This is a genomic window from uncultured Streptococcus sp., from assembly GCF_963525625.1.
Lineage (GTDB): Bacteria > Bacillota > Bacilli > Lactobacillales > Streptococcaceae > Streptococcus.
The window spans coordinates 1-57,671 of record NZ_CAURLD010000007.1 but is presented as its reverse complement, the minus strand read 5'-3'; the positions used below and the strand labels follow the sequence as shown (position 1 = coordinate 57,671).

53 protein-coding genes and 1 pseudogene (1 of these 54 running past the window's edge) are annotated in these 57,671 nt (G+C 43.2%); 46 read left to right on the top strand and 8 right to left on the bottom strand.

Annotated features, from left to right (window positions below; all coding sequences use genetic code 11):
* The 6 genes from RYK49_RS05475 to RYK49_RS05450 all read left to right on the top strand — a co-directional run.
* A protein-coding gene (locus RYK49_RS05475; RefSeq protein WP_314830246.1) for a DEAD/DEAH box helicase crosses the window boundary here: on the top strand, nt 1-1,405 show its 3' portion. Its footprint begins 158 nt before the window's first position; 1,405 of the gene's 1,563 nt are visible here — the last part of the coding sequence; its start codon lies off the left edge, out of view; the stop codon is at nt 1,403-1,405.
* 344 nt (nt 1,406-1,749) lie between these two features.
* Nucleotides 1,750-2,226 (top strand): PTS sugar transporter subunit IIA, encoded by a 477-nt coding sequence (locus RYK49_RS05470; protein ID WP_314830247.1) that lies wholly within the window; start codon nt 1,750-1,752, stop codon nt 2,224-2,226.
* A 20-nt stretch (nt 2,227-2,246) separates the two neighbouring features.
* On the top strand, nt 2,247-2,552 hold the full coding sequence (locus RYK49_RS05465; RefSeq protein ID WP_314830248.1) for a PTS sugar transporter subunit IIB: 306 nt from the start codon (nt 2,247-2,249) through the stop codon (nt 2,550-2,552).
* Between the two features lie 31 nt (nt 2,553-2,583).
* On the top strand, nt 2,584-4,059 hold the full coding sequence (locus RYK49_RS05460) for a PTS galactitol transporter subunit IIC (protein ID WP_002910271.1): 1,476 nt from the start codon (nt 2,584-2,586) through the stop codon (nt 4,057-4,059).
* Nucleotides 4,060-4,323: 264 nt separating this feature from the next.
* Nucleotides 4,324-5,070: a DeoR/GlpR family DNA-binding transcription regulator gene (locus RYK49_RS05455; RefSeq protein ID WP_002900848.1), complete on the top strand. Its 747-nt coding sequence runs from the start codon at nt 4,324-4,326 to the stop codon at nt 5,068-5,070.
* Nucleotides 5,071-5,253: 183 nt separating this feature from the next.
* Nucleotides 5,254-5,787: an isoprenylcysteine carboxyl methyltransferase family protein gene (locus RYK49_RS05450; RefSeq protein ID WP_002910270.1), complete on the top strand. Its 534-nt coding sequence runs from the start codon at nt 5,254-5,256 to the stop codon at nt 5,785-5,787.
* A 44-nt stretch (nt 5,788-5,831) separates the two neighbouring features.
* Here RYK49_RS05450 and RYK49_RS05445 read toward each other — a convergent pair whose 3' ends face one another.
* The 4 genes from RYK49_RS05445 to RYK49_RS05430 all read right to left on the bottom strand — a co-directional run bounded on the left by RYK49_RS05445 (nt 5,832) and on the right by RYK49_RS05430 (nt 10,160).
* A complete protein-coding gene (locus RYK49_RS05445) occupies nt 5,832-6,698 on the bottom strand; it encodes a DapH/DapD/GlmU-related protein (protein WP_002910269.1) in 867 nt (288 codons plus the stop codon).
* Nucleotides 6,691-6,954: a GIY-YIG nuclease family protein gene (locus RYK49_RS05440; protein WP_002910268.1), complete on the bottom strand. Its 264-nt coding sequence runs from the start codon at nt 6,952-6,954 to the stop codon at nt 6,691-6,693. The genes RYK49_RS05445 and RYK49_RS05440 overlap by 8 nt, the downstream gene beginning before the upstream one ends.
* A complete protein-coding gene (locus RYK49_RS05435; RefSeq protein WP_223314637.1) occupies nt 6,944-7,690 on the bottom strand; it encodes a tRNA1(Val) (adenine(37)-N6)-methyltransferase in 747 nt (248 codons plus the stop codon). Before RYK49_RS05435 ends, RYK49_RS05440 begins: the two co-directional genes overlap by 11 nt.
* 130 nt (nt 7,691-7,820) lie before the next feature.
* Nucleotides 7,821-10,160 carry a cation-translocating P-type ATPase gene (locus RYK49_RS05430; RefSeq protein ID WP_111676104.1) on the bottom strand — a complete coding sequence of 780 codons (2,340 nt, stop codon included), beginning with the start codon at nt 10,158-10,160 and terminating at the stop codon, nt 7,821-7,823.
* Nucleotides 10,161-10,317: 157 nt separating this feature from the next.
* Between RYK49_RS05430 and RYK49_RS05425 the strand changes: the two genes are divergently transcribed.
* From RYK49_RS05425 to RYK49_RS05340, 18 genes are all read left to right on the top strand, one after another.
* Nucleotides 10,318-11,058: a 1-acyl-sn-glycerol-3-phosphate acyltransferase gene (locus RYK49_RS05425; RefSeq protein WP_002900842.1), complete on the top strand. Its 741-nt coding sequence runs from the start codon at nt 10,318-10,320 to the stop codon at nt 11,056-11,058.
* Nucleotides 11,059-11,130: 72 nt separating this feature from the next.
* Nucleotides 11,131-11,679, top strand: coding sequence for an HXXEE domain-containing protein (locus tag RYK49_RS05420; RefSeq protein ID WP_172454787.1), 549 nt, complete (start codon nt 11,131-11,133; stop codon nt 11,677-11,679).
* 145 nt (nt 11,680-11,824) lie between these two features.
* A complete protein-coding gene (locus RYK49_RS05415) occupies nt 11,825-12,505 on the top strand; it encodes a helix-hairpin-helix domain-containing protein (RefSeq protein WP_314830252.1) in 681 nt (226 codons plus the stop codon).
* Nucleotides 12,489-14,729, top strand: a complete 2,241-nt coding sequence (locus RYK49_RS05410) for a DNA internalization-related competence protein ComEC/Rec2 (RefSeq protein ID WP_314830253.1) — start codon at nt 12,489-12,491, stop codon at nt 14,727-14,729. The genes RYK49_RS05415 and RYK49_RS05410 overlap by 17 nt, the downstream gene beginning before the upstream one ends.
* 124 nt (nt 14,730-14,853) lie before the next feature.
* On the top strand, nt 14,854-15,981 hold the full coding sequence (locus RYK49_RS05405; RefSeq protein WP_314865132.1) for a DUF805 domain-containing protein: 1,128 nt from the start codon (nt 14,854-14,856) through the stop codon (nt 15,979-15,981).
* A gap of 248 nt (nt 15,982-16,229) precedes the next feature.
* Nucleotides 16,230-17,276 (top strand): DNA polymerase III subunit delta, encoded by a 1,047-nt coding sequence (holA, locus tag RYK49_RS05400; RefSeq protein ID WP_314865130.1) that lies wholly within the window; start codon nt 16,230-16,232, stop codon nt 17,274-17,276.
* A 62-nt stretch (nt 17,277-17,338) separates the two neighbouring features.
* Nucleotides 17,339-17,944, top strand: a complete 606-nt coding sequence (gene sodA, locus RYK49_RS05395; protein ID WP_314865128.1) for a superoxide dismutase SodA — start codon at nt 17,339-17,341, stop codon at nt 17,942-17,944.
* 135 nt (nt 17,945-18,079) lie between these two features.
* On the top strand, nt 18,080-19,159 hold the full coding sequence (locus RYK49_RS05390; protein WP_314865127.1) for a serine hydrolase: 1,080 nt from the start codon (nt 18,080-18,082) through the stop codon (nt 19,157-19,159).
* Nucleotides 19,160-19,369: 210 nt separating this feature from the next.
* Nucleotides 19,370-19,510 carry a hypothetical protein gene (locus RYK49_RS05385; protein ID WP_002897970.1) on the top strand — a complete coding sequence of 47 codons (141 nt, stop codon included), beginning with the start codon at nt 19,370-19,372 and terminating at the stop codon, nt 19,508-19,510.
* A 265-nt stretch (nt 19,511-19,775) separates the two neighbouring features.
* Nucleotides 19,776-21,356 carry an ABC transporter ATP-binding protein gene (locus RYK49_RS05380; RefSeq protein ID WP_314865126.1) on the top strand — a complete coding sequence of 527 codons (1,581 nt, stop codon included), beginning with the start codon at nt 19,776-19,778 and terminating at the stop codon, nt 21,354-21,356.
* 14 nt (nt 21,357-21,370) lie between these two features.
* Complete coding sequence (locus RYK49_RS05375) at nt 21,371-21,856, top strand: hypothetical protein (RefSeq protein ID WP_314865124.1); 486 nt, start codon at nt 21,371-21,373, stop codon at nt 21,854-21,856.
* 311 nt (nt 21,857-22,167) lie between these two features.
* Nucleotides 22,168-23,967 carry a serine hydrolase domain-containing protein gene (locus tag RYK49_RS05370; RefSeq protein WP_314865122.1) on the top strand — a complete coding sequence of 600 codons (1,800 nt, stop codon included), beginning with the start codon at nt 22,168-22,170 and terminating at the stop codon, nt 23,965-23,967.
* Between the two features lie 16 nt (nt 23,968-23,983).
* Nucleotides 23,984-25,780, top strand: a complete 1,797-nt coding sequence (locus tag RYK49_RS05365; protein ID WP_314865120.1) for a serine hydrolase domain-containing protein — start codon at nt 23,984-23,986, stop codon at nt 25,778-25,780.
* 22 nt (nt 25,781-25,802) lie between these two features.
* Complete coding sequence (locus tag RYK49_RS05360) at nt 25,803-26,654, top strand: CPBP family intramembrane glutamic endopeptidase (protein ID WP_314865118.1); 852 nt, start codon at nt 25,803-25,805, stop codon at nt 26,652-26,654.
* A 27-nt stretch (nt 26,655-26,681) separates the two neighbouring features.
* Nucleotides 26,682-27,506, top strand: a complete 825-nt coding sequence (locus tag RYK49_RS05355) for a CPBP family intramembrane glutamic endopeptidase (RefSeq protein ID WP_314865116.1) — start codon at nt 26,682-26,684, stop codon at nt 27,504-27,506.
* Nucleotides 27,507-27,634: 128 nt separating this feature from the next.
* Nucleotides 27,635-28,543, top strand: a complete 909-nt coding sequence (locus RYK49_RS05350; RefSeq protein ID WP_002897963.1) for a CPBP family intramembrane glutamic endopeptidase — start codon at nt 27,635-27,637, stop codon at nt 28,541-28,543.
* A gap of 202 nt (nt 28,544-28,745) precedes the next feature.
* The gene (locus RYK49_RS05345; protein ID WP_002897962.1) at nt 28,746-29,033 is read left to right on the top strand and encodes an autorepressor SdpR family transcription factor; all 288 of its coding nucleotides are present in this window, start codon (nt 28,746-28,748) and stop codon (nt 29,031-29,033) included.
* Nucleotides 29,011-29,520, top strand: a complete 510-nt coding sequence (locus tag RYK49_RS05340) for a hypothetical protein (RefSeq protein WP_002906985.1) — start codon at nt 29,011-29,013, stop codon at nt 29,518-29,520. Before RYK49_RS05345 ends, RYK49_RS05340 begins: the two co-directional genes overlap by 23 nt.
* An 86-nt stretch (nt 29,521-29,606) precedes the next feature.
* Here the strand turns inward: RYK49_RS05340 and RYK49_RS05335 are convergent.
* Nucleotides 29,607-30,416 (bottom strand): annotated as a pseudogene (locus RYK49_RS05335) (transposase).
* 258 nt (nt 30,417-30,674) lie between these two features.
* Here RYK49_RS05335 and RYK49_RS05330 point away from each other — a divergent pair.
* The 9 genes from RYK49_RS05330 to RYK49_RS05290 all read left to right on the top strand — a co-directional run bounded on the left by RYK49_RS05330 (nt 30,675) and on the right by RYK49_RS05290 (nt 39,712).
* The gene (locus RYK49_RS05330) at nt 30,675-31,463 is read left to right on the top strand and encodes a YhfC family intramembrane metalloprotease (protein ID WP_002929789.1); all 789 of its coding nucleotides are present in this window, start codon (nt 30,675-30,677) and stop codon (nt 31,461-31,463) included.
* Nucleotides 31,441-31,722 (top strand): autorepressor SdpR family transcription factor, encoded by a 282-nt coding sequence (locus RYK49_RS05325; RefSeq protein ID WP_268686413.1) that lies wholly within the window; start codon nt 31,441-31,443, stop codon nt 31,720-31,722. The genes RYK49_RS05330 and RYK49_RS05325 overlap by 23 nt, the downstream gene beginning before the upstream one ends.
* Complete coding sequence (locus RYK49_RS05320) at nt 31,709-32,206, top strand: DUF1648 domain-containing protein (protein ID WP_314865111.1); 498 nt, start codon at nt 31,709-31,711, stop codon at nt 32,204-32,206. Before RYK49_RS05325 ends, RYK49_RS05320 begins: the two co-directional genes overlap by 14 nt.
* Before the next feature lie 47 nt (nt 32,207-32,253).
* Complete coding sequence (locus tag RYK49_RS05315) at nt 32,254-32,940, top strand: Crp/Fnr family transcriptional regulator (RefSeq protein WP_314865109.1); 687 nt, start codon at nt 32,254-32,256, stop codon at nt 32,938-32,940.
* Nucleotides 32,941-33,229: 289 nt separating this feature from the next.
* Nucleotides 33,230-34,459 (top strand): arginine deiminase, encoded by a 1,230-nt coding sequence (arcA, locus tag RYK49_RS05310; protein ID WP_002897955.1) that lies wholly within the window; start codon nt 33,230-33,232, stop codon nt 34,457-34,459.
* Between the two features lie 50 nt (nt 34,460-34,509).
* Nucleotides 34,510-35,526 carry an ornithine carbamoyltransferase gene (argF, locus tag RYK49_RS05305; RefSeq protein WP_002896073.1) on the top strand — a complete coding sequence of 339 codons (1,017 nt, stop codon included), beginning with the start codon at nt 34,510-34,512 and terminating at the stop codon, nt 35,524-35,526.
* Nucleotides 35,527-35,692: 166 nt separating this feature from the next.
* A complete protein-coding gene (gene arcC / locus RYK49_RS05300; protein WP_125338225.1) occupies nt 35,693-36,640 on the top strand; it encodes a carbamate kinase in 948 nt (315 codons plus the stop codon).
* Nucleotides 36,641-36,841: 201 nt separating this feature from the next.
* Nucleotides 36,842-38,353 carry a YfcC family protein gene (locus tag RYK49_RS05295; protein ID WP_314865106.1) on the top strand — a complete coding sequence of 504 codons (1,512 nt, stop codon included), beginning with the start codon at nt 36,842-36,844 and terminating at the stop codon, nt 38,351-38,353.
* Between the two features lie 21 nt (nt 38,354-38,374).
* Nucleotides 38,375-39,712, top strand: a complete 1,338-nt coding sequence (locus RYK49_RS05290; protein WP_314865104.1) for a dipeptidase — start codon at nt 38,375-38,377, stop codon at nt 39,710-39,712.
* Nucleotides 39,713-39,842: 130 nt separating this feature from the next.
* On the opposite strand, the gene RYK49_RS05285 is transcribed toward RYK49_RS05290, so the two are convergent.
* Genes RYK49_RS05285 through RYK49_RS05275 form a run of 3 tightly spaced genes read right to left on the bottom strand, consistent with a single transcriptional unit; the run spans nt 39,843 to nt 41,547 of the window.
* The gene (locus RYK49_RS05285; RefSeq protein ID WP_002917512.1) at nt 39,843-40,313 is read right to left on the bottom strand and encodes an arginine repressor; all 471 of its coding nucleotides are present in this window, start codon (nt 40,311-40,313) and stop codon (nt 39,843-39,845) included.
* A gap of 16 nt (nt 40,314-40,329) precedes the next feature.
* On the bottom strand, nt 40,330-41,358 hold the full coding sequence (gene queA, locus RYK49_RS05280; RefSeq protein WP_314865102.1) for a tRNA preQ1(34) S-adenosylmethionine ribosyltransferase-isomerase QueA: 1,029 nt from the start codon (nt 41,356-41,358) through the stop codon (nt 40,330-40,332).
* 9 nt (nt 41,359-41,367) lie between these two features.
* Entirely contained in the window at nt 41,368-41,547 is a 180-nt protein-coding gene (locus RYK49_RS05275) for a hypothetical protein (protein ID WP_314830261.1), read from the bottom strand.
* Between the two features lie 134 nt (nt 41,548-41,681).
* On the opposite strand from RYK49_RS05275, the gene nagB reads away from it, so the two are divergent.
* From nagB to RYK49_RS05210, 13 genes are all read left to right on the top strand, one after another.
* Nucleotides 41,682-42,389, top strand: coding sequence for a glucosamine-6-phosphate deaminase (gene nagB, locus RYK49_RS05270; protein WP_314830262.1), 708 nt, complete (start codon nt 41,682-41,684; stop codon nt 42,387-42,389).
* A 150-nt stretch (nt 42,390-42,539) separates the two neighbouring features.
* Complete coding sequence (locus RYK49_RS05265) at nt 42,540-43,895, top strand: DUF1958 domain-containing protein (protein WP_314865100.1); 1,356 nt, start codon at nt 42,540-42,542, stop codon at nt 43,893-43,895.
* 94 nt (nt 43,896-43,989) lie between these two features.
* Nucleotides 43,990-45,159 (top strand): MFS transporter, encoded by a 1,170-nt coding sequence (locus RYK49_RS05260; RefSeq protein WP_002906969.1) that lies wholly within the window; start codon nt 43,990-43,992, stop codon nt 45,157-45,159.
* Nucleotides 45,160-45,275: 116 nt separating this feature from the next.
* Nucleotides 45,276-46,220 carry a competence protein CoiA family protein gene (locus RYK49_RS05255; protein ID WP_314865097.1) on the top strand — a complete coding sequence of 315 codons (945 nt, stop codon included), beginning with the start codon at nt 45,276-45,278 and terminating at the stop codon, nt 46,218-46,220.
* Between the two features lie 35 nt (nt 46,221-46,255).
* Nucleotides 46,256-48,058, top strand: coding sequence for an oligoendopeptidase F (pepF, locus tag RYK49_RS05250; protein WP_314830272.1), 1,803 nt, complete (start codon nt 46,256-46,258; stop codon nt 48,056-48,058).
* A gap of 1 nt (nt 48,059) precedes the next feature.
* On the top strand, nt 48,060-48,743 hold the full coding sequence (locus tag RYK49_RS05245) for an O-methyltransferase (protein ID WP_314830273.1): 684 nt from the start codon (nt 48,060-48,062) through the stop codon (nt 48,741-48,743).
* A gap of 113 nt (nt 48,744-48,856) precedes the next feature.
* Complete coding sequence (gene prsA, locus RYK49_RS05240) at nt 48,857-49,864, top strand: peptidylprolyl isomerase PrsA (RefSeq protein ID WP_314830274.1); 1,008 nt, start codon at nt 48,857-48,859, stop codon at nt 49,862-49,864.
* A gap of 140 nt (nt 49,865-50,004) precedes the next feature.
* A complete protein-coding gene (locus RYK49_RS05235; protein ID WP_314865095.1) occupies nt 50,005-50,586 on the top strand; it encodes an LURP-one-related family protein in 582 nt (193 codons plus the stop codon).
* 38 nt (nt 50,587-50,624) lie between these two features.
* Complete coding sequence (gene alaS, locus RYK49_RS05230) at nt 50,625-53,243, top strand: alanine--tRNA ligase (RefSeq protein ID WP_314830276.1); 2,619 nt, start codon at nt 50,625-50,627, stop codon at nt 53,241-53,243.
* Between the two features lie 243 nt (nt 53,244-53,486).
* Nucleotides 53,487-54,509 carry an N-acetyl-gamma-glutamyl-phosphate reductase gene (gene argC / locus RYK49_RS05225; protein WP_314830277.1) on the top strand — a complete coding sequence of 341 codons (1,023 nt, stop codon included), beginning with the start codon at nt 53,487-53,489 and terminating at the stop codon, nt 54,507-54,509.
* A 17-nt stretch (nt 54,510-54,526) separates the two neighbouring features.
* The gene (gene argJ, locus RYK49_RS05220) at nt 54,527-55,720 is read left to right on the top strand and encodes a bifunctional glutamate N-acetyltransferase/amino-acid acetyltransferase ArgJ (RefSeq protein ID WP_314865094.1); all 1,194 of its coding nucleotides are present in this window, start codon (nt 54,527-54,529) and stop codon (nt 55,718-55,720) included.
* Nucleotides 55,721-55,731: 11 nt separating this feature from the next.
* Nucleotides 55,732-56,469, top strand: coding sequence for an acetylglutamate kinase (gene argB / locus RYK49_RS05215; RefSeq protein WP_314865092.1), 738 nt, complete (start codon nt 55,732-55,734; stop codon nt 56,467-56,469).
* Between the two features lie 2 nt (nt 56,470-56,471).
* Nucleotides 56,472-57,614 carry an acetylornithine transaminase gene (locus RYK49_RS05210; protein ID WP_314865090.1) on the top strand — a complete coding sequence of 381 codons (1,143 nt, stop codon included), beginning with the start codon at nt 56,472-56,474 and terminating at the stop codon, nt 57,612-57,614.
* Nucleotides 57,615-57,671 lie beyond the last annotated feature (57 nt).

Sequence of the window (57,671 nt, the reverse complement as noted above, 5' to 3'; positions counted from 1 at the left end):
GGCCTTTGGCTTCCCGACTTTGGAGAAGATTGATACAGATAATCCTGCTGTGCAAGCATTGATTATCGCTCCAACCCGTGAATTGGCTGTGCAGAGTCAGGAAGAGCTTTTCCGTTTTGGCCGGAGCAAGGGTGTCAAGGTGCGTTCTGTCTACGGTGGCTCCAGCATCGAAAAGCAAATCAAGGCCCTCAAGTCTGGTGCTCATATCGTCGTAGGAACACCTGGCCGTCTCTTGGACTTGATCAAACGCAAGGCGCTTAAGCTGAATCAGATTGAAACTTTGATTTTGGACGAAGCGGATGAAATGCTTAACATGGGCTTTTTGGAAGACATTGAGTCTATCATTTCACGAGTGCCAGAAGAACGTCAGACCTTGCTCTTTTCAGCGACCATGCCGGATGCTATCAAGCGTATCGGTGTCAAGTTCATGAAGGAGCCTGAGCATGTCAAGATTGCTGCTAAAGAGCTGACGACAGAGCTGGTGGACCAGTATTATATCCGTGTCAAAGAAAATGAAAAATTTGATACTATGACCCGCCTGATGGACGTGGAGCAGCCAGAGCTGTCAATCGTCTTTGGCCGGACCAAGCGTCGGGTGGACGAGCTGACTCGTGGCCTAAAAATCCGCGGTTTCCGAGCAGAGGGTATCCATGGTGATTTGGACCAAGGCAAGCGCCTCCGCGTTCTGCGCGACTTTAAAAACGGCAATTTGGATGTCTTGGTGGCGACAGATGTGGCTGCGCGTGGATTGGACATTTCTGGTGTGACCCACGTCTACAATTATGACATTCCGCAGGATCCAGAAAGCTATGTTCACCGGATTGGCCGGACAGGTCGTGCCGGTAAGTCAGGTCAGTCTATCACTTTCGTATCACCAAATGAAATGGGTTATCTGCAGATTATCGAAAATCTGACCAAGAAGCGTATGAAAGGCCTTAAGCCAGCGACTGCAGAGGAAGCTTTCCAAGCTAAGAAAAAAGTTGCTCTTAAGAAGATTGAACGCGATTTTGCGGATGAAAGCATCCGTTCTAACTTTGAGAAATTCGGCAAGGATGCCCGCAAGCTGGCAGCAGAATTCAGCCCAGAAGAGCTGGCTATGTATATCCTCAGCTTGACGGTGCAGGATCCAGATGCTCTTCCTGAAGTAGAAATTGCCCGTGAAAAACCATTGCCATTTAAACCGTCTGGCGGTGGATTTGGCGGAAAAGGCAAGGGCAGTCGTGGCGGAAATAGCAACCGTCGCAGTAATGACAACCGAGGTGGCCGTCGCGATCAATTTAAGAAAGGTCGCAAAGACGAGCGTTTTGACAAAGAAAATCGCTACCGCAAGGACCACAAGAAGCCACGCAATACTTCTAGCGAAAAGAAAACCGGCTTTGTTATCCGTAATAAGGGTGATAAATAAAAAGTTAGAACTCTGATACATCAAATATGTATCGGAGTTTTTTCTTTTGATGAGATGTTAATGCTATTATACTCGTCTTTTGTAAAAAAATTTGATTGGAACATTTAAATATTTTATGATAAAAGGCGCCACAATCTTGTGGCGTTTTTTGTGAGAAATCTTATAAGCAAAAAGTACATAAAGTGTAATTTAGTTACTTGGTTATCAAATCAAACAAAATAGTACACGATTTATTAATTATTGTAAACAAACAATTAATAAAAAAGATATAATAAGCTATTGACTATATTATATCATAATGATATAATGAATTTACAAACAAAAAGAAACAAGGTGAGGTAATAATGGAGCTTTCTCAATTGTTTGATAAAGAGTTAGTTTTTTGTCTAACTGCAAAAAGTCAAGAAGAGTTATTTTATCAGGTAGCTGACTTACTGGAAGAGAGAAAAATTGTCAAGCCTTCTTATAAAGAGGCTCTGATAAAAAGAGAGCAATCTTTTCCAACTGGATTGGATATGGAGTTTTTAGGCAAAGACTTGCCAAATGTAGCTATTCCCCATACAGACATTGAGCACAACTTAACAGAGAATGTGGTTGTGGTTAAGTTGGAAGAGCCCGTGACTTTCCACAATATGATTGCACCTGCACAGACAGTTTCAGTCTCTCTTTTATTCTTTATTATTAACCATTCTAGCTCAAGTCAAACTAACATTTTGGCACAGCTTATGGACTTCTTCACTAGCCAAGGCAATTTAGCTGAGTTAGCTAAGTGCAACACTGATGAAGATTTGTTTCGTTATATTTCAACAGTCATCAAATAAATTAAATGGAGGTTTTTACCATGATTAAAATTTTAGCAGCCTGTGGAGCTGGTGTGAATTCCAGCCACCAAATCAAAAGTGCCCTTGAGGAAGAGTTGTCAAACCGTGGTTATGATATTCATTGCGATGCGGTAATGGTTAAGGATGTCAATGAAGATTTAATTCAAGGATACGACATCTTTACACCAATTGCAGCAACAGATTTGGGCTTCACACCAGAAATTCCTGTTATTGAAGCAGGACCGATTCTTTTCCGTATCCCAGCTATGAGTGCTCCGGTGTATGACAACATTGAAGCGGCCATTAAAGAGCATGGTCTAAGTTAGGTTATAAAAGGTTAAACCAGGAGGTTTTGTTATGAATGCTATTATTGATATAGCGAATAAGTTCTTTGATCCCATTATAAAAATGGGCGGCCCGATAGTCATGCTGATTATCTTGACTGTCTTGGCTCTGTTATTTGGTGTGAAATTTTCTAAAGCTTTGGAGGGTGGTATTAAGCTAGCCATTGCTTTGACGGGTATCGGGGCCATCATCGGTATGCTGAATGGAGCTTTCTCAGCTTCACTTGCAAAATTCGTTGAAAATACAGGCATTCAGCTTAACATCACAGATGTTGGCTGGGCTCCTTTAGCAACGATTACTTGGGGTTCTCCATGGACCTTGTACTTCTTGCTTATCATGCTGATTGTCAATGTCGTTATGCTGGTTATGAAAAAGACAGATACACTGGATGTTGACATCTTTGATATTTGGCACTTGTCCATCACCGGACTACTAATTAAGTGGTATGCGGATAACAATCATGTGAGTCCAGCTGTATCACTACTGATTGCGACTGCAGCAGTTGTCCTAGTCGGTGTTTTGAAAATCATCAACTCAGACTTGATGAAGCCAACATTTGATGATCTTTTGAATGCACCAAGTTCATCTCCGATGACGTCTACTCACATGAACTATATGATGAATCCTGTCATCATGGTTTTGGATAAGATTTTTGATAAATTTTTCCCTTGGTTAGATAAGTATGACTTTGATGCTGCGGCTCTGAATAAAAAGATTGGTTTCTGGGGCTCTAAGTTCTTTATCGGTTTCCTTCTCGGGGTGGTCATTGGTTTTATGGGAACTCCACACCCTGTAGCAGGTGCAGAAGATGCAAATACTTGGCAATTAGTCATTAAAGGTTGGTTGACTCTAGGTTTGACTGCCGGTGTCTGCTTGGAATTGTTCTCATTGATTGGTTCATGGTTCATTGCAGCTGTAGAACCACTTTCACAAGGTATTACAAACGTTGCTACAAAACGTCTACAAGGCCGTAAATTTAATATCGGTTTGGACTGGCCTTTTATTGCAGGTCGTGCTGAAATCTGGGCTTGTGCTAACGTACTTGCACCAATCATGCTGATTGAAGCAGTTCTTCTTTCTAAAGTAGGGAATGGTATTCTACCATTGGCTGGTATCATTGCAATGGGCGTAACTCCAGCGCTCTTGGTAGTTACACGTGGCAAACTCTTACGTATGATTGTGTTTGGAAGTCTTTTGCTCCCGCTCTTCCTGTTGTCAGGAACTCTGATTGCACCATTCGCAACAGAACTTGCTAAAGGTGTTGGTGCCTTCCCTGAAGGAGTCAGCAAATCGCAATTAATCACTCACTCTACGCTAGAAGGACCGATTGAGAAGCTGCTAGGCTGGACTATCGGTAATACTACAACTGGTGATATTAAAGCAATCATCGGTGCAGTTATCTTCTTGGGAGCTTATGTAGGAATCTTTGCTTGGTATAGAAAACAAATGATCAAACGTAACGAAGCCTACGCTGCAAAGGAAAAATAAAAGCTTGTGGCTAGAATAAGATATAAAGTAAGCCATAAAAACAAATAGTCAAGCGAAGAAAACTAGGCTGATATAGATAAAGTCTAGTTTTCTTGTTGTAGAACAGATTAAATAGTACTAATTAACTAATTTATAGATTTAAATTCAACATATAAGCTATTTAAAATAAAAAAATTCACAAATCTTTGTTTATATGCTGGAACTGTTGTATAATAAGGTGAAGGTGAGTCTGTAAGAAATTCAGGAGCAAAAGGAGAATGTAAAATGAAAGAAAGTAGACATAGAATCATTCTGCAAGAACTGGATCAAACAGGTGTGGTTGCTGTCAAAAATCTCAAAGAAATGCTAGGCGTCACGGATATGACCATCCGTCGGGATTTGATTGATTTGGAGAAGCAGGGCATGCTGACCCGAGTTCATGGCGGAGCCCATAAGAAGGTCAAAAATGCTCTCAACGAGATTTCTCACTCAGAAAAGCAAATGCTGAATGTTGAGGAGAAGAAGCAGATTGCCCGTAAATGTGCGGATTTGATTGTTGACGGGGATACGGTCTTTATTGGGTCAGGCACCACAACGGATTTTATAGGAGACTATTTGGATGGCAAAAATATCAGCATCGTCACCAATTCGCTACCAATTTTTGAAAAGTTAAAAGAAAGAGCCAATTTAGATTTAATTCTGATTGGCGGACGCTATCGGGCTAAGACTCAAACCTTTGTCGGTCAGTTTGCCAATAATCTTTTGAAAGAAATCAAGGTTTCTAAGGCTTTTATTGGGGCGAATGGTATTGACGGTCATAATGTTACGACCAGCAATGAAGAGGAAGGCAACGGCGACGCGATTATCCTTAACAATGCCATCAGCAAATACATTGTAGCCGATAACAGCAAGTTTGACAGCTATTCTTTCTATTCTTTTTACCGGCTGGACAACCTCAGTGCAGTTGTGACGGACGACAATATCGCTCCGAAAGTCAAGGAAAAATACAGCACCTATATTGAAATTTTGTGATGTCTGACCGATGAGAGAAACCTAGCTCAAATGAATAATTTATAGATGCTGTGACTGGGATTTTGTCTAGAAATTCTAGTCGCAGCTTTTTTATATCTTGGTCGATTTTTGTAAACAACAGTCTTGACTTTGCTGCGGAATTCCTTATATAATAAAATATATTATTAAATTTTAGGAGGTCTTATGACAATCAATATAGTGATTTTTGCGGCTGTGTCGCTTTTTCGTTTGGTGTTTTTGAGGAAATCCTCTCAGAATGAGCAGGATATTCTGGCCAAGGGTGGCATGGAGTACGGGGTGAAAAACTCAACTATCATGAAGTACCTACACATGCTTTTTTACGCGGTCTGCTTTCTGGAGTTGATCCTGAAAAAGCCAGCTTTTGACTTTGTGAGTCTATTGGGCGCTGTCTTGTTGCTCTTTTCTATGTTTATGCTCTACCTTGTTGCTAAGCTCTTGGGACCAGTTTGGACCATCAAGCTAATGCTGGTTAAGGATCATAAGTTTGTTGACCACTGGCTCTTTCGCAATGTCAAACATCCTAATTATTTCCTGAATGTTGTACCAGAATTGGTGGGCTTGGCCCTGCTCAGTCATGCCTACTTTGCTCTTTTCATCCTCTTCCCGATTTACTGTATCACCCTTTACGTTCGTATCAAGGAAGAAGAGCAGTTACTCAAGGAAGTTATCATTCCAAATGGCATTGCTGGTGAATAAAGTTAATAAAATGCATATCGACTGCAAAAGAAAGTCTAGGACCTTTATGTCCTAGACTTTTCTTGCATTAATTTTCGTATTTCATCAGCCATTTGCTGGGGTTGGTCCGATTCGAAAAGTAAAGTATTTTCTTCAGGCTGGTGGGCAGTTTGGCTGAAAGCCAAAACTGGCTTCCCCTTGCTGATAGCTCTTTGAACAATCTGGTCGACTTCTCCCCAGTGATTGATATCCAAGTAAATATCCGCCCTATCGAGCAAGTCTTCAATAAAGTCATCCTGGTGAATATTGGTGTAGAGGTTGATATTGGGATAGTCATTAAAGCTGGCTAAGTAAGGAGAAATATTGGTCTTAGCAGCTATGTGAAATTCTAATTCTGGCAGATTTTCTGCTAAATAGGCCAGTTGTTCCAAAGTATCAGAAGCCGTCAGCGTAAAGGCATGGAAATTGCCCTGTGGACGCTCCTTGATGATAAGCTCTTCCTTGCTCATAGCGATAGAGTTGCTGGGAATATCTTGGAAAATCAAGCTGTTGGCTCCAATGATGACATTATCACCAATGGTCACACCTTTGAGAATCACAGTATTGGCCCCAATCCAGCAGTTAGCTCCAATCTTGACTGGCGCAACACTATAATCAATCTTCTCGATATGGTAATTAGAATACTGATGATTGTGGTCAAAAATACGGACGCCATCACCAAACATGGTGTCCTTGCCGATTTCGATAGAGTGCTGACAGCGGACAGTGCAGTGATCGTTAAAGAAAACCCGGGTTCCTAGCTTGAGTTGTGCGCCGCTGGCTACATTGAGGCTGGTAAAAGATTGGAAGATGACATCTTGACCGATATCAAGATGACTATCTGGGGAAATTTCGATATGATGAAAGTCGCCTTTAAACTGGATTTCAGGCATGTTGAGTCCTTTCTTTGATGTAAGCCAGTTTGGCTTGTCTAGTTTTCTTTTTAAAAAGTGCTTCAGCCGACATGGCAGCCGGCTTGCTAGGGTGTTCTTCTTGGTAAAGTAAGGTAACTGGCAGCCGAGCGCGGGTGTACTTGGCGCCTTTGCCAGCTTGATGTTTTTTGAGTCGGGCTTGGACATTCGTTGTGTAGCCAGTATAGAGGGAGCCGTCCCCGCATTCAAGCACGTACATATATGCTTTATTTTCCATAGTAAATCTCGTGAATCTCCGGAGTGTAGCTGCCGTCCTGATTGTGAATAAAGAGAGGAGGCAGGATTTTTAGACCGTCGCGGGAACCATCTTTAATAGCTTCGATAAGTAGCATATTGGCCTCTTTACCCAACTTTGGATAGACAAACTGGATGCGCTTGGGAGCCAGGTTGTGGGCTTGCATGGTATCTAAAATATCTAAAAAGCGTTCTGGTCGATGAACCATAGCCAACCGACCATTAGATTTGAGGACTCGCTGGGCAATTTTGCAAATCTCTCCCAGATTGGTTGAGATTTCGTGGCGGGCTAAAAGGTAGTGCTGGCTTTCATTGAGATTGGATTTCTTGTCAACCTTGAAATATGGCGGATTGCAGAGAATCATATCAACCTTGCTGCCAGTGATATAGCGTCCTAGGTTTTTCAAATCGTCCTGAATGACCTGCATTTGCTGAGTCAAATCATTGAGCTCAATGGAGCGCTCGGCCATGTCTGCCAGACGTTCCTGAATCTCGACTGCTAAAATCTGAGCCTTGGTGCGAGTGCTGGCAAAAAGTCCAACAGCGCCATTTCCAGCACAGAGATCAACGATTAGACCCCGCTGAGGCAGCTTGGGAAAGCGGGAAAGCAGCACGCTGTCTACCGAATAGCTGAAGACCTCACTGTTTTGAATAATCTTGACATCCGTTGAAAAGAGCTGGTTGACTCGTTCTCCGTCTTTTAGTTTTGCTTCGTTCATAAGTCAATTATAGCATGATTTAGCAAGGATTCCAAAGGGATATGGGAAGTTTTTGCACAATCAAAAAAACATGCGAGGGCTCTCGCATGTTTCCATGAGCTTAAATGATAATTCTTTTTTTAGCTAGCTCTTAATCAAATCTGTATTTCTGCTTGATGGTGCAGGCAACAAAGACAAGCCCGAAAACGACCATGAGAATCAGATAGACTGGTAAAGTTGCGGCTGTCAGCGTCGCAATTTCCAAAAGGTGCTGCAGGACAAAAGCTGATAGATAGAAGCCAAAGACAGAGAAGATAATAAGCAGGCTGCGCCAGAGGTTGAGTGGCAGACAGGCCCGGATGACTGACAGGAAGCTGATGCTGCCTAGCAAGTAATAGGTCAGGGTGGCCATTTCTATATCGCTCCAGCCATGACTGCTGCCCCAGATGCGCACAAATAGCACGCTGAAGACAATCATGAGGGAGCTTGGCAGAGCTAGCTGCAGGGAGCGTTTGAGGAAGTGCTTTTCAACCGGCTTAATATTGCGCTCAAAGGTGAGGACAAAGGGCGGGAAACCTTCGACAAACTGGTCAATCAAGGTGATCTGAATCGGGATGAATGGGAAAATCAAGAGGTATTCAGATTTTCCTAGCAGGATACTGGCGATACAGATGATAGCCAGGATAAAGGAATAAATCGTCTTGATGAAGAAAATCGGAGCAATCCGGCCGATATTGTTAACAACCCGGCGGCCTTCAAAAAGAATCTCGGGGACATCGTTAAAGTCGGAGTTAAGAAGGACCAAGTTGGCAATTTGCCGAGTTGCGGGGTCGCCCTCGGCCATGACGATGGAGCAGTCTGCTTCACGCAAGGCCAAGATATCATTAACCCCATCTCCGGTCATGGCTGTTGTCCGACCAGCGGCCTTAAGAGTCTGGATCAGCAGCTTTTTCTGATGGGGAGAAACACGGCCGAAGATGGCTGTTTCTTCTGCTTGCTCAACCAATTCTTGATCGCTGATTTTAGAGCAGTCGATGTAGCTGTTGTAGTTGGCAAATCCAGCCTGGCTAGCAATATGGGAAACGGTCACTGGATTGTCACCAGAGATGATTTTCAGATCAACATCCTGAGAGCGCAGGTAGTCCAGTGTCTCAGCCGCTCCCTCACGAATAGGATCAGTGATTTCCAGAACAGCTAAAGCGGTCATATCTTCAGGCAGTTGAATACTGTGTTTGTCTAGCACTTGGTTGCTGTGAGCTAGCACCAAAACCCGCGATCCGCGTTTTTGAGCCTCTCCAACCGCTGCAGGATTGCTGTCCAGCAGCATTTCGGGAGCCCCCAGAAAGATAGTTCCGACACTGGATAAATGCATAGCGCCCCATTTTCGGTCACTAGAAAATGGGATGACATTGTCGCTAGTATAGGCATGGTCCAGATGGCCGTAGCCCTTGCGAATAGCTTGGGCTGTTGGGTTATTATCCTCGCTGGTTTGAATGTAGGCTGCTAAGATTTGATCGACGGTCTCATCAGAAAACTTATCTGACAGGCTATGCAAGGCTTCAACAGTCATCTTACCTTGGGTAATTGTCCCAGTCTTGTCCAGGCAGAGAGTATCCACCCGAGCCAGAGTTTCAACTGAATACATTTCCTGAACAAGCACCTTGCGCATACCTAGCTTGATGACAGCTGTCAGGAGTGACGTGACTGTCAGCAGGGCGATTCCCTTAGGCAGCATACCCAAAAGAGCTGTTGAGCTGGTAATGACAGAGTTTTTGACAGGCAATCCCTTTATCATCAGGGCTTCAAAGAAGAGAGCCATTCCGAAAGGAATGATAATTTTTCCAGTAAAGCGGGAAATTTTCCCAAGATTGTATAGAATACGCGAGTTGATAGGCTTGAGGGTTTTAGCCTCAGTCATGAGCTTGTTGGCATAGTTGTCTGCTCCGACATGGTGCACCTCAGCATAGATCTGCCCACTGGCTAGAAAGCTACCAGACAGCAGCTCAGCGCCTTCTTCCTTGAGCACTAGGTCACTCTCCCCTGTTAACATGGCTTCATTGGCCTCGGCAACACCCTCTACTACACGGGCATCACTGGGAATTTGCTCGCCAGCTGACAGCTTGATCAGGTCACCCAGTACAATTTCTTCTGGCTGAATTTTGACTTCCTGGCCGTTGCGGATGACTGTGACCAGCTCTCGGCTGACCAGATTGAGCTTGTCAATCATGTGTTTGGCTCGCAGCTCTGTGATAATACCAGTGACGGCGTTAAAGCTGATTACTGCGAAGAAGACCAGATTGCTCCAGGCTTGGACAGAGACCAAGGCTAGAGCAATAACAAAGTTAAGGGCATTAAAAAGGGTGAAAACATTCCGCTTAACGATTTGCCAGTTACTAGTACTGGTGTCACTTGTAAAATCGTTGGTCAGGCCCTGCGAAATCTTTTCATCTACTTGGGTTTGGTTTAAACCGATTAATTCTTTCTTGTTCATGAGATTAATGATACCATTTTTTTATGGAAATGGCTATCAGAATCAGCTGTTACAGCCAAAGTTTGGAAAAATATTGCAGACTATAATGGGATAGGGTATAATGGGAAAGGATGTAATAAATTTCAAGTACAATCACAGTTTGAAATAAGGAGAGTTTATGTTTTATACCTATTTGCGAGGTTTAGTGATTTTTATCCTGTGGACCTTGAACGGCAATGCACACTACCACAATAAAGAAAAGATTCCTTCAAAAGATGAAAATTATATCTTGGTTGCCCCTCACCGAACATGGTGGGATCCAGTTTACATGGCTTTTGCGACCAAGCCCAAGCAGTTCATTTTCATGGCCAAGAAACAGCTTTTTGAAAATCGCGTATTCGGCTGGTGGATTCGCATGTGTGGTGCCTTTCCCATTGACCGGGAAAATCCTGGTCCGTCAGCTATAAAATACCCTGTCAATATGCTGAAAAAGAGCAATCGCTCTCTGATTATGTTCCCAAGCGGCAGCCGGCATTCTACGGATGTCAAGGGAGGAGTAGCAGTGATTGCTAAGATGGCTAAGGTCCGTATCATGCCAGTGGTCTATGCTGGTCCCATGAGCCTCAAAGGCTTAGCAGCTGGGGAGCGCGTGGATATGAATTTTGGTAATCCCATTGATATTTCAGACATTAAGAAGATGAATGATGAGGGAGTTGAGGAAGTGGCTCGCCGTGTTCATGCTGAGTTTGACCGTCTGGATGCTGAAGTAGCACCTTACCAGACACAAAAGAAAGGCAATATTTTCTTGCGGATTTTACGTGCCTTTGTCTTTATTCCTGCTATTTTGATTGGAATTTTGACCATCATTTTCAGCTTTTTTGCTAGCTTTGTCTGGGATCCAGATAAGCATAGAAAATAAAATACTAATCAGCTTGCTGAGCAATCTTGCTTGGGAGCTGATTTTTGTATGCAAGTGAGTTATAATGTTGCTATGTTTTATAAGGAGGATGCTATGTCTCTTGCTTTTTTATCTTTTGTAACCTTATCACTGTTTATGCTGCACGAGTTTGATGAGATTATCCTGGTTCGGCCTTGGATTTCTCAGAATCAAGACCATCAAGGCTATCAAAAGGAGATGTTCATTGCCAGAAGAGGAAGTTATCTTTCTGCTGAAAGCATTGCTCTGATGATTGCGGAGGAATTTTTGCTAGCTTTTATTCTCTTGCTGCTTGCGATTCTATTTCGCATTCCCGAGCTAGCTCTGGCTATTGGCTTCTGTCATACTCTTCATCTGCTGGGCCATATCATGCAAGTGTTTCGCTTTCGTCGTTGGGTACCGGGCGGCTTCACAGCTTTGACGACTTTTCCTATACTCATCTTAGTCTTCATCCTTTATCTATATCAGCAGTCAGTTTCTTGGCCGCTGCTTCTAATTCTAAGTGTGCTAATGATGGCTTTTCTTCTAGTAAACCTTGCTTTTTTACATAGCAAAGCTCAAAAGATAGAAACTTGGATATACAGGATAAGCAAAGCAGACTAATATTACAGCTCCTATTTTTATCAATGGCCTTTCTATCTACGATTACTTGCAAAATAAAGATTTTAAAATATGACAAGCTGAAAATATTCTCGGCTTGTTTTATTTTTTTAAATGTTTTACGAATAAAAAGACAAAGGAGAAAAATATGCTTGAAGAAATCATTGAGAAGCTTAAAGAATACAAGCTCTTTGTCGGTCTGGCAGTGGTTGGCGCTGTGCTAGGTGGCTTTTTCCTCATCAAAGGAAATCATCAACCGCAAAACCAGGTAGCCGCCTTAAGTCAAGAGGTAACTTCCTCATCCAGCTCAGCTGATAAAGAAAGCGAAAAGATTGTCTCTAAGGCCAAGGCGGACGAAGAGGAAAGCGAGCAGATTACTGTGGATATTAAGGGAGCAGTCAAGAATCCTGGTGTCTATGAGCTGAGAGCAGGAGCGAGAGTCCATGAAGCCATCCAAAAAGCTGGCGGATTGACAGCAGACGCCGAGGCTAAGTCCATCAATCAGGCACAAAAATTAACGGATGAAGCAGTAATCTATGTGGCAAAGATTGGTGAAGAAGGAGCTGATGTCACCCAGACTGGCCAGCGTCAAGCAGGAGCTTCTGATTCTGCTGGTGCCAGTGGTGGAAAGTCGGACAAGGTCAATCTAAATACGGCGACAGAGGCTGAACTGCAGACTATTTCAGGCATCGGACAGAAGCGGGCTTCTGACATTATCGCCTACCGCGAAAGCAGTGGCCGCTTTAAGTCAGTAGATGATCTGAAAAAGGTGTCAGGTATTGGAGATAAGACCTTAGAAAAGCTGAAAGAATATGTCACAGTGGATTAAAAAGTTACCCCTCACCCCTATCTATCTGGCTTTCATCCTTGTATGGGCCTATTTTGCAGTCTATTCTGGAAGTTCTTTGGCTTATTTTGGGCTGGGTGTCCTTCTGCTTCGTCTCTTTTTCAGCTATCCCCTCAAAAAAAGTCTAGCTGCTTTGGCATTCCTGTCCCTTTTTGTCTTCTTTTTCTTGCTTCGTCGGGAAATGGCAGAGCAGGCCTTTAGGCAGGAAGCTCCGTCAACTAGCTCGGTTCAGGTCTTGCCAGATACGATCAAAGTCAATGGAGACTCCCTATCCTTTCGAGGGCGAACCAACGGTCGACTTTATCAGGTCTTCTACAAGATCAAATCAGCCAGTGAAAAGGAAGATTTTCAGCAACTGACAGATTTGGTCGTACTTGATATTGAAGGAGAGTTTGAACAGGCTCAGCAGCAACGAAATTTTTCGGGCTTTGACTATCAGGCTTATTTAAAGAGTCAGGGGATTTACCGTATCTTAAAAATCAATAAGATTAAGTCACTAAGACCAATTTCCAGCCTGAATCCACTGGATTGGCTGTCTGTTTGGCGGAGAAAAGCGCTGGTCTATATTCGAAGTAATTTTCCCAGCCCGATGAGTCATTATATGACTGGACTCTTGTTTGGTGACCTGGATACGGAGTTTGCGGAAATGAGTGACCTGTATTCTAGCTTGGGTATCATCCATTTGTTTGCCTTGTCTGGTATGCAGGTCGGTTTCTTTTTGGATGGTTTTCGCAGAATTCTTCTACGTTTGGGGATGAAGAGGGAGACAGTAAACGCCTTGCAGCTGCCTTTTTCATTTATCTACGCTGGACTGACAGGCTTTTCTGTTTCTGTTGTCAGAAGCTTAGTTCAGAAGTTATTGGCCCAGCAAGGATTGACCAGACTTGATAATTTTGCCCTGACACTGATGGTTCTCTTTATCATCATGCCCAATTTTCTTCTGACAGCTGGCGGTGTCTTATCCTGTGCTTATGCTTTTTTGATTTCTATGATGGATTTTGAGAAGTTGTCGCCGTTTCGGAAGCTTTTAGCGGAAAGTCTGACTATTTCATTGGGGATTTTGCCTATACTAATCTACTATTTTTCTGAATTTCAGCCTTGGTCCGTGATTTTAACTTTTCTATTTTCACTACTCTTTGATCTGCTGATGCTGCCAGGCTTAACCCTCATTTTTATTTTGTCGCCACTTTTAAAAATCACTCAAGTCAATTTTTTCTTTGAGTTACTAGAAGATGTGATTCGTTGGGTAGCTGATTTTGCTCCGCGCCCTTTGATTTTTGGAAAGCCCAACCTCTGGTTACTGTTCGCTCTGCTTTTGGTTTTGGCTTTAATCTATGACTTTCGGAGAAAGAAAAGCTGGCTTTTATCTTTTAGTTTGCTAGCTCTTCTCTTATTTTTCCTAACAAAGCATCCGCTGCAAAACGAGATCACAGTAGTGGATATTGGTCAGGGAGATAGCATTTTTCTCAGGGACTGGCGAGGCAGGACGGTTTTGATTGATGTAGGAGGACGAGTCGAGATAGGAAAGAAAGAGGCTTGGCAGGAGCGACAGACTTCATCCAATGCAGAAAAGACCTTAATTCCCTATCTCAAAAGTCGTGGCGTTGCTAGTCTGGATGTATTGGTCCTGACTCATACCGATACCGATCACATGGGAGATATGCTGGAGGTAGCTAAGCATTTTTCCATCAAGGAAATCTATGTTTCTAAAGGAAGTCTGACTCAGCTTGATTTTGTTCAAAAACTGGAGCAGATAGAAACTTCTGTCCATGTCGTAGAAGTAGGAGATGAGATTCCGGTATTTGACTCAGTTTTGCAGGTTCTCTATCCTAGCGGAACAGGAGACGGTGGAAATGATGATTCAATTGTACTCTACGGGGAGTTCTTTCAGACAAAATTTTTGTTTACAGGTGATTTGGAAAGACAAGGAGAAACCGAACTGCTGCAGCGCTTCCCTCAGCTGAAAGCGGATGTCTTAAAAGCAGGGCACCATGGTTCCAAAGGCTCGTCCAGTCCAGAGTTTTTAGAGCAAATTCAGCCGAAACTGGCCTTGATATCAGCCGGTCAGAATAATCGTTATCGTCATCCGCATCAGGAAACTTTGCAAAGATTTGAGAAGTTTAATACAGCCATCTATCGAACTGACCAGCAGGGGGCCATTCGGTTGACTGGTTGGAATTCCTGGAGGATTGAAACAGTTCATTGATAGCCGCGCTAAAGATGCCAACTCATACTTTGTAGACTGCTTAGCTTCAGTCAGGAAGTCATATTGATTTATTTATGCATTTGTGATAAGATAATGGGTATAAAAAATTATAGAGGAGAATTTTATGTTTGCTGCATATAAAAAATTCTGGACACATTATGCTGATTTTTCAGGTCGTTCAAGTCGATCAGACTATTGGTGGGTAGTTTTGTGTCATGTTATTGTTACTGCACCGCTATTTATCATTTTTTGGGCATCTGCTTTTGGAAGTATTCTTTCAGCAGCAGTTCAAGACTCAACTTATGGATATGAATCAGATCCATCAGCAATCTTGGCTGGAGCAGGATTCGCTGTAATCTTTATTTTCATCTTAATTCTCTATGCTCTGGCAACTTTTGTACCTAATTTAGCTATCATTGTCCGTCGTTTACGTGATGCTGGTTATCATTGGGCATTTCTTTTCTTGTATGTTGGTCCTTTTTTACTATCATTTATTCCAGTTCTAAATATTATTGCAGGAATAGTATCTCTTCCATGTAGTATTGCTTTGATTGTTTTGCTTTGTCAAGGATCTAAGCCTGAAATGGTTGGAAATTCATATGGTCAGCAAAACTTCCAAGGCCAACAGTTTGGCCAACAGCCATACAATCAAGGTTTGAACTATGAAAAACAACCGCAACAAGGTGGTTTCCAAAGTCAACCATTTGGTCAACAGCCACAGCAAGGCGGTTTCCAAGGCCAACAGTTTGGTCAGTCACAACAACCTGTTCAAAATCAACAGTTTGGCCAACAGTCACAGCAAGGTGGTTTCCAAGGACAACAATTTGGTCAACAACCACAGCAACCAGTCCAAAACCAATCATTTGGTCAACAACCACAACAACCTGTTCAAAATCAACCATTTGGCCAACAGCCTCAACAAGGTGGTTTCCAAGATCAGCAGTTTGGTCAACAGCCACAACAACCTGTCCAAAACCAACCATTTGGCCAACAACCACAGCAAGGTGGCTTCCAAGAACAGCAGTTTGGTCAACAGCCACAACAACCAGTTGCGAATCAAAACCAGCCTGTTGAGCAAGCAGAAGCAGTTCAAAATCCATTTACTGCTGAAACATCTGAGCAGTCAACACCTCAAGATTTTGGAACTCAAGCACCTGTTGAGGATAATCCTTTTGTTTCACCAATTCAAGAGGAGCAACCTTCTACACCAGTTGAAAACAGTGTAGAGGATGCAACTGAAAACCAAGAATAAACAAAGAAAGAGTTGGAAGTTTTCCAGCTCTTTTTGCTCTGTCGCTCGCAGAAAATCTTGAACAGAACTGGACATTGATAGTTTTTTAGAACAAAGAAAAATGAAGCCATTGACAGTTCATATTTATATAGCAGATATACTCAAAAATTAGATTTTGTTTGCAAAGAAAATAGCAGACTTTCCGACTCTTTTTTGTTACAATCAATACATGAAAAAAATTGACAAATATAAAGCAGAGGAGACTTTCGGTGTTAGCTATTGAGGAAATTAAAAAAATCACGCCAAGTAACCTTCCTGCTTTGACCATTTTGGCTGGAGATGACTTGGGTCAGTTTGAGTTGCTGAAAGAGCAGTTTCTCCGCCAGATTCAGTTTCAAGCAGGTGATTTGAACACAGCTATTTTTGATATGAAAGAAGCAAACTACCAGGATGTGGAGTTGGACTTGGTCAGTCTGCCTTTTTTTGCAGATGAAAAAATCGTGATTTTGGATCATTTTGCTGATTTGACAACAGCTAAGAAGCGCTATCTGACTGATGAAGAACTCAAATCTTTTGAAAATTATCTGGAAAATCCAGCGGATACAACTCGTCTGGTTATCTTCGCAGAAGGTAAGTTGGATAGCAAGCGCCGTCTGGTTAAACTACTGAAACGGGACGGGAAAATTTTTGAGGCTGCAGAACTCAAGGAAGCAGATCTGCGGGCTTATTTCAGCAAGGAAGCGCAGACAGAAGGATTACAATTTGCTCCGACAGCTTTCGACCAGTTGCTGCTGAAATCAGGTTTTCAGTTCAGTGAAGTTAGTAAAAATTTAGCCTTTCTGAAAGGATATAAAGAGTCCGGTCAGATTGGTTTAGAAGACATTGCCGAGGCCATTCCCAAGACCCTTCAGGACAATATTTTTGATCTGACCCAGCTGATTTTACAGCAGAAGATTGATGAGGCCAGAAGCTTGGTACGAGATTTGACACTTCAAGGCGAGGATGAAATCAAGCTTATTGCTATTATGCTGGGGCAGTTTCGTATCTTTACGCAGGTTAAAGTTTTAGCAGAAAATGGCAGAGCTGAGAGTCAGATTGTGTCTGATTTGTCCGATTATCTAGGCCGCAAGGTCAATCCTTATCAAGTCAAGTTTGCTTTAAAGGATGCTCGCTCACTGAGTTTAGCCTTTCTTAAAAGGACCATGGCCTGTCTGATTGAAACGGATTACCAGATTAAGTCGGGGCTGTATGATAAAGATTACCTGTTTGATTTGGCTCTGCTCAAGATTGCGACGGGTGACTTACAAGCAAAATAGTTGAAAAATTCTAATGATTGCGTTATCATTTTTATAATCATATAGAAAAAGAGGTCTATCAAATGGCAATTATCTTACCTGATCTTCCTTACGCTTACGATGCGTTAGAGCCTTACATTGATGAAGAAACAATGCACTTGCATCATGACAAGCACCACAATACCTATGTAACGAATGTTAATGCTGCGCTTGAAAAACATCCTGAAATTGGTGAAGACTTGGAAAAATTATTGGCTGATGTGAAGTCTATCCCAGCTGATATCCGTCAGGCAGTCATCAACAACGGTGGTGGTCATCTTAATCACGCTCTTTTCTGGGAATTGATGACACCAGCAGAAACATCACCATCTGCAGAATTGGCAGCAGATATTGAAGCTACTTTTGGATCATTTGAAGACTTTAAAGCAGCTTTCACTGCAGCGGCTACAACTCGTTTTGGTTCTGGCTGGGCTTGGTTGGTTGTCAATAAAGAAGGCAAGTTGGAGGTGACCTCAACAGCAAATCAGGATACTCCTATTTCAGAAGGCAAAACTCCAATCTTGGGACTGGATGTTTGGGAACATGCTTACTATGTGAAATACCGCAATCTTCGTCCGAATTACATTCAAGCTTTCTTCTCAGTTATTAACTGGAAAAAGGTTGACCAACTTTACGCAGCTGCGAAATAAACAGGCAGTTTCAATATATAAAAAGGTGAATCGTTTAAAGATTTGCCTTTTTTAATGTTTAAAATACCTTTTTTCTGGATTTCACTTGTTATTTTCCTCATAATTTTTTATAATACAAATGCTAGGAGAAATGTTTTGAGTAAAAAAATTGTAACGATTATCGTAGCTGTAGTTTCTTGTATTTGTCTGCTGGGCTTCATCGTCCTTTTTATAACTCAACGAAATAAGGCCATTGAAAAGAAAGCACAAGAGGCTGCCCAACTTGCAACATCTAGCGAGCAAGAACAGGAGGAGGAGAAAGTCAAGCCTGATTCCAAACCAGTTGAAGAAAAGCCCAAGCCAGTTGAAAAAAGTCCAGAGGAGAAGCAGAAGGTCATGGAGGCGGACGGCCCGACTATGGATGCTTTAGGACTTCGATTTGACTATGCAAATTTGGATTTGACTCAGGTCATTCAGGCTTATATGACTGAAATGGGAATTGAACCCTCCCAGGTTGCATTTTCATATAAGGATTTGACGACTGGCAAGACCTTTGCAATGAATGATACCCAGCCTATGACTGCGGGATCGACCTACAAGCTCCCTCTCAATATGCTGGTAGTAGATGAGGTTGCTGCCGGCAAACTTTCTATGGACGAGCGGTTTGATATTACCAATACAAACTATGAATATAGGGGCGAGCATGATAACTATGTTGGTGCTTTCAACGGTGCTATGAGAATATCAGACATGCAGGAATATTCCTTGGTTTATTCTGAAAATACTCCAGCCTACGCTTTAGCAGAGCGTCTAGGCGGTATGGAAAAGGCCTATGATATGTTTAGTCGCTACGGTCAGTCCAAGGCTGATATTAAGACGATCAGCCGTGAGAATAATAAGACCACGACGGACTACTATATTCAAGTCCTTGAGTATTTGTCTAAAAATCAGGAAAAGTACAAGGATATCCTTTATTATATAGGCGAATCCTTCCCAGGTGAATACTATAAGCGCTATCTGCGTGACATTACCATCTATCAAAAGCCTGGATATGTTCGTGAGGCGCTCAATGTGGATGCATTAGTTATGGAAGAGAAGCCCTATATTATAGCTCTCTATACGGCTTATTTAGGTGGTAGCACTGAGGCCAGTGATGAGATCAGTGGTGTCGGAATTGAGCAAGTTGGTCAGTTAGCCTACGTCATCAATGAATGGCATCGGGTTAATATGAACTAAGAGCAATCTAGTCTAGACAGGCTAGATTTTTTGATAGCTATTTAGAAAAAAACCAAAATACCTCTTGCTTTTTTGAAAGAGAAGTGTTACAATCTATTTAGAAGATGTTCTAATTACTTCATTCTGCTCTGTTTAATTAGTCACTGAGCAATTTTTTGTAAAAGCTATTTAGAAAAAATTCTAAATTTCTCTACTCAAAAAGGAGGAAAAATGAAGAAAGCAAGAAACTCAATCCTACTAACCGTAGTAGGTCTAGTGACGGGTCTATCCATTTGGCTGGCTGTTTTTTCCTGGGTGCTCTATAAAAATAAGGACGACCTGCAAAAAATATCCAATCAAAAACATTTTTAAATACAAAATAGGCAATCTAGTTTTTCTAGACTAGATTTTTTAATCCAGAGTATTTAGAAACAAATCGAAATACCTAAGAAGGATTAGATTGCTTCGTTTCGTGCTCTTTATTTAGAAAATTTTCTAAATAGATAGATAAAGGAGAAAAGATGAAAAGAGGATTACTTTTATTGCTTATAGGCTTGCTCACGGTTTTATCCGTCTGCTGGGCAATCCCGTCTTGGATCGTTTTCAAAAATAGACGAAAATTGGAAGGAAAAATTAAATGTTGAAAGAAATTTTACGGAAATACCGCGCTTCTTATCTGGGTGCGACTATCTTTAGCATTGGAGCAACGATTTTTATCACTTTGTTTTCTTTGCAGCTGGGAGTTGTTGTGGACAGTGCGCAGAAGGCTCATTCTAACTTGCTTGGACAATTCTTTATCTGCCTTTTTTGCACTTGTGCTTGGTCTCTTTGCAGCTTGCTGGCTATTTGGTTCAAGAACAATCATAATAAGCAAGTCTTGGAAGAAGTCAAAACGAGGCTTTTCCATTCTTTTTATGACAAGAATTTGCATGACAAGGCTTCCGAGCAGGAAAATAGCTATCTCAACACAACGACCAAGAATATGGATATTTACCAAGAGAATTACTTGACCCCGCGCTGTGATATTGTGGCTGCCTTTTCTTCAGTTTTTATCAGTACACTGGCTATTTTTTGGATTGAATGGCGCATGGCTCTGGGCTTTATTCTCATTTCTTTTTTGACCATGGCTGCGTCACAAATTCCAGGGATATTGATGCGCAAGGCGACAGCGAATTTCACTCAGAAAAGCAATTACTTTTTGAAGCAAGTCACCAATTTTTTGGAAGGCTTTGAGCAAATCAAACTTTTGCAAATCCAAAAAAGGGTGGTTGAGCACCTGTCTAGCAGCAACAGCGACTTTGAGCAAGCCAGAAAAAGCTATAATGCGGCTAAGGAGGGCGCTGTGACTCTGATGATGTTCTTTAGCTTTCTGTCTCAGATATTTTGTATGTCTCTGGGGATTTGGTTTGTCAGCCAAGGGTCTCTGACCATTGGGGCTTTGATTGCCAGTGTTCAGCTTTTGAACTTTGTCTTCACTCCTTTGCAGCTTTTTATCAATAACAAAAATCTCATGAGCACGGTCAAGGATATTGAGAATGATTTTGATGCTAAGTTGGCTAAGAAAGAAGCGGAGCCCGCTCAAAATCTGACCGAAACGATTGATCGGATTGATTTTGAACATCTCGGTCTGGAGTTGGGCGACAAGGCTCTCTTTCAGGATTTTTCTTATCAGTTTGCCAAGGACAAGCACTATGCTATTATCGGCGAGTCTGGTCGGGGCAAGTCGACCTTGATGAAGCTCTTGCTCAATTATTTTGATAGCAAGGACTACGCTGGTCAAATCATGGTCAATGGTCAAGCGGTCAGCCAGCTAGCAAGCGACAGTCTCTATCAGAAAATCGCCTTTATCCAAAAGAATGACTTTTTTATCGAGGGAAGTGTGGCGGACAATATCGCGCTATACAGAGATATAAATGCACCTGACCAAACTTTCTTGTACCAAAGTATGCATTTTAATGAGGCTTTCTTGAGCAAGAAGCTGGATTTGGAGCGGCAGGAAGTTTCCTATGGTGAAAAGCAGCGGATTGATTTGGCGCGTTTCTTGGTTAAGGATTATGATGTGCTGATTTTTGATGAGCCGACCAGTAATCTTGACCCGAGCTTGGCGGCGGAAGTCATGGACTATATCTTGTCCATCAAGGACCGCATTGTTATCGTTATTACTCATAATCAAGGCAGGGCACTCTTAGACCGCTTTGATGACTGTCTGGAATTATAAAAGGAGGAAAGAAAATGAAATTAAAATGGAAAGAATTAGTGGCAAGCCTTATCGCTATTTGGCTACCGCTTATCTACGCTTTGTCAATCTATGCAGACCTACCTCAGCTAATCAGAGGGAATTTGCCCTATAGCGGTCTAGGCATGCCCAAGCAAATCTTTATCTGGTTTTTGCCAGTTCTCTTGAGTGTAATTCAACTGATTGTTTGCTACACGACGACTATTAAAGAGATTATCGACAAGCAATTTGTCCATTTCCTTTACTGGCTGGTTCCCTTTATCAATGCCGTAGTTTATATCAGCGTTCTTCTTTATGGGCTCAATCCGGCTTTTCCGGTATTTAAGGTCAATGGGATTATGGTGGCAATCAGCCTTAATGCTGTCAGCTACTTTCTCACGAGAAAAATAGTGGCAGACCAAGAGCCGGCTCCACGCGTTTTAGCTTATATCTTCAGTGGCATCAGCTCAATCCTTTTTCTGGTCAGTCTCTTCCTCTTTTAAAAATGTCTGATACGAAAGGAGAAAATCATGTTTTATATTTTCGTTTTTGTTAAAATCCTGTTATTCTTTATCTTTGGCTGGATCTGGCTCCTTCTCGGTCTACTCAGTTTACTCTTTCTTTTTCTTTTTTAAGTGAAGGAAATATAGAAAATTAGGAAAGGAGAAAATCATGTTTCATATTTTTACTTTTGTTAAAATTCTTTTATTCTTTATCTTTGGCTGGATCTGGCTCCTTCTCGGTCTACTCAGTTTACTCTTTCTTTTTCCTTTTTAAGTGAAGAAAATATAGAAAATAATGATTGGAGATCATCATGAAAACATCATTTTTGAAAAGCGCTGTGGCGCTGGTAACGTGTGGCTTGCTCGCTTTTGGAGCAGCGCAAGTTCGAGCTGACCAGCAAAAGTTGCCGTCGGGCACGCCTTATGACCAAATCGGTCAGAAAATTGAAAATTTCTACAAGGAACACGAAAAAACCAGCGCGGGACTGGCGGCAGCAGTCTTTGATAAGGACGGCCAAACCATTTACCAAAAGAACTTTGGCTATATGGACAAGGAAAAGAAGCTGGCTGTGGACGACAACTCGGTTTTTGAGTGGGGCTCTGCCACCAAATTGACCGTCTGGCTCAGCGTCATGCAGCTCTGGGAAGAAGGAAAAATTGACCTAAAAACAGATATAAAAGAGTATTTGCCCAAGGATTTCCTGAAACACCTCAAATACGACAAGCCCATTACCATGCTTGACCTCATGAACCACCAAGCGGGTTTTGAAGACTACCCTTTATATATAGGTTCTGACAAGGATTTAGGAGCATTGATGAAAAAAACTCCGTCTCAGATTTATGAGCCGGGAACGGTGACCTCCTATTCTAATTATGGGACAGCGCTGGCAGGCTATATCGTGGAGCGGGTGAGCGGGCAATCCTTTGCCGACTATGTCCACGAGCATATTTTCCAGCCGCTGGGTATGGAGCACACCGCTCTCAAGCCTGATTTGTCGGATAATCGCTATGTACAAAAGCAGCGGGAGAAGGAGAAAACCTACGATACAGAAGGTAACTTGCTAAAAGGTGATGTGCCATTTGTCCTCGGAGAATATCCAGCGGGGCGAGCGACAGGCACTTTTTTCGATTTGAAACGCTTTGCCCAAGCTCTCTTGCAAAAGAAAACGCTCTTTAAGCGAGCAGAGACTTGGGAGAATTTTTACAGCGCTAGCCATACTTATCCGGGTACGGACGTTCCTGTCAATGCTCATGGACTGTGGGCAACAGAATTTGAAAACACCAGAACGCTTGGGCACGGTGGAAATTCGCCGGGTTTTACGACCAGCCTCTTGCTTGATTTGAAGTCAGGGATTGGCTCAGTCGTTACAGTCAATCAGAGAAATGAGTTCCATTTTGCTATCGCCATGCCTGACCTCATTTATGGTAGGAAAAAAGAAGCCTCAAAGGCGTCACAAAGAGATTTTCAAGCTGGTTTTTATCGCGAAGCGCGCATTTTTAGCAAAGGTCCTCTGTCCATATTTAGAGTTTTCAAATCGACCAGCTATCTGGACAATCCCTCTGAAAATGCGGCTATCAAAGACTATTTTGGTTTTTGGACGGCAGGAGAAAAAGGAGGGAGCTATCGTTTGAATTTGCCCATTTCAGATAGAATGAAGCTGTCCTTGCTTGATGTCATCAAAGACTATGGCAGTTTAGTGCTTGCTGGGCTAGCCTTACTTTATGTTGCCCTTTGCTATCTTTGTGGTATTTTGGCAAAATTGTATCGTTTGCTCCTTAGGAAAAATAAGGGAAGCAACTCAGCTGTTTGGTCAATCTGGCATTATCTGACGGGCTTCATTATTCTTTGGGTGTTTCGCAATTTATTCTCATTTTTCTCTATTATTCTTGCGAAAAATTCTTTCGACCTAGCTGGTCTGACGGGGTATTTTCAACTCTTTGCCTTGCTTGCTCTAGTCTTGCTGATTAGTGCTTTTCTGCCCTATCTGCCTTTTTTCAAAGAGAGATTGAAGCAAGGAAATAAATACCTCACGCTAGCGACCAGCTCCGCCGCTTTTATCATCGCTTTTAATATTTTCTACTGGTCGCTGTACCAGTGGTGGGCACTTTAATAGAAAGGTGAATATCATGAAAACATCATTTTTGAAAAGCGCTGTGGCGCTGGTAACATGTGGCTTGGTGGCTTTTGGAGCAGCGCAAGTTCGAGCTGACCAGCAAAAATTGCCGTCGGGCACGCCTTATGACCAAATCGGTCAGAAAATTGAAAATTTCCACAAGGAACACGAAAAAACCAGCGCGGGACTGGCGGCAGCAGTCTTTGATAAGGACGGCCAAACCATTTACCAAAAGAACTTTGGCTATATGGACAAGGAAAAGAAGCTGGCTGTGGACGACAACTCGGTTTTTGAGTGGGGCTCTGCCACCAAATTGACCGTCTGGCTCAGCGTCATGCAGCTCTGGGAAGAAGGAAAAATTGACCTAAAAACAGATATAAAAGAGTATTTGCCCAAGGATTTCCTGAAACACCTCAAATACGACAAGCCCATTACCATGCTGGATCTGATGAACCACCAAGCGGGTTTTGATGAAACGCCGCTGAACACAGGAACAGGCAAGAGCTTGGAAGAATTACTAAAAAGCCAGCCCGCTCAAACTTATGAGCCAGGGACGGTGACATCCTATTCCAATTACAGTACAGCTCTAGCAGGCTATATCGTGGAGCGCATCAGCGGACAGAACTTTGCGGATTATGTCCACGAGCATATTTTCCAGCCTTTGGGCATGAACCATACCGCTCTCTTACCTGATTTGTCGGACAATACCTATGTCCGAGACAAGCGGCAGGGTGAGAAAACCTATGATACAAACGGAAGTTTATATCTAGATAAATTGCTTCCCGCGGATATTTATCCAGCGGGGCAGGCGACAGGGACTTTTGCCGATTTCAAGCGGTTCGCGCAAGCTCTTTTGAAAAAGGAAAAGCTCTTTAAGCGCCCAGAAACCTGGAATGAACTGTATCAGACAACTTCTACATTCTCAGATAAAGCAGTCGCTAAGAATGCCCACGGCTTTTGGGTGACAGAGTATGAGATAGGCTCTATTTTAGGGCACGGCGGTCATTCTTTTGCCGGTTTTTCAACCATGATTTCGCTGGATTTCAAGTCGGGTATCGGCATGGTTACCATGGTAAATCAGAGAGAAGAAGCCACCTTTTCTTTCGGTCTGCCCGATTTAGTCTTTGGCAAGAAAAAGCAAGCCCCTAACCAGTCTCAAAAAGACTTTCAGGAGGGCATGTATCGGTCTTCCCGCTCCATTCAGCAAGGCCCGACCTCTATTTCGCGCCTTACTCCTGTTTATACTTTTTATGTGAAAGATGTGATCAAAGACGGTCATCTGCTAGTCAGCAACTATTGGCTTTTGCAACAGCGCCAAGGACGAACAGAAGTTGAAACAACCTATAATCATTTAGAAAAGCTCTCGCTTTGGGAGGTGGTAAAGGATTATGGTTCTGTCGCTCTGCTGGGTCTCGCAGTTGTTTATGCTGTGCTTGTTCTTTTGTTAGCTGCTTTGGGTAAGGTGTATCGCTTGCTTTTTGGGAAAAAAAGTAAAAGAGCGACTCCAAGAAGTTGGAAAATTTGGCATTATGGCACTTGCGGACTGATTTTGGTTAGCCTAGTCAATCTAGCAGGTCTCGTCATAGTTGCCGTTTCGGGCAAGTACATGCCCGATTATCGCTGGCAAGCCATTCTCTTTGCCTTCTTAGCACTGATTTTTCTGGTCAATGCTGGGTTGCCAATCTTTCTGCGTTCAAAATTCCAAGTGAGCAAGGGTCGAAAAATCTTGACCTACTTGACCAGCAGCGCTTCACTTATCGTCGTTCTCAATATCCTTTATTGGAGCCTTTACCAGTGGTGGACTTTATAAATAACAGAAAGGAGCATTTCACATGCAGACTTCCATTTCAACTTCAACTATTAAAAAATTTCTCATCTGGGCTTATGGCATAGGTTGGTTTCTTATGATCTTCTTATGTTATTTCTCTCAGCAAAAACAAAACGTCATAGCCTCGGTCTTCTCTATTTCCGCTATGTTTGCGCCGAGTATCGCGGCTCTTATTTCCAAAGCTCCCATTAAAGAGGCCGGTTGGCGACCTAATCTGAGCAAAAAGTGGAAGTCCTATGCTGCAGTCTGGCTCTGGATTGCCTTTTATGCTATCTTTGGTGCGGTAGTTTATTTTAGCATTTTTCCCCAGCACTTTTCACTAGCCTTTAGCCTGCTTGCTAAAAGCATTGGAACTAGCAATCCAGCTCTAGTTCAATCCACGGTTTGGCAGTATGTCTTTAATATTCTAACGTGGATAAATTTACTTTGTATCATTCCAGCTTTAGGTGAAGAGTTAGGCTGGCGGGGTGTGCTTTATCCTTATCTTAAGGAGCGCTACGGTCGGACGAAGGGTCGCTTTATCGGTGGTCTGATTTGGGCTTCGTGGCATTTACCTATGTTACTGTTTGCGGACAAATTATCACTAGACACCATTCTCTATATCTTTCCTTACTATATTATGGCGATTACTATGGGCTTCTTGTTAGATATTTATTATGTAAAAAGCAAAACCATTTGGTTGCCTGCTTTTGGTCACTCCACTATTGATACACTTGGCCCCCTGACTTCTTTGTTGGTCGCAGGAAATGTCAAACCTCTTGCCTATCTCGGGCCTGGAGCCAATGGGCTATTTGTAGGCTTACTAGCCATTGTAGTGGTTACTTGGCTAACCAAGCGGGAGGCGAAAGAAAACTAGAATTGAAAAAAGAAAGGAGCATTTTATATGCAAAACACAATTTCAACTTCAACCATTAAAAGGTTTCTAGCATGGGCGTTTGGGCTCGCTTGGCCAGGTATGCTAGTCATAGCTTACTTTTATGCGATCAATCAGAAACTTGTCGGTAACATTTTATCCGCAAGTGTGGTAATGTTCGCCCCTATGGTGGCTGCTTTTTTGGCTAAAGCTCCTGTAAAGTCTATCGGCTGGAAATTGAAGCTCGCCAGTAAATGGCGCGATTACCTAGCCTGCTGGTTAGCCATTTGTAGCATTATACTTGGCGGCGCACTTGTCTATTTTGCTGTCTTTCCGCAGCATTTGGCTTTTGCCCTGAACCCACAAGTCGCCCTTCAAATTTTAATGATTCTTACGGTCTTAACTCTAGCCATCAGTCTTTCTGGCTTGGGCGAGGAAGTTGGCTGGCGGGGTATTCTCTATCCTTATTTGAAAGAGCGCTACGGACGGACTAAGGGACGCATCATTGGTGGTCTCATCTGGGCTATTTGGCATTTTCCTGTCAATATGATTGGAGCAGGGACGCTGGGTGAGCGTTTCTTAAATTTAATTCCCTATTATATCATGGCTATTTCTTTTGGGATTATCCTTGATATTTACTATGTACGTAGCAAAACCATTTGGCTGCCAGCCTTTGGACATGGGGTCATTGATGCCGTTGCCATGATAACTACCGTTTTCACTGTTAGTGGGGTAGAAACGTTTAAATTCCTTGGTCCTGGTCCAACTGGACTTTTTAGCGCTCTCATTGCTCTTGTCATTGCCGTTTGGCTGACCAAGCGCGAAGAGAGAGAAAGTCAGCAGGGGATTTCTTAATATTTTTTAGGTGATTTTTCTACCACTTACTAGCGCAATCTAACCACTTACCAAAAAGAGATTGATTTGGTGTACTTCTTTTGTTAGGATAAGGGTGTAGGGGAAAATACACCTTAAGGAGGTCACACATGACACATACTTATCAAAAGACAGCCCATCGCTCTAGTCTGGAAATCTTGCAAGAAGAAGCAGGGGCAAAAAATTGGTGGCTGAGCCTGCCGCTGGCTTTTCTTGCGATTGCTGCGGGAAGCCTCATCAGCGGAGCTTTGTCCCAATGGCTCTTGCTGCCGAGCATGACGGACGCCAATCGCTTACTGATAGGCATCGTTTCTTTATCCGTCTTTTTAGGTAGCAGTTTACTCATCATTCTCTTCGTCGCTAAATTTTGGGAGCGGCGCAGCCTTGCCAGTTTTGGACTTTGGAAGGAAAAATTAGGGTTCAATCTGCTGCTTGGTACAGCACTGGGTTTCTTCTTAGTCCTTCTGGCTGTGGGCTTCAATCTGCTCGGCGGACAGCTCCACATTCAAGTCGAAAAGCAGTTCAATCTAGGAATTTGGCTCTTTTTCCTGGTCAATTTCTTCTTTCAGGCGCTGGCTGAAGAGATGATTTACCGCGGCTTTGTCATGAACAAACTCCGCACCAAGCTGGACTTGCTACCGGCTGTCCTGCTCAACTCCCTACTCTTTGCGGTTATCCACATTTTTAAAGGTGGAACGCCCGTCCTTTATATCCTCAATGTCTTTCTGACCGGGATTTTCCTTTCCCTCCTTTTTGCACTGACGGACAATCTCTGGCTGGTCATAGCGCTGCATGCGGCTAATAACATGATTTATCTAGGTGTCTTTGGAGTGATTGGGACGGGCAACAATCTCCAGCACGGTAGTTTCTTACAGACGACTTTGACCAGTCAAGCCAACAGTTTCTTAGCAGGAACGCCAAGCGAACCTCTATCAGGCGGGCTGATAGCAGTCATCGTTATGGCGCTGGCTGCTCTTCTCACCGCCTATCTAGCCAAGAAAAAGCAAGTGTTTAGCTAAGCCCTCCTTGTCTTTTATCCTCAAAAACAGTATAATGGAGAAAAGAATTTGAAAGTTCTCTAAATAGTTTTAGGAGGATTGCTGGCAGAAAATCTTGTCCGTTTGAGTAGCGCCTTGCTTACATTTGTAGGAGCCATGACTTATCTAGAGCTAGTTGCTTTGTTTGTCCTTAGCTAGAAATCAATTTTAAGAGGTATCAAAATTGGGAATTAGTGAAACCATGAAAGCCCTAGCTGATCCAGTTCGGCGGGAAATATTAGAAATATTAAAAAAAGGTCCTAAGTCGGCTGGTGAAATCGCTCAAGTCTTCGATTTGACGGGAGCGACGGTATCCTACCATTTGTCCCAGTTGAAAAAAGCGGGGCTCATCTATGAAGAACGGCAGAAAAATTACATTTACTACCATTTAGATGCTACGGTTTTTGAGGAAATTTTGGTCTGGATTGCCGCGCTAGGAGGGAAAAATAATGAAAACGAAACTGAGAAATAACCTTAGGGAATTGCTGCTGACTTTCTTGGTTATTTGGCTGCCACTTGCTTATGCCTTATGGATTTATCCTAGTTTGCCAGAGAATATTAGGATCAATTTCACGTCGCCGATTAGCCCGACATTTAAGTATGTACCCAAATTTCTCTTTATCTGGGGTCTGCCAATCTTTATGACTTTGGCACAGCTGATTGTTTATGGGGCAACGGCTTACCGAGAAATCACCAAGCCAGCTTTTGCCCGCTTCGTCCTTTGGATTGTTCCCTTGACCCATATCATTGTCTATCTTTCTATTTTGTTCTATGCTCTCGATTCTCACTTCAATGTTAATAAGATTGCCTTGATTTTTTCAGGCTTGATGTTTATGATTTCTGGGAATTATATGCCCAAGAAAGTGGTGGTGGAAGAAAAACCAGCGCCGCGTTGGCTAGCCTACCTCTTTATCCTAGTCGGATTGACAGCCGTACTAGTGGGACTTTTTCTTTTGTAAATCAAGTGAAAACAAAGTGCACAGATTGTGCGCTTTTGTTTAGTCTCATTCTGGCTCTTTGTCAACTGTAGTGGGTTGATGAGAAGTTATAATCTGGAGAGGACTAAATCAGTCCTCTCCTTTTTGATGTTCAAAGCGATAAGGATTCTAGATTTAAAATTGTCAAAGTTCCGAAAACCGAAAGCGTTTCGCTTGATGACTTTGATGAGGTTGTTAGTAGCTTCTAATTTTGCGTTTGAGTAGGGCAGTTCCAGTGCGTTCAGGATCTTATCCTTGTTTTTCAAGAAGGTCTTAAAAACAGTTTGAAAAATAGGATTTACATAAGAAATGGTATCTTCAATGAGTCCAAAGAAATGCTCAGTTTTTTCTCTTGAAAATGAAAAAGCAAGAGTTGGTAGAGTTTATAGTGTTTTCGGAGTTCTTGAGAGCAAGAGAGAAGTTTTTCTAGAATTTCTCCGCTGGTCAAGTGCATGCGAAAAGTTGGACGATAAAAACGTTTATGGCTGAGTTTACGGCTATCCTGTTGAATGAGTTTCCAGTAGCGTTTGAGTGCCCTATATTTGTGCGATTTTTTGCTTGACGATGGTCGCGATTTGGTGGTTTTTCTTGACTAAGGAAGTCTCTGCGACAGCTACTTTCCTACAGACTTTACAGCGGAAACGGTGTTTCTTTAACCGAATTAGGGTTTTGTATCCCGCACACTCTAGGTAAGGTATTTTGGATTCTTTATGGAAGTCATATTTAGCCATTTGTCCTTGGCAGTGAGGGCATTTAGGAGCAGGATAATCCAGTTTAGCGATGATTTCTTTATGAGTTCCAGCATCTAGAACATCCAAGATTATGATGTTAGGGTCTTTTATTCCCAGTAAGTTTGTGATAAAATTGAACTGTTCCATAAGAGTCTTTCTAATGATGGTTTTGTCGCTTTTCATTATAGGTCTTATGGGACTTTTTTTCTACAACAAATAGGCTCCATTATTCCTACAGTGGTTTTACCCACTACAGAAATTATAGAGCCGTTTTTTATTGCAGTAGAGCTTGATAATTTTTAGATTGAAGTTGTTTAGAAAAAATTCGAAATAGATTTGACAGAAAGAAAGGAAAGATGTATAATCTATTTAGAAAAAAACCAAAACAGTTTAGGAGAAAAAACGATGATTTCCATTCATATCTTGATTGCTATGCTGCTGATTTTAGGGGCAGTCCTTGTTCCTTTGGTTTATTTTAAAAAGACCAAGCACATTTCTCTATTAGTCTTTCTTTTAGGGGGGGTTGGTTTTTATTTATCGAGTCAAGTTTTGGAAAATATCTTGCACCGTATCGTTTTACAGCCTCAGGCTGATGGGACTATCGCTTTGCAGACGGAAAATCCTTGGCTATATGTCCTTTATGGTATTGCTGCGGCAGCTATTTTTGAAGAAACAGCCCGCTGGGTCATCTTTTACTGGCTGCAAAAGAAGCGTCCACTGACCTTTAGGGATGGTGTGGCCTATGGCTTGGGGCATGGTGGTATTGAGGCTCTGTTTATTGGTATTGTCAGTCTCTTAAACTTTTGGGTTATAGCTCAAGTAGTGACTCAGGGGAATGCCCAGACGCTGGCTCAAATTCCTCAAGCAGTTATTGACAATGTCCGCTCTATGAGCGCTGGCAGCATCTATCTTTTGGCTTTTGAACGGATCTTGGCTATTCTCATTCAAATCCTACTAACATTCTGGGTTTGGAAGGCGGTCAAGGAGAAGGCTCCAGTGTATTTTTTAGCTGCTCTGGGACTTCACGCCCTGATTGACCTAGCGCCTGCTCTGGCTCAGGTAGGCTTTCTTCCGCCACTGGCTGTTGAGGCTCTGCTCTTAGTAGAAGTAGTGGCACTAGTCTTTCTGACCAAGAAAATCTTGAAAGTTTACCTGAAAGAAAGGTTCAATCATGGGGATCAGTCAAACGCTTAAAGCTCTAGCTGACCCAGTTCGGAGGGATATTCTGGAAATGCTCAAGCATGGTCCGAAGTCTGCAGGGGAAATTGCTCAAGCTTTTGAACTGACCCCTGCGACGGTATCCTACCACCTCTCTCAGCTAAAGAAAGCCGGTCTGCTCATAGAAGAAAAGCAGAAGAACTTTATATATTACAGCTTAGATGTCACGGTTTTTGAAGAAATTCTTATCTGGTTTCAATCTCTTGGAGGAGGAAACAAAAATGAAAAAAAATAGTTTACAAGAATTAGGCTGGGCACTTGGCGTCATGCTCTTGCCAGTTTTATATGCCATCTGGGTCTATCAAAAATTACCAGAAAACCTAGCTATTCACCTTGACTTGTCTGGAAAAGGAAATGCTTTTTTACCTAAGCTTCTAATAGTATCTGCTTTTCCAATTGTCATGATGCTGCTAGAAGTTATGATCTATTGGACAACCATTGCCAAAGATATCTTGAATAGAACCTTTAAGCACCTTATTCGATGGATATTTCCTTTTACCTTTGTTTCGCTATATCTAGCTACTATTTATCGGGGCTTAAATGAGAGTTTTGATGTGCGTAAAATAGCAACTATGCTAGTTGCTTTGGTTTTCATAATTGTAGGCAATTACTTGCCCAAAAAAGTACAAGCTGACAGAAATTCCATGAATAGAAAATGGGCACACCTCTTTGTTTTGTTAGGATTTCTTACTTTTATAGTCAGCATTTTCTATTTGTAAGCGGATTTATGCTATAATGGTATCAAGTATCAAATAAAAGGGTTATCATGATTACCAAGGAGCATTATCAATTTATCCGGCAGCACCCTGCCTTTGTCAATCTGCCAGTGGAGCTTTTCGATAAATTAGCAGTGGAGATTCAGTATCGCAAGATTCCAAAAGGGCAAATTATCTTTTTTGCAGGAGACCGACGAGAGCGCCTTTTTCTCTTGTCTCAAGGCTATGTTCGGATTGAGCAGTATGATTCGACAGACACATTTTCTTATATAGATTATGTCAAGAAAGACAGTGTTTTCCCCTATGGAGGTATGTTTTTTGATGAGCGCTATCATTACACAGCCAGCGCTGTCACCAATGTCGAATATTTGTCCATTCCTATCGATTTGTTTGAAGATTATTCAAAGAAGAGTGTGGACCAGCTGTTGTTCATTACCAAGCGCCTATCGCAAATCCTGGAATTTCAGGAACTTCGTTTGCGCAATGTCGTAGCAGCTAGTGCAAGCGAGCGTGTTATCCAGTCTCTGTCGCTGCTCTGCATGGATTTGTGCAAGGAGGGGGATAGCCTGCCCTTTCCTATCAGTATGAAAGAGTTGGCAAAACTAGGAGCCACAACTCGGGAAACGGTCAATCAAGTTCTGAAAAAGCTCTTGGATGAAGGTCGGATTGAATACGAACATAAAAAATTAACTTTTAAAGAGAAAGAGTATTTTATGAAATACCTTGCTAGAAGCTAATCGGTTCTGATTAGCTTCTTTTTTGTTAAATAAATTCAAAATATTCTAATATTAACCATGTACTGATTTTATTTTAAAAAATAAATATTCACAAAAATAATATAATGCATAAAATATTCAAAGAAAACGCTTTAAAGAAGAATATTATAAAAATAGAAATAGAAAAAAGCAAAGGATTTGACATTTGCAATGTAGGCTTTTTCTTGAAAGCGGTAGCATTAAATGCTAGAATAGTACATGTAAACGGGCTTAGAAAAACCTAAACCGCAAAGAAAAAGGAGGATAGTAGATGTCTACACATCCAATTCGTGTTTTCTCAGAAATTGGAAAACTGAAAAAAGTTATGTTGCACCGTCCTGGCAAGGAGTTGGAAAACTTGCAGCCGGACTACTTAGAACGTCTTCTTTTTGACGATATTCCTTTCTTAGAAGATGCACAAAAAGAACATGACAACTTTGCTCAAGCGCTTCGTAATGAAGGAGTTGAGGTGCTCTATCTTGAGCAGCTGGCTGCTGAGTCACTGACTTCCCCAGAAATCCGCGAGCAATTCATCGAAGAATATCTGGAAGAAGCCAATATTCGCGGCCGTGAAACCAAGAAGGCTATTCGTGAACTGCTCCGTGGTATCAAAGATAACCGAGAGTTGGTTGAAAAAACGATGGCAGGAGTTCAAAAAGTTGAATTGCCAGAAATTCCTGAAGAAGCAAAAGGCTTGACAGACTTGGTAGAATCTGATTATCCATTCGCTATTGATCCAATGCCAAACCTTTACTTCACACGTGACCCATTTGCTACGATTGGTAATGCTGTATCGCTTAACCACATGTATGCAGATACTCGTAATCGTGAAACTCTCTACGGTAAATACATCTTCAAACATCACCCAGTATACGGTGGAAATGTTGAACTTGTTTACAACCGTGAAGAAGATACACGTATCGAAGGTGGGGACGAGTTGGTTCTTTCAAAAGATGTGCTAGCAGTTGGGATTTCACAACGTACAGACGCAGCTTCTATCGAAAAACTCTTGGTCAATATTTTCAAGAAAAATGTTGGCTTCAAGAAAGTTTTGGCTTTTGAATTTGCTAACAACCGTAAGTTCATGCACTTGGATACTGTCTTCACTATGGTTGATTATGACAAGTTCACGATTCACCCAGAAATCGAAGGTGATCTTCGCGTTTACTCTGTAACTTATGTTGATGACAAACTTAAGATTGTTGAAGAAAAAGGTGATTTAGCAGAAATCTTGGCAGAAAACCTTGGTGTAGAAAAAGTTCATCTGATTCGCTGTGGCGGTGGCAATATCGTAGCTGCTGCGCGTGAGCAGTGGAACGACGGTTCTAACACCTTGACCATCGCACCTGGTGTAGTAGTAGTGTATGACCGTAATACCGTTACTAACAAGATTTTGGAAGAATACGGCTTGCGTTTGATTAAGATCCGCGGAAGTGAATTGGTTCGCGGTCGTGGTGGACCACGTTGTATGTCTATGCCATTTGAACGTGAAGAAATTTAGGAATCCAGTATTTTACTGATACTCAAAGAATAGAAAGAGGAAATAATAGAATGACACATTCAGTATTCCAAGGACGTAGCTTCTTAGCAGAAAAAGACTTTAGCCGTGCTGAGTTAGAATACCTTATCGGTCTTTCAGCTCACTTGAAAGATTTGAAAAAACGCAATATTCAACACCACTATCTTGCTGGCAAGAATATCGCTCTCTTGTTTGAAAAAACATCTACTCGTACTCGTGCAGCTTTTACAACAGCAGCCATTGACCTGGGAGCACATCCAGAATACCTTGGTGCTAACGATATCCAGCTTGGCAAGAAAGAATCTACAGAAGATACTGCTAAAGTTTTGGGCCGTATGTTTGACGGGATTGAATTCCGTGGCTTCAGCCAACGCATGGTGGAAGAATTGGCAGAATTCTCAGGTGTTCCAGTATGGAATGGTTTGACTGACGAATGGCACCCAACTCAAATGTTAGCTGACTACTTGACAGTTCAAGAAAACTTTGGCCGTCTGGAAGGTTTGACATTGGTATACTGTGGTGATGGACGTAACAACGTTGCCAACAGTTTGCTGGTAACAGGAGCTATCCTTGGCGTTAACGTTCACATCTTCTCACCAAAAGAACTCTTCCCAGAAAAAGAAATCGTTGAATTGGCAGAAGGCTTTGCTAAAGAAAGCGGCGCTCGTGTGCTGATTACAGAAGATGCTGACGAAGCAGTTAAAGGCGCTGATGTTCTTTACACAGACGTTTGGGTATCTATGGGTGAAGAAGACAAGTTTGCAGAACGCGTTGCCCTCCTCAAACCTTACCAAGTAAACATGGATTTGGTGAAGAAGGCTGATAACGAAAACTTGATTTTCTTGCACTGCTTACCAGCATTCCACGATACAAATACTGTTTACGGTAAAGATGTCGCTGAAAAATTCGGCGTAGAGGAAATGGAAGTAACAGACGAAGTCTTCCGCAGCAAATATGCTCGTCATTTCGACCAAGCAGAAAACCGTATGCACACAATTAAAGCGGTTATGGCTGCAACTCTTGGAAACCTCTATATTCCAAAAGTATAATCTTACATATGAAATCGTCTACCAACAGCTATGAGGGCTGCGACTAATAGCTTTAGTCCGGCCCTCTTTTATATGATAAGGAATGCTTATTTCCTTATTGAAAATTTGAAAATCTACTAAAATAAATTGGAAGTGCATTCTTTGGAGTGCAATAAAGGAAAATTAAATGGCAAATCGTAAAATCGTTGTAGCCTTGGGAGGAAACGCCATCCTTTCATCTGACCCATCTGCGAAAGCACAGCAGGAAGCCTTGGTGGAAACTGCTAAACACTTGGTGAAATTGATTAAAAACGGGGATGACCTTATCATTACCCACGGAAATGGTCCGCAAGTAGGAAACTTGCTGCTGCAACACTTGGCAGCTGACTCTGAAAAGAATCCTGCCTTCCCACTAGACTCTCTTGTGGCTATGACAGAAGGCAGTATCGGCTTCTGGTTGCAGAATGCTTTGCAAAATGCTCTCTTGGATGAAGGTATTGAAAAGAATGTTGCTTCTGTTGTGACGCAAGTAGTAGTGGATAAGAACGATCCAGCTTTTGTCAACCTCAGCAAGCCAATCGGTCCTTTCTATTCAGAAGAAGAAGCCAAAGCAGAAGCTGAAAAGAGCGGAGCGACTTTCAAAGAGGATGCCGGCCGTGGTTGGCGTAAGGTCGTTGCTTCACCAAAACCAGTGGATATCAAGGAAATTGAAACGATCCGTACGCTTTTGAATCAAGGTCAAGTAGTAGTAGCTGCGGGTGGCGGGGGAATTCCTGTCGTCAAGGAAGACAATGGTCATCTTACTGGTGTTGAAGCCGTTATTGACAAGGACTTTGCTTCTCAGCGCTTGGCAGAGTTGGTTGATGCAGACCTCTTCATCGTCTTGACTGGTGTGGACTATGTCTTTGTTAACTACAACAAACCAGATCAAGCAAAACTGGAACATGTGAATGTTGCTCAGTTGGAAGAATACATCAAGCAAGAGCAATTTGCACCAGGGAGCATGCTTCCAAAAGTAGAAGCAGCTATCGCCTTTGTTAACGGCCGTCCAGAAGGGAAAGCAGTAATCACATCTCTGGAAAATCTGGGAGCTCTGATTGAGTCTGAAAGCGGCACGATTATTGAAAAAGGCTAAAAAAATACTGATTGAAGGATGATAACAGAGATTATCTCTCTGATGGAAATCTTTTCTTGAAAATCATTTATAATTTTCAAAAATACTGGCTTTTTCAATGTTAATATGGTAAAATATAAATAAAGTAAGCGTTTTCTTGTTTACTCATGCAGGGAAATGTAGGTTCGTAACCTCGTAAAAAATGTTTAGGAGGGAATACAAATGAGTGAAAAAACAAAAAAAGGGTTTAAGATGCCTTCATCTTACACCGTATTGTTGATAATCATTGCCATTATGGCAGTGCTAACTTGGATTATCCCAGCAGGGGCTTTTGTGAAAGGCGTTTACCAGCCTCAGCCCCAAAATCCACAAGGAATTTGGGATGTCCTGATGGCGCCGATTCGTGCTATGCTGGGTACGCACCCAGAGGAAGGCTCCTTGATTAAGGAGACAAGCGCAGCCATTGATGTTGCCTTCTTCATCCTCATGGTTGGTGGTTTCCTTGGTGTTGTAAACGAAACTGGCGCTTTGGATGTAGGAATTGCCTCTATCGTTAAGAAGTACAAGGGTCGCGAAAAGATGCTGATTGTTGTCTTGATGCCTCTCTTTGCCCTCGGTGGTACTACCTATGGTATGGGTGAGGAAACCATGGCCTTCTATCCGCTTTTGGTACCAGTGATGATGGCGGTTGGTTTTGACAGTCTGACTGGGGTGGCTATTATCTTGCTTGGTTCGCAAATCGGATGTTTGGCTTCTACGCTAAATCCATTTGCAACGGGTATCGCTTCAGCAACTGCTGGTGTTGGAACTGGTGAAGGGATTGTCCTTCGTCTCATCTTCTTGGTTGTTCTGACAGCTCTCAGTACTTGGTTTGTATACCGCTATGCGGATAAGATTCAAAAAGATCCGACCAAGTCACTGGTTTACAGCACTCGAGAAGAAGATTTGAAACACTTTAACGTTGAAACTTCTTCATCTGTTGAGTCAACTCTGAGCAAGAAACAAAGAATTGTTCTATTCCTGTTCATTATGACATTTGTCCTTATGGTATTGAGTTTCATTCCTTGGACAGATCTCGGTGTTACTATCTTTAAGGACTTCAATACTTGGCTGACTGGTCTTCCAGTTCTTGGTAAGATTGTTGGTTCTTCTACTTCTGCACTGGGTACTTGGTATTTCCCAGAAGGAGCTATGCTCTTTGCCTTCATGGGAATCTTGATTGGTGTTGTGTACGGTCTCAAGGAAGACAAGATTATCTCTGCTTTTATGAACGGTGCAGCTGATCTGCTTAGCGTAGCCCTAATCGTGGCAATTGCCCGTGGTATCCAAGTTATCATGAACGATGGTATGATTACAGACACTATCCTCAACTGGGGGAAACAAGGACTCAGCGGTTTGTCATCACAAGTATTTATCGTCTTGACTTACATTTTCTACCTGCCAATGTCCTTCCTTATCCCATCATCATCTGGTCTAGCCAGTGCAACTATGGGAATCATGGCTCCAATGGGAGAATTTGTCAATGTCAAGGCTAGCTTGATCATCACAGCTTATCAGTCTGCTTCAGGTGTGCTGAATCTGGTTGCACCAACTTCTGGTATCGTTATGGGAGCTTTGGCACTCGGACGTATCAATATCGGTACTTGGTGGAAATTTATCGGCAAGCTGATTGTAGCGATTATTGCTATCAGTATTGGTCTCTTACTCCTAGGAACTTTCTTACCATTCCTATAAGCTAGAAGCTGAGGTGATTCCATGAAAAATTTTATAACGGAAGAAGTTAAAGAAGATTTTCTTGAATCTTTGAAAACAATCGTTTCTTATCCTTCAGTACTAAATGAAGGTCAAAATGGAACACCTTTTGGACAAGCTATCCAAGATGTCCTAGAAAAAACTTTAGAAATCTGTCGAGAGTTAGGTTTTACAACCTACCTCGACCCTAAAGGTTATTACGGATATGCAGAAATCGGTCATGGAGCTCAGCTCTTGGCCGTTCTCTGTCATTTGGATGTTGTTCCATCAGGTGATGAGTCGGACTGGCAGACGCCGCCCTTTGAAGCTACTGTCGAGGATGGCTGGATTTTCGGCCGTGGGGTTCAGGACGACAAGGGACCTTCCATAGCAGCTCTTTATGCGGTAAAAGCATTGCTGGACAGCGGAGTAGAATTTAAAAAGCGGGTTCGCTTTATCTTTGGTACAGATGAGGAGACGCTTTGGCGCTGTATGGGAAGATACAACCAGCTAGAAGAGCAGGCGACGCTTGGTTTTGCACCAGACTCTTCTTTCCCTTTGACTTATGCTGAGAAGGGGCTTCTGCAGCTCAAGCTGGAAGGGCCGGGATCTGATACTTTAGAGCTCGAAGCTGGTCAAGCTTTTAATGTCGTTCCTGCCAAGGCTTCCTATTCAGGCAGACTACTAGAGTCAGTCGTTGCAGGACTGAAAGATTTAGGCTATGAATATGAGCAAACGGCAGAAGAAGTAACGGTTATCGGCTTGCCCAAGCATGCCAAGGATGCTGCCCAAGGAGTCAATGCCATTATTCGCCTAGCCAAGGTCTTGCAGCCCCTGAATTCGCATCCGGCTCTTGCCTTTCTGGCTCAGGCGGTCGGTGAAGATGCAACAGGCAGCCATCTCTTTGGTCCTGTGTCTGATGAACCGACGGGCTTTCTTTCCTTTAATGTTGCTGGTCTGACTTTAACCTCTGATCGCTCTGAGATTCGGATTGACATGCGGATTCCGGTCTTGGCAGACAAGGATAAGTTGGTTGAAAATCTAGCAGAAATAGCCAGTCAATACGAGCTGACCTATCAGGAGTTTGACTACTTGGCTCCGCTCTACGTACCTTTGGACAGTGAGTTGGTTAGCACCCTGATGGAAATTTATCAGGAGAAAACAGGAGACGACAGTCCAGCTATGTCTTCTGGCGGAGCGACCTTTGCTCGTACTATGCCTAACTGTGTTGCCTTCGGCGCTCTCTTTCCGGGAGCTGATCAGACAGAGCATCAGGTCAATGAACGATTCCGCCTAGACGATCTGTATGAGGCAATGGATATTTACGCGGAAGCCATTTATCGTTTGGCTACAACACCTTAAATGCTGACTTTTTGAAACTATCTTCGGTAATGCATTGCTCTAGTCAATTCTGGCTTTCTGATTTGCTGATGATTTTCATTGAGGCAAAAATTGTAAATAGAAAAAGCTGAGGCAAATTTTGTCTCAGCTTTTATTTACTAAAGAAGAATGGTGGGGTGAATTCTTTGAGCTTCTCAAAGCAGTCAAGGGCCCCTTGATCATCCTCGCAGATAATCAGACAGACGTCATCACCGCAGACAGTAGCAACAATCTGTGGCAGCTCTAGAGCGTCTAAGATTGCACCGAAAGACTGGGCCAGACCAGGCAGAGTTTTCATAACGACTTGGTTTTTAACTGGCCGCAGCATGACCAAAGCATCCTCCATATAGAAACGAAGGCGTTTTTCCCAACGGGATGGTGCAATGCTATTGATGATATAGTAGGAAGTATCGTTCTCACTGACCTTGACCAGATTGAGTGCTTTCATATCTCGTGAAAGAGTGGACTGGGTTACAATGACGCCGTTGGCTTCCAGATGCTCCTGAAGTTCTTGCTGGGTATGGATTTTCTTTTCCATGATTAAGGAGCGGATGAGACGGTGTCTGCTTTCAATTTTATTCATAAATTTTCACCTATAGTTATTTGATAAACATAGCATCACCAAAACTGAAGAAGCGATAGCGCTCAGCAATAGCGTGCTCATAAGCTTCAAGCGTTAAGGAACGTCCGGCAAAGGCAGAGACTAACATGACCAGAGTTGACTTGGGCAGGTGGAAGTTGGTTGAAAAAGCATCAACGACCTTCCAATCGTATCCCGGCTTGATAAAAATATTGGTCCAGCCAGAGTCAGCCTGAATCTGCCCCTGGAATTTACTGCCAATTGTCTCTAAGGTCCGTATAGATGTCGTGCCGACTGCAATGACACGGCCTCCCTTAGCTTTGACCTGACGGAGTATCTGGGCAGCTTCTTCAGACAGACTGTAAAATTCGGAGTGCATCTCGTGATCATCTAAGCTGTCCACAGAAACTGGTCGGAAAGTTCCCAGTCCGACATGAAGGGTCAGATAGACCAGTTTGACTCCCTTGGCAGCAATCTGCTCCAGTAGCTCTTCTGTGAAATGAAGTCCAGCAGTTGGCGCAGCGGCAGAGCCGTTTTCCTTGGCATAGACAGTCTGGTAGCGTTCGCGGTCTGACAGTTTTTCGTGGATATAGGGCGGAAGCGGCATTTCTCCCAAACTTTCCAAGACTTCTAGGAAAATCCCTTCGTAGCCAAAGCGCACAATTCGTCCGCCATGCTCAAGCTCATCTACCACAGTAGCAGTTAAGCGTCCATCGCCAAAGGAAATCTGAGCACCTACTCTGAGGCGCTTGGCCGGCTTGGCTAGCACTTCCCAGTCATCACCCTGGACATTTTTCAGCAGCAGCAGCTCGACATGGCCCCCTGTCTCAGGTTTGATACCATAAAGGCGGGCAGGCAGGACACGCGTATTATTCATAACTAGGGCATCGCCGGGCTGGAGCTGATCAATAATCTGGTCAAAGTGCTGGTCGGAGAAGGCTCCTGTTTCTTTATCGACCACTAGCAAGCGGGAAGCATCCCTTTTCTCTAAAGGCGTCTGAGCAATCAGTTCTTCGGGCAAGTCAAAATCAAAATCAGCGGTATTCATCGTATCTCCTTATATTGTTTTCATCAGCCAGAGTAGGTAGGCGGCTAGTAGGAAGGGACTAGCTGTAAGCAAGCCACCCAAAATCAAGGTTAAGATCTGCCAGCCTCGCTGTTTTTTCATGAGGAAGCTCAAGCTGCAGAGTAAGACTCCGACTAAAAATAAAATCAATAAAACAATCAGTAAAAACATGTCTCTATTATAACACGATTTGCCGCAAAAGGAAGCGAGCATGACTGAAAAGTAGGTCAATTTTGCATACTTTTTCTTGACAAAAATTGGTCTATACCATATAATAAAATTAAGAAAAGATGTGGAGGTGGAAAATGAAAATTATTCAAGTGGAAAACCAAGTAGAAGGTGGCAAAGTAGCTCTTGAACTGCTCAAGGAAAAGATAGCTCAAGGAGCAAAAACTTTGGGGTTGGCTACAGGAAGCAGCCCAGAAGAATTTTACAAGCAGATTGTTGAGAGCGACCTTGATTTTTCAGAGATGACCAGTGTTAATCTGGATGAATATGTCGGTTTGCAGGAGGACGATCCTCAGTCTTATAGTTATTTCATGAATCAACACCTCTTTAACCAAAAGCCTTTTAAAGAAAGCTTCCTGCCCAATGGCGCAGCGAAAGATTTAGAAGCAGAAGTGGCCCGGTACAATCAGGTTCTTACAGAGTATCCAGCTGATTTGCAGATTTTGGGAATCGGTACGAATGGCCATATCGGCTTTAATGAGCCGGGAACCAGTTTCGACAGTCAGACTCACTTAGTAGATCTGACGCCGTCCACCATTCAGTCCAATGCTCGATTCTTTGACAAGATGGAAGATGTTCCGACTCAGGCTATTTCCATGGGGATTGGCAATATCCTCAATGCTAAGTCCATCATTCTCTTTGCTTATGGTTCTGCTAAGGCCAAAGCTATAGCAGGGACTGTTGAGGGTGAGGTGACAGAGGAGCTGCCAGGCAGTGCTCTCCAGAAGCATCCAGATGTTGTGATTATAGCTGATAAGGAAGCACTTAGCTTGTTAAAACACTAAGATTTTAATGTTGTTGCTATAAAACTGGCTTTGCCAGATAAAAGTCTCTTAATTTCCTATCTATTTTTTAGGTAGGATTTTTAGATTTATGGTTGACTTTGCGTAAAATATGATATACTAGATAGGTATAATTGTTCTTTGGAGGATCCTGTGAAGAAAAAGCTTTTGTTATTGGGAATTGTGTTCCTGACCTCTCTAGCACCACTAGCTGCTAGGGCTGATGAATTGGTGGATATGGCTAAAAAGATGTATCCGCATGATAATGTTCAGGCGATTAATCGTCCCAAGTCTTCTCTCGTTATTGATGGAAGTACAGGTGACGTTGTCTGGGAGGATAATGTCGATGAGGTGCGTGATCCCGCGAGTATGAGTAAGCTCATGACGCTTTACTTGGTCTTTGAAGCGATTAAGGAAGGAAAAATCAGCGAAAAGACGGTCATTACAGCTACACCTCAGGATCAAGCTACTGCTAATATTTATGAAATTTCTAATAATAAAATTGTTGCGGGTGTAGACTATACCGTATCTGAGTTGATTACCATGACAATCGTGCCGTCATCCAATGCGACAACCGTTATGCTGGCCAATTATCTATCGGACAATGATCCAGATGCTTTCTTGGATCGGATGAATGCCAAGGCTCAAGAGCTGGGTATGACGAATACCAAGTGGTTCAATGCCAGCGGTGCAGCAGCGATTTCTTTCAAGGGATATTACAATCCTCAGAATTACGATAATACTCTCAGCAATCAGACAACAGCCCGTGATTTGGCGATTCTGGCTTATAACTTTGTCAATCACCATCCTGAGATTCTAAACTATACTAATAAAGCCAAGGTTACGGTTAAAGCCGGAACTCCTTACGAGGAAACCTTTGAAACCTATAATTACTCCCTGCCGGGTGCTAAATACGCACTCAAGGGCGTAGATGGCATGAAGACAGGCTCTAGTCCTAACGGTGCTTTCAACTATATCGCGACCATTAAGCGTGGAGATCAGCGCATGATTGCTGTGATTATGGGAGTCGGTGACTGGTCTGACCAAGACGGTGAGTATTACCGCCATCCTTTTGGTAATGCTTTGATTGAGAAGGCTTATGCGGACTACGAGTACAAAAAACTCTTATCCAAGGGTGAGCAGGAGATTGATGGACAGAAATATAAGCTGCCTGAGGATTTCTACGCTACTGTTAAAAAGGGAACCGAGCCTAAAGTCAAGGTTGAAAATAATGTTCTCAAGGCTGAAAATGGCTTGAAGACCTTGTCTAGTAAGATCTCTGATGAAATGAAAGTCGAGAAAGTTGAGAATCCAGTTGCTCAGGCTATTGAAAATGTGACTGGCAGCAAGTCGGAAAGCAAGCCTTGGTATGGTGTGTTCTTCAGCGATAAGATGTTAATTCTGCTGCCTGTTGGCATCCTGCTAATCATTCTGTACTTTGAATACCGCAGTCGTCAAAAACGCAAGGCTGCAAAACAGGAACGTCGTAGAAATACAGATGTTGAATAAAGGGAATGTCCTCTGTCGCATACGAACGGAATGACTTTCCAAGCTAAAACTCAGTGATTTTGCTGAGTTTTCTTTCTGTTTTAAGGAGATTTTCATGCTAAAAAAGTTTCACAACAGCTATCTAGCTCATTTTTTACTCTTTAATTTTTTCTTCTTAGCCTATTCTCTTTTTTCGACTCTGATATCAGTCTATATGCAGGACTTAGGCTATTCTAATGCCCAAGTATCTATGGTAGTGTCAGCTTCCTTCTTTGCTTCCATGTTGGCTCAGCCGCTGTTTGGGATTCTCAGCGATGCTTTGGGGATTAAAAAGATCTTCCTTTTTAGCTTTCTAGTTATGATGGTTGGGGCTGTATTTTTCATGAAAGCGACTCAGCTTTGGCAGTTACTGGTCTGGTATAGTCTGGTCCTCATGCTGGTTAACGGGGTCAATCCAGTCATGGATGTTCTGGCAGCTCAAAGTCCTTATACTTATGGTAAGATTCGGATTTGGGGAACCATTGGCTATGCTTTAGGCTCTCAGCTGGCAGGATTGATCTATCAAAGAGTCGCACCGCAGGCTATTTTCCCAGTTTTTATTGGCATGATGCTTATCAGCAGCATAGGACTTTTGGGAATCCAGCCCAAGCACGACCGAGCAGCCCTAGAAAGCAGGAATACCCGTAAGCAGACAGGTCTGGGGAAGCTCTTGACCAACAAAACCTATCTCTTTTACTTACTTTTGGTCGCCCTCTACTCTGGGGTGGGGAATACTGGTCATACCTATATCCCTGCCATGCTACAGCATAGTGGCTTAGAGGTGGATATGGCTTCGACTGTTGTTGCCCTATCAGTTCTGGTTGAAGCGCCTTTTATCTTTTATTCCTATCTCTTTATGGACAAGATTTCGATGAAGAAGCTTCTTTATATCTGTTTGGGAATCATCTTTCTCCAGTACAGTGTCTATGCCTTGGACCTAGGTTTGATTTCGAAAATCGGGATGACTCTCCTTTCCAAGCACGTGACAGGCATGGTTTTGATTATGGTGACCTTGAAAATCGTGGCCAGCTTGGTCGATGAAAAATACCTGGTTACAGCCATTGCTCTGGTCCAGACAGCCCGCAGTCTGGGCACTATTCTCATTCAAAATCTGGCTGGCCATTTTCTGGACAGTTGGGGTTACGAAGGGATGAACCTCTTTCTAGCAGCGGTTATCTGCCTAGTCTGTCTGCTGGCCCCCTTTCTGAAATTGCCAGAACGAAAAGGAAATCAGTTATTTGGATAATGAAAAACGAGTCGGAGAGATGTTCTCTTGACTCGTTTTTTTGATGGTGTAGTTCTTTTCTCTTTTCTTTTGCGAATATTTTAGTAAATGAGAGAAATTTTAGAGGGGGTTAGGATATGTTTGTGGCGCGAAATCATAAGGGACTTTTGTGTAATGCTCTGGAGGGGAAGATTGAGAAGGGGGCTGATTTCGTCTGCCCAGCTTGTTCAGGGGCAGTCCGTTTTAAAAAAGGGAAGGTTATGCAGCCGCATTTTGCGCATATTTCGCTAGAAGAGTGTCGTTTTGATAGGGAAAATGAGAGTGCTGAGCACCTGAACCTTAAGGCCGAGCTTTTTCGCTGGGCTGTCCAGACAGAAGAAGTTGAGGTGGAGGCTTTTTTGCCTGCACTGCAGCAGATTGCTGATTTGCTAGTTGATAAAAAACTGGCTCTTGAAGTCCAGTGCAGCCCCCTAAGTATAGAACGGCTGCAGGAACGGACGCTTTCTTACCGCCAGCATGGCTATCAGGTCCTCTGGCTCTTGGGGCGAAAACTTTGGCTCAAGGATTCCCTAAGCCGTCTGCAGAAGGATTTTCTCTATTTTAGTAAAAATATGGGCTTTCATCTTTGGGAGCTGGATCAAGAAAAGCAAGTTTTGCGTCTCAAATACCTGATTCACGAAGATCTGCATGGAAAGGTCCAGCACAAGACCAAGAACTTTCCCTTTGGTCACGGCCGGCTTTTGGATATTTTGCGTTTGCCCTTTCAAAAGCAGGAGATGAACAGCTTTCTGACCCAGCAAGATCCGCAGATCTGCAGCTATATCCGCCGTCAGCTTTATTACCAACAGCCTCGATGGATGCGGCTGCAGGCCCAGCTCTACCAGAATGGGGATAATCTCTTGACTAAGACTGCAGAGGATTTCTATCCACAGGTTCGACCAATACAGGCGGGCTCCTTCTGTCAGATAACTACTGACCTGACTGGCTATTATCAGCAGTTTGAGAACTATTATGCCAATCTCCAGCAAAAAAATCTGCAAATTGTTTATTCACCGGCTTTTTATACAAGGATTTTGCATTGATTTGTGATAGAATAGGGGAGTCGGAGGATTTTTTTATGGCAAAACAAAGAAATGAAATTGAAGAAAAATATACTTGGGATTTGAGCACCATTTTCCCAACAGACGAAGCCTTTGAAGCTGAATTGGCGCAGGTTTCAGAAGAAGTGAAGAAAGCAGCTAGTCTGGCTGGGCATTTGCTGGATTCAGCGGATAGTCTCTTAACAACGACTGAAGTGCAACTGGACTTGATGCGTCGTATTGAAAAGCTTTATTCTTATGCTCATATGAAGAATGACCAGGATACTCGTGTAGCCAAGTATCAAGAATATCAGGCTAAGGGTATGACTCTTTATAGTGAATTCGGTCAAAGCTTTGCCTTCTATGAGCCTGAATTCATGGCGATTACAGAAGAGCAGTACCAAGCATTCTTGGCTGAGCAGCCAGGTTTGCAACTTTACCAACATTATTTTGACAAGCTTTTGAAAAAGAAAGTCCACATCTTAACACAGCGCGAAGAGGAGCTATTGGCCGGTGCTGGTGAAATTTTTGGTGCAGCGGGCGAAACCTTTGCTATCTTGGATAATGCAGATATCGTCTTTCCTATAGTGCATGACGAAGATGGAAATGAAGTTCAGCTCAGCCACGGTAACTATATCACCCTGGTCGAGTCTAAGAACCGAGAGGTCCGTAAGGAAGCTTATGAGGCTCTCTACAGCGTATACGAGCAGTATCAGCATACCTATGCTAAGACTCTGCAGACTAATGTCAAGGTTCACAACTACAATGCGAAAGTCCGCAAGTTTTCATCTGCCCGTGAAGCAGCCTTGTCAGCTGACTTTATTCCAGAAAGTGTTTATGACAGCCTAGTTTCAGCTGTCAATAAGCATTTGCCTCTCTTGCAACGTTATATCGCTTTACGAGCGAAGATTTTAGGCATTTCTGATTTGAAGATGTATGATATGTACACTCCTTTGTCAGAGACAGACTACAAATTCACTTATGAGGAAGCCTTGGCTAAGTCTGAGCAAGTCCTGGCTATTTTGGGTGAGGATTATTTGAGCCGAGTGCAGAAAGCCTTCTCAGAGCGCTGGATTGATGTTCATGAAAATCAAGGCAAGCGCTCAGGGGCATACTCAGGCGGTTCTTATGATACCAATGCCTTTATGTTGCTTAACTGGCAGGATACGCTGGACAATCTCTTTACCTTGGTGCATGAGACAGGTCACAGTATGCATTCCAGCTACACCCGTGAGACCCAGCCTTATGTCTATGGAGACTACTCTATCTTCCTAGCTGAGATTGCTTCAACGACCAATGAAAATATTCTGACAGAAAAGCTTTTGGAAGAAGTAGAGGACGATACTACCCGCTTTGCTATCCTCAATCACTTCTTGGATGGCTTTAGAGGTACGGTCTTCCGTCAAACCCAGTTTGCTGAGTTTGAGCACGCTATCCACAAGGCTGACCAAGAAGGTCAAGTTTTGACCAGCGAGTTTCTCAATGAACTCTATGCTGATTTGAACGAGAAATACTACGGTTTGAATAAAGAAGACAATCCGCAGATTCAGTACGAATGGGCTCGGATTCCGCATTTCTACTACGATTACTATGTTTTCCAATATTCGACAGGATTTTCAGCGGCTTCTGCCTTGGCTGAAAAGATTGTCCATGGCAGTCAGGAAGACAAGGATAAGTATCTGGACTATCTCAATGCTGGGAACTCTGACTATCCGCTCAATGTCATCAAAAAAGCAGGTGTGGATATGGAAAAAGAAGACTACCTGAATGCTGCTTTTGCTGTTTTTGAGCGTCGTCTGGATGAATTTGAAGCCTTGGTAGAAAAGTTGGGACTGGCATAAGATGGTCGAGACTTATAATCAAAACTCTAATCCTAATATGCGCCGGCCAGTGGTCAAAGAAGAAATCGTTGACTTTATGAGACGGCGTCTCCAGCCGGTTACCGGTGGACTCAAGGAGCTGGAGGATTTTGCCAAAGCTGAAAATATACCTGTGATTCCCCATGAGACAGTGGCTTACTTCCGCCTGCTAGTCGAAAGTCTCCAGCCAGAGAAGATTTTAGAAATCGGGACGGCTATTGGATTTTCTGCCCTTTTGATGGCGGAGCATGCACCTAAAGCCCAGATTACGACTATTGACCGCAATCCAGAGATGATTGAGCTTGCTAAGGCTAATTTTGCTAGGTATGACAGTCGCCAGCAAATTACGCTACTGGAAGGTGATGCGGTGGATCTGCTTGAGACACTGGAGGATTCTTACGACCTTGTCTTTATGGACTCTGCCAAATCCAAGTATGTGGTCTTTCTGCCCCAAGTCCTCAAGCACCTCAATCCTGGTGGTCTGATTCTCATTGATGATGTCTTCCAAGGTGGCGATGTTGCCAAGCCTTTTGAGGAAATTAAGCGTGGCCAAAGGGCTATTTACCGAGGTTTGCATAGCCTGTTTGACGCAACTTTGGACAGTCCAGATTTGACTTCGAGTCTGCTTCCCTTGGGAGATGGTCTGCTTATGATTAGAAAAAAATGACATCTCTGATTTTTTCCTAATTTCCAAAAATTTTTAGTAAAATTTAAGATATCAATTCAAATTTGTGCTACAATAGAAAACGTGAACTTTTAAGAATAAGGAGTCAATATAAAATGAAGAAAAAAATATTTGCAGGAGCTGTGACACTCTTGTCAGTCGCTGTATTAGCAGCATGTTCCAACTCAGAAGGCAAGGACATCGTGACCATGAAAGGAAACACGATTACTGTCAATGAATTCTATGATCAAGTGAAAAACAATGGTGCAGCTCAGCAAGTCTTGCTGCAGATGGCTATCAAAGACATCTTTGAAGAAAAATACGGCAAAGACGTCAAAGACAAGGATGTTAAGGATGCTTTCGAAAAGTCTAAAACGGCTTACGGTACAGCTTTTGCCCAAGTCTTGGCTCAAAACGGATTGACCGAAGATGCCTACAAGGAGCAAATCCGCACCAATATGCTGGTAGAGCATGCCGTTAAGAAGGCTGCTGAAAAAGAGCTGACTGACGAAAACTACAAGGCTGCCTTTGAAAACTACACGCCAGAAGTAACAGCTCAAATCATCAAGGTTGACAGCGAAGACAAAGGTAAGGAAGTTCTCGAAAAAGCTAAAGCAGAAGGAGCAGACTTCAGTCAAATCGCTAAGGAAAACTCTACCGATGCTGCCACTAAGGAAAAAGGCGGAGAAATCAAGTTTGACTCTGGCTCTACTGATGTTCCAGATGCTGTCAAAAAAGCTGCTTTTGCTTTGGAAGAAAATGGCGTTTCAGACCTTGTGACTGTGCCAGATTCACAGTACTCAGCAAGCTACTATATTGTTAAGCTGATCAAGAAGTCAGAGAAATCTTCTAACTGGAAAGACTACAAAGATAAACTGAAAAAGATTATCATTGCGCAAAAAGAAAAAGATACTAGCTTCATCCAAAGCGTTGTGGCGAAAGAGTTGAAAGATGCTAACATCAAGGTTAAGGACAGTGCTTTCCAATCTATCTTTGCTCAGTATATTGAAACGACAGGTTCTTCAACTTCTTCATCAAGTGCTGCCAGCAGCTCAAAGACTTCTGAGTCTAGCTCAGCAGCTGAAAGCAGTTCAGCAGAAGCTTCATCCTCAGGAGCAGAATAAGGTTGACGAAAAGACAATAAGCAAGTATAATAAGACTGGTGAGAATTGATTTTTCAAGTTCTTAGTTCAGAGAATTGGCGGTGCTGCGAGCCATCTGAGACGGAGAATCATGCTACTCATCTAGCAAAATAGAATACGAAATGAGAATGACAAGTTCATTGAATGAAGGTGGTACCGCGGTTTTTCGCCCTTCGGACAAGGAACTTGTCTTTTATGTTGACTGTGGAGGTAACATAATGAAAACCTATCTTGTCAAACAGAAATTTCGCTTAGGCGGCGAACGCTTTGATATCAAGGACGATCGAGGAAATGTGGATTATCAAGTGGAAGGCTCTTTCTTCCAGATTCCTAAGACCTTTACTATCTATGATAGTCAGGGTCAAATCGTCAGTCAGATTACCAAGACCCTTATAACCCTCCTGCCCCAGTTTGAAATCAAACTCAGCAGTGGGCATAGCTTTTATATCCGTAAGAAATTCTCTTTTTTGCGTGATAAATATAAATTTGATAATTTGGGTCTACGAGTTGAAGGGAACATCTGGGATTTAAACTTTCGTCTGCTGGATAACAGCAATCAAGTCGTTGCAGAGATTACAAAGGAGCTCTTCCATCTAACCTCTACTTATCAGGTGAGTGTCTATGATGAGACTTATTCAGATTTGGTCATTTCCCTCTGTGTCGCTATTGATTATGTTGAAATGCTGGAAAGTTCGTCGTCATAATGCAATTATTTTTAGAAAAAAATTAAGGAGAAAAAGAAATGAAACAAATGTCAAGTGCTCAGGTTCGTCAAATGTGGCTGGATTTTTGGGCAACGAAAGGTCATGCAGTAGAACCATCTGTCAGCTTGGTGCCGGTCAACGATCCAACCTTGCTCTGGATTAACTCTGGTGTTGCGACCCTCAAGAAATACTTCGATGGAACCATCATTCCAGAAAATCCTCGAATTACCAATGCTCAAAAAGCCATTCGGACCAATGATATTGAAAATGTTGGAAAAACTGCCCGCCACCATACCATGTTTGAGATGCTGGGTAACTTCTCTATCGGCGATTATTTCCGTGATGAAGCAATTGAGTGGGCTTACGAGCTTTTGACTAGCCCTGAATGGTTTGATTTCCCCAAAGATAAGCTCTACATGACCTACTATCCAGACGATAAGGACTCTTACAACCGCTGGATTGCTATGGGCGTTGAGCCTAGTCATTTGATTCCGATTGAGGACAACTTCTGGGAAATCGGTGCGGGACCTTCTGGACCAGATACAGAGATTTTCTTTGACCGGGGTGAGGCTTTTGATCCAGAAAATATTGGAGTCCGTCTCTTAGAAGAAGATATTGAAAACGATCGCTATATCGAAATCTGGAATATCGTCTTGTCACAATTCAACGCTGACCCTGCTATACCGCGTAGTGAGTACAAGGAATTGCCACATAAGAACATTGATACGGGCGCAGGATTGGAGCGTTTGGTCGCTGTTATCCAAGGGGCTAAGACCAACTTTGAGACTGACCTCTTCATGCCAATTATTCGTGAAGTAGAGAAACTGTCTGGCAAGGTCTATGACCAAGATGGCGACAATATGAGTTTCAAGGTGATTGCAGACCATATCCGCTCGCTCTCCTTTGCCATTGGTGATGGCGCTCTTCCTGGAAATGAAGGCCGAGGCTATGTCCTTCGTCGTCTTCTTCGTCGTGCTTCAATGCATGGCCAAAAGCTGGGTATCAATGAGCCTTTCCTTTACAAACTGGTTCCAACTGTGGGCAAGATTATGGAAAGCTACTATCCAGAAGTCCTTGAAAAGCAAGACTTTATTGAAAAGATTATCAAGAGCGAGGAAGAATCTTTTGCTCGTACTCTGCACTCTGGTCAGCATTTTGCCCAAGGCATCGTAGCAGACCTGAAAGAAAAAGGTCAAACAATCATCTCTGGTCAAGATGCCTTCAAACTCTACGATACTTACGGTTTCCCACTGGAGTTGACTGAGGAAATTGCTGAAGAAGCAGGCATGACTGTAGATCGTGCTGGTTTTGAAGCGGCTATGAAAGAGCAGCAAGATCGGGCACGTGCTTCTGTTGTCAAGGGTGGTTCAATGGGCATGCAAAATGAAACCCTACAGGCTATCACCGTAGAGAGTGTCTTTAACTACGAAAAAGAAGAGCTGACAGCTGAACTCCTTGCTATCGTGGCGGATGATGCAGCAGTCGAAGCTGTTGAGTCAGGAACAGCTGCCCTCATCTTTGCAGAAACACCATTCTACGCAGAAATGGGTGGTCAGGTAGCCGATCACGGTCAAATCTTTGATGCTGCAGGTAATCTAGTAGCGCAAGTAACGGACGTGCAAAAGGCACCAAATGGTCAGCCACTGCATACTGTAGAAGTTTTGGCGCCTCTGGCTCTGGGGCAAAACTATAAACTGGAAATTGATCACAGCCGTCGCCATCGTGTTATGAAGAACCATACGGCGACTCACCTCTTGCATGCAGCTCTACATAATGTTCTTGGGAACCATGCAACCCAGGCAGGCTCTCTGAACGAAGTAGAATTCCTGCGCTTTGACTTTACGCATTTCCAAGCGGTGACTGCAGAAGAGCTGCGCGCTATCGAGCAAGAAGTCAATGAGAAAATCTGGGAAGCTCTTGCCATTGAGACAGTAGAGACAGATATTGACACAGCTAAGGAAATGGGTGCCATGGCGCTCTTTGGCGAAAAGTATGGTAAAGAAGTTCGTGTCGTAACCATCGGCGACTACTCTGTCGAGCTTTGCGGAGGAACTCACGTGGGCAACACTTCTGAAATCGGTATTTTCAAGATTGTCAAAGAAGAAGGTATCGGATCTGGAACTCGCCGTATCTTGGCAGTTACCAGCAAGGAAGCTTTTGAAGCCTACCGTGAGGAAGAAGAGGCTCTTAAGGCTATCGCAGCGACCCTCAAGGCACCGCAAATCAAGGAAGTGCCTCACAAGGTAGAAGCGCTGCAAGAGCAGCTGCGTCAACTCCAAAAAGAGAATGCAGAGCTCAAGGAAAAGGCAGCAGCAGCGGCCTCTGGTGAAGTCTTCAAGAATGTTCAAGAGGCAAATGGACATAGTTTTATCGCTAGTCAGGTCTCTGTTTCTGATGCAGGTGCCCTGCGTACCTTCGCGGACACTTGGAAGCAGAAGGACTATTCAGATGTTCTCGTACTGGTCGCAGCAATTGGTGACAAGGTCAATGTCCTTGCAGCCAGCAAGACTAAGGACGTACATGCTGGTAATCTGATTAAGGAATTGGCGCCGATTGTAGATGGTCGAGGCGGCGGTAAACCAGACATGGCTATGGCCGGCGGCGGCAAGCAATCAGCTATTCCAGACCTGCTAGCAGCAGTTGCTGAGAAGTTGTAATATGAGATAAAAGATAGATGAAAAGGTCTGCTCTTTGGGCAGATCTTTTTCTGTGCACTCGGCTCACTTACTTCTCTATATGAGAAGCAAATAATCCGCTTTAAGGCAGGAAATCATGAATTGTTTTTTCACATAATTAATGATATTTTCAAAAATATTGCATAAAAATACATAAAATGCTTGACAAAGGGAAAATATGCGAGTAAAATAAAACGCATATTTATACGGAGGTGTTTTAAAAATATGCGAATTTCGATTGTAGGAATTACTGGTTATTCAGGAATGGAACTCCTTCGTATTTTACTTCAGCATCCGCAGGCGGAAGTCGTTTCCCTTCATGCCAGCCAAGATATGGAGACTCCAGTGTCAGAGCTTTATCCCCATTTGAAGGGGATTTGCGACCTGAAAATAGAAGCTTTCGACAGTCAGACAATAATGCGACGAGCAGATCTTGTTTTCTTTGCAACGTCAAGTGGAGTGGCTAAAGATTTGTCAAAAGATTTTGTAGAAGCGGGATTTCCAGTCATTGACCTATCTGGCGATCATCGTTTGCCAGGGAATATTTATAAAAAATGGTATCAGAAAAAGCCAGCTGAAGACCATGTTCAAAAAGAGTTTATTTATGGGCTGTCTGAATTTACAGATGTCAGAGGGAAGCGATTTATTGCCAATCCCGGCTGCTATGCGACGGCTACAGAGTTGGCTTTGATTCCCTTGCTGCAGGCTCAGGCTATTGAGCTGGACTCCATTATTGTCGATGCCAAGAGTGGCTTGACAGGGGCGGGGAAAAATCCAGCAGCATCCAGCCATTTTGTTCATGTGCACGACAATTATGTGACTTACAAGCTGAATCAGCATCAGCATATTCCGGAGATTGTGCAGCAGTTGCAGCGTTTTGATAAGAGATTGCAGCAGATTCAGTTTTCAACTTCCCTCATTCCGCTCAATCGTGGTATCGTGGCGACAGTTTACAGCAAGTTGAAAGAACCTTTGACTCGGGAAGAACTGACTGCTATTTACCAAGAATGCTATCAGGACAAGCCTTTTGTTCGTATCCAAGCTGCTCTGCCGAATTTGCACCAGGTTGTCGGTACTAATTATACAGATATTGGTTTTGACTATAATCCTGTGACAAACATTTTAACTGTCGTGGCTGTGCTGGATAATCTGATTAAAGGGGCTGCTGGTCAGGCGGTTCAAAATATGAATCTGATGCTGGGCTTTCCTGAAACAGATGGTCTGCTCAGTCAACCATCCTATATCTAGATGAGAAAGGGTTAGATATGAAGATTATTGATGGAACGATTGCCAGTCCGCTAGGCTTTTCGGCTGACGGTTTACACGCTGGCTTTAAGAAAAAGAAGTTGGATTTTGGCTGGATTGTCTCAGAAGTACCGGCCAGTGTGGCAGGAGTCTATACGACCAATAAGGTCATTGCTGCTCCGCTTCTAGTGACCAAAGCCTCAATCCAAAAGAGTCAGAAATTGCAGGCAATAGTGGTTAATTCTGGTGTTGCTAATTCTTGTACAGGTCAGCAGGGACTGGTCGCTGCCTATGAGATGCAGCGATTGACTGCTCAAAAGCTGAAGATTGAGCCCGACTTGGTAGGTCTGGCTTCTACAGGAGTCATCGGCGAGCAGCTTCCAATGGATGCTCTGAAAAATGGTCTGTCACAAATTCTAGTGAGTGGCAAGGCAGAAGATTTTGCTGAGGCTATCTTGACGACGGATACTTGTACCAAGACCTGTGTGGTCACAGAAGAGTTTGGAACAGACCTGGTGACTATGGCAGGGGTGGCTAAGGGATCGGGCATGATTCATCCGAATATGGCGACCATGCTGGCCTTTATCACCTGTGATGCTAATATTTCCAGTGCTACCTTGCAAAAGGCTCTCAGTCAGTATGTGGAGACGACTTTCAACCAAATCACGGTGGATGGAGATACATCGACTAATGACATGGTGCTAGTCATGGCTAACGGCTGCCGGCAAAATGAAGAAATTCTGCCAGATACGGAAGAATTTGAAAAGTTTTCTAAGATGCTCCGCTATCTTATGGCTGACTTGGCTAAGAAAATTGCCAAGGATGGAGAGGGAGCAACCAAGCTGATTGAGGTCAATGTTCGGCATGCCAAGGATGAACAGAGCGGCCGTATGATTGCTAAGAGTGTCGTTGGCTCTAGCTTAGTCAAAACAGCTATTTTTGGCCAAGATCCCAATTGGGGACGAATCTTAGCAGCTATCGGCTATGCGGGAGCAGATGTCTCGGTTGATGACATTGATATTTGGATTGAGGGGATTCCAGTTATGCAGGCTTCTAGTCCTGTGGCTTTTGACCCCGAGGAGACTAGTGATGCCATGGCTGGGGAGCTGCTGACCTTGACCATTGACCTGCACGATGGGGAAGCTGAGGCTCAGGCCTGGGGCTGCGATCTATCCTATGATTATGTGAAAATCAATGCCCTCTATAGAACCTAAGGAGAAATGCAATGAAAGATGTGATTGTTATAAAAATTGGTGGCGTTGCTGCGCAAAAGCTGTCTACTAAGTTTATCAAGCAAATGCAAGCGTGGATAGCAGCTGGTAAGAAAATCGTGGTTGTTCACGGGGGCGGTCTGGTCATTAATCAACTCATGAAAGAGCGTCAGCTACCTATTCGCAAGGTTAAGGGGTTACGGGTGACAGCTAAGTCTGACTTACCCATTATTGAGCAGGCCTTGCTAGGTCAAGTCGGTCGGATGCTGACACAAGAACTGAACGATTCAGATATTGAAAGCCTTCAGCTGGTTTCACATTTGGGGAAGACAGTTTCGGTAGATTTTATTGATAAAGACCTCTATGGCTATGTCGGTCAGGTGAAGGCCATTCAAACTGCCTATCTAGAGCAGCTGCTGGCTGCGGACATGGTCCCAGTGCTGGCTTCGCTAGGGGAAAATGCAGCTGGTGAGCTCTTAAATATCAATGCAGACTATTTGGCTGCGGCAGTTGCTAGCAGCTTGCAGGCAGAGAAGCTGATCCTGATGACAGATATAGAAGGAGTTTTAGAGGATAAAAAAGTCCTGCCCCAGCTTCTGACCAGTCAGGTTTCCAAGAAGATTCAGACAGGTGTCATCAAGGGCGGCATGATTCCTAAGATCGAGAGTGCTGTTCAGACTGTGCTTTCTGGTGTCGGGCAGGTTCTGATTGGTGACAATCTTTTGACGGGCACCTTGATAGCAGAGGGATAATGATGACTTATTTATTTGAAAACTACAAGCGGGCGCCTATTGAGTTTGTTAAAGCAGAGGGCTTCTATCTGATTGACAATGAGGGAAAAGCTTATTTGGACTTTTCATCGGGGATTGGCGTAACCAATCTTGGCTTTCACCCGCAGGTCCAGCAGGCTTTGATCCAGCAAGCAGGGCGCATCTGGCACAGTCCCAATCTCTATCTTAGCTCTCTGCAAGAGCAGGTGGCTCAAGAACTGGCAGGTTCTTATGATTATTTGGCATTTTTCTGCAATAGCGGAGCGGAAGCCAATGAAGCAGCTATTAAGCTAGCCCGCAAAGCTACTGGTAAGCAAGGAATTATCACTTTTCAGCAATCCTTTCATGGTCGGACCTTTGGCGCTATGGCCGCAACAGGACAGGATAAGATTAAGGAAGGATTTGGTGATGGGGTTCCTCACTTCAGCTATGCAGTTTACAATGATCTAGCTAGCGTAGAAAAGTTGATCAATCAGGATACGGCAGCTGTCATGCTAGAATTGGTCCAAGGAGAATCGGGGGTTCGTCCAGCAGAAGCAGCTTTTGTCAAAGATTTGGCTGTTTTTTGCCAACGAGCGGGGATTTTGCTGATTGTTGATGAGGTACAGACAGGTATGGGGCGCACGGGTCGGCTTTATTCCTTTGAGCATTATGGGATTATACCGGATATTGTGACACTGGCCAAGGGTCTGGCCAATGGCCTGCCTGCTGGCGCCATATTGGGAAAATCCAGCTTGGCTCCTGCTTTTGGACCTGGCAGTCATGGCTCTACCTTTGGTGGCAATAGATTAGCCATGGCAGCCGCCTTGGAGACCTTGCATACCATGAAAGAGGCAGGCTTTATGGAAGAAGTCAGGTCTAAGAGTGCCATCTTACTGGAGCAGCTGCAGTTTGCTTTTCAGGACCATCCAAAGATTTCTGCTGTTCGAGGCCTGGGCATGATGATTGGGATTGAAACAAGTATTAGCCTGTCAAAGATTGTTGAAGCCGCTCGTCAGAAGGGCTTGATTATCCTGACAGCCGGAGAAAATGTTATCCGTCTCCTGCCACCATTGACTATCAGCAGGGAGGAAATCCAGCAGGGGATTGCTGTTTTAAAAGAAGTATTTTCTCAAGTAGATGAATAAAGGAAAAGAGAGTGGGACAGAAATCGGTAATTCGTTAGAATTCGATTTCGTCGTCCC

Coding starts and splice junctions, on each gene's coding strand:
- RYK49_RS05470 (WP_314830247.1), top strand. CDS start 1,750: ATGGAGCTTTCTCAATTGTTTGATAAAGAGTTAGTTTTTTGTCTAACT.
- RYK49_RS05465 (WP_314830248.1), top strand. CDS start 2,247: ATGATTAAAATTTTAGCAGCCTGTGGAGCTGGTGTGAATTCCAGCCAC.
- RYK49_RS05460 (WP_002910271.1), top strand. CDS start 2,584: ATGAATGCTATTATTGATATAGCGAATAAGTTCTTTGATCCCATTATA.
- RYK49_RS05455 (WP_002900848.1), top strand. CDS start 4,324: ATGAAAGAAAGTAGACATAGAATCATTCTGCAAGAACTGGATCAAACA.
- RYK49_RS05450 (WP_002910270.1), top strand. CDS start 5,254: ATGACAATCAATATAGTGATTTTTGCGGCTGTGTCGCTTTTTCGTTTG.
- RYK49_RS05445 (WP_002910269.1), bottom strand. CDS start 6,698: ATGCCTGAAATCCAGTTTAAAGGCGACTTTCATCATATCGAAATTTCC.
- RYK49_RS05440 (WP_002910268.1), bottom strand. CDS start 6,954: ATGGAAAATAAAGCATATATGTACGTGCTTGAATGCGGGGACGGCTCC.
- RYK49_RS05435 (WP_223314637.1), bottom strand. CDS start 7,690: ATGAACGAAGCAAAACTAAAAGACGGAGAACGAGTCAACCAGCTCTTT.
- RYK49_RS05430 (WP_111676104.1), bottom strand. CDS start 10,160: ATGAACAAGAAAGAATTAATCGGTTTAAACCAAACCCAAGTAGATGAA.
- RYK49_RS05425 (WP_002900842.1), top strand. CDS start 10,318: ATGTTTTATACCTATTTGCGAGGTTTAGTGATTTTTATCCTGTGGACC.
- RYK49_RS05420 (WP_172454787.1), top strand. CDS start 11,131: ATGTTTTATAAGGAGGATGCTATGTCTCTTGCTTTTTTATCTTTTGTA.
- RYK49_RS05415 (WP_314830252.1), top strand. CDS start 11,825: ATGCTTGAAGAAATCATTGAGAAGCTTAAAGAATACAAGCTCTTTGTC.
- RYK49_RS05410 (WP_314830253.1), top strand. CDS start 12,489: ATGTCACAGTGGATTAAAAAGTTACCCCTCACCCCTATCTATCTGGCT.
- RYK49_RS05405 (WP_314865132.1), top strand. CDS start 14,854: ATGTTTGCTGCATATAAAAAATTCTGGACACATTATGCTGATTTTTCA.
- sodA (WP_314865128.1), top strand. CDS start 17,339: ATGGCAATTATCTTACCTGATCTTCCTTACGCTTACGATGCGTTAGAG.
- RYK49_RS05385 (WP_002897970.1), top strand. CDS start 19,370: ATGAAGAAAGCAAGAAACTCAATCCTACTAACCGTAGTAGGTCTAGTG.
- RYK49_RS05380 (WP_314865126.1), top strand. CDS start 19,776: ATGTTGAAAGAAATTTTACGGAAATACCGCGCTTCTTATCTGGGTGCG.
- RYK49_RS05375 (WP_314865124.1), top strand. CDS start 21,371: ATGAAATTAAAATGGAAAGAATTAGTGGCAAGCCTTATCGCTATTTGG.
- RYK49_RS05370 (WP_314865122.1), top strand. CDS start 22,168: ATGAAAACATCATTTTTGAAAAGCGCTGTGGCGCTGGTAACGTGTGGC.
- RYK49_RS05365 (WP_314865120.1), top strand. CDS start 23,984: ATGAAAACATCATTTTTGAAAAGCGCTGTGGCGCTGGTAACATGTGGC.
- RYK49_RS05360 (WP_314865118.1), top strand. CDS start 25,803: ATGCAGACTTCCATTTCAACTTCAACTATTAAAAAATTTCTCATCTGG.
- RYK49_RS05355 (WP_314865116.1), top strand. CDS start 26,682: ATGCAAAACACAATTTCAACTTCAACCATTAAAAGGTTTCTAGCATGG.
- RYK49_RS05350 (WP_002897963.1), top strand. CDS start 27,635: ATGACACATACTTATCAAAAGACAGCCCATCGCTCTAGTCTGGAAATC.
- RYK49_RS05340 (WP_002906985.1), top strand. CDS start 29,011: ATGAAAACGAAACTGAGAAATAACCTTAGGGAATTGCTGCTGACTTTC.
- RYK49_RS05330 (WP_002929789.1), top strand. CDS start 30,675: ATGATTTCCATTCATATCTTGATTGCTATGCTGCTGATTTTAGGGGCA.
- RYK49_RS05325 (WP_268686413.1), top strand. CDS start 31,441: ATGGGGATCAGTCAAACGCTTAAAGCTCTAGCTGACCCAGTTCGGAGG.
- RYK49_RS05320 (WP_314865111.1), top strand. CDS start 31,709: ATGAAAAAAAATAGTTTACAAGAATTAGGCTGGGCACTTGGCGTCATG.
- RYK49_RS05315 (WP_314865109.1), top strand. CDS start 32,254: ATGATTACCAAGGAGCATTATCAATTTATCCGGCAGCACCCTGCCTTT.
- arcA (WP_002897955.1), top strand. CDS start 33,230: ATGTCTACACATCCAATTCGTGTTTTCTCAGAAATTGGAAAACTGAAA.
- argF (WP_002896073.1), top strand. CDS start 34,510: ATGACACATTCAGTATTCCAAGGACGTAGCTTCTTAGCAGAAAAAGAC.
- arcC (WP_125338225.1), top strand. CDS start 35,693: ATGGCAAATCGTAAAATCGTTGTAGCCTTGGGAGGAAACGCCATCCTT.
- RYK49_RS05295 (WP_314865106.1), top strand. CDS start 36,842: ATGAGTGAAAAAACAAAAAAAGGGTTTAAGATGCCTTCATCTTACACC.
- RYK49_RS05290 (WP_314865104.1), top strand. CDS start 38,375: ATGAAAAATTTTATAACGGAAGAAGTTAAAGAAGATTTTCTTGAATCT.
- RYK49_RS05285 (WP_002917512.1), bottom strand. CDS start 40,313: ATGAATAAAATTGAAAGCAGACACCGTCTCATCCGCTCCTTAATCATG.
- queA (WP_314865102.1), bottom strand. CDS start 41,358: ATGAATACCGCTGATTTTGATTTTGACTTGCCCGAAGAACTGATTGCT.
- RYK49_RS05275 (WP_314830261.1), bottom strand. CDS start 41,547: ATGTTTTTACTGATTGTTTTATTGATTTTATTTTTAGTCGGAGTCTTA.
- nagB (WP_314830262.1), top strand. CDS start 41,682: ATGAAAATTATTCAAGTGGAAAACCAAGTAGAAGGTGGCAAAGTAGCT.
- RYK49_RS05260 (WP_002906969.1), top strand. CDS start 43,990: ATGCTAAAAAAGTTTCACAACAGCTATCTAGCTCATTTTTTACTCTTT.
- RYK49_RS05255 (WP_314865097.1), top strand. CDS start 45,276: ATGTTTGTGGCGCGAAATCATAAGGGACTTTTGTGTAATGCTCTGGAG.
- pepF (WP_314830272.1), top strand. CDS start 46,256: ATGGCAAAACAAAGAAATGAAATTGAAGAAAAATATACTTGGGATTTG.
- RYK49_RS05245 (WP_314830273.1), top strand. CDS start 48,060: ATGGTCGAGACTTATAATCAAAACTCTAATCCTAATATGCGCCGGCCA.
- prsA (WP_314830274.1), top strand. CDS start 48,857: ATGAAGAAAAAAATATTTGCAGGAGCTGTGACACTCTTGTCAGTCGCT.
- RYK49_RS05235 (WP_314865095.1), top strand. CDS start 50,005: ATGAGAATGACAAGTTCATTGAATGAAGGTGGTACCGCGGTTTTTCGC.
- alaS (WP_314830276.1), top strand. CDS start 50,625: ATGAAACAAATGTCAAGTGCTCAGGTTCGTCAAATGTGGCTGGATTTT.
- argC (WP_314830277.1), top strand. CDS start 53,487: ATGCGAATTTCGATTGTAGGAATTACTGGTTATTCAGGAATGGAACTC.
- argJ (WP_314865094.1), top strand. CDS start 54,527: ATGAAGATTATTGATGGAACGATTGCCAGTCCGCTAGGCTTTTCGGCT.
- argB (WP_314865092.1), top strand. CDS start 55,732: ATGAAAGATGTGATTGTTATAAAAATTGGTGGCGTTGCTGCGCAAAAG.
- RYK49_RS05210 (WP_314865090.1), top strand. CDS start 56,472: ATGACTTATTTATTTGAAAACTACAAGCGGGCGCCTATTGAGTTTGTT.